Source organism: Flavobacterium sp. (assembly GCF_046296355.1).
Classification (GTDB): domain Bacteria; phylum Bacteroidota; class Bacteroidia; order Flavobacteriales; family Flavobacteriaceae; genus Flavobacterium.
Genome location: NZ_JBKBLM010000023.1, coordinates 1 through 44,777, shown reverse-complemented (window position 1 = coordinate 44,777; position 44,777 = coordinate 1). Strand labels below are relative to the sequence as shown.

The window sequence follows — 44,777 nt, the reverse complement described above, 5'->3', positions numbered from 1 at the left end:
ACGATGGCGCGGATTTGCAAAGGACGATGTTGTAAAGTAGCACGGACGATGGCGCGGATTTGCAATCCGTGCCAGTAAACAAAACTGCTGTAAAGTAGCACGGATTGCAAATCCGCGCTAGCAAATCCGTGCTAGTAAAACAACAATTTGTAGTTTTTTTACTATTTTTGAAAAAAAATTAAATGTCTACCAAGTACAAAGCAACAACTACTGAAGAGGCTTATTTCATAACGATAACAACGGTTGGTTGGGTAGATGTCTTTACACGCTTAAACCAAAAAAGTAACATTATAAAAGCTTTAAGCTATTGTCAAAAAAACAAAGGCTTAGAGATTTATGCTTATTGCATCATGAGTAATCATATTCATATGCTATGTAAGGCAACTGATGGTTTTATCCTTTCAGATGTAATAAGAGATTTTAAAAAGTTTACCTCAAAGAAAATTATTCAAATTATAATTGATGAACCTGAAAGCAGAAGGGAATGGCTAATAGACTATTTTCAAAAGTCGTGCGAACATTTAAAAAGAGATTAAAAATATAAAGTATGGCAAAATGGATACCATGCCGAAATTGTTGAGACGAATTGGTTTATTAAACAAAAAGTAAATTATATTCACAATAATCCGGTTAAGGAAAAAATAGTTGCGCTACCTGAAGATTATTATTTTAGCTCAGCTAGAAATTATGCCGGGCTGGAAAATGATTTAGAAGTTATTTTGTTAGAGTTGTTTTAGTGGTTTAGTTTAAGTATAAGCACGGATTGCAAATCCGCGCTAGCGAATCCGCGCTAGCGAATCCGCGCTAGCAAACAGACGATGTTGTAAAGTAGCACGGACGATGGCGCGGATTTGCAATCCGTGCCAGTAAACAATATAAAGTAGTAGTAGTAGCACGGATTGCAAATCCGCGCTAGCGAATCCGCGCTAACAAATCCGTGCTAGCAAATCCGTGCTAACAAATCCGCGTTAGCAATCAATTTATCGAATAACCTTCTTAGTCACTACTTCGCCATTAACTGTAATAATTTGAAGTAACAATACTTCATTGGCCAAGCCACCATTTATAGTAGTTTGAGTAGCATTAATGTCTTTTTGTTCCAATAATAAACGACCGCGAATGTCATAGACTTTAACAGTTTCCATCATTTGGTTGCCGGTTAAAATCACAAAGTTATTGTCGGTGTTTTTGTAAACCACCACTTGGTTGGCGTTGAATGTTGGGTTATCTACGCTCAAACTCGCATCGGTAAAGACCACATTAAAACGATTGTCAAAAGTACCGGCTTCGGTGGTGAAGGTATAATCGCTTAGTTTTAAGTCGTGAATTACATTCAGCAAAGTATCTTCAAGGTAAATGTTTTGGTGGTCGAACAAGCCGTCAAAATTAGACAACTTAATGGTATAAGTACTCGCTGCCAAAGATTTATACCCTACCGGAATCACGTCTTGCGTGGCAAACGGCAAAGCACGTCCTTGAATAGACAGTTTTTTATCTTCTTGTGGTACATAAAGTGTTACGGCATTGCCTATGTCCACCATCTCACCGTCGAAACCTCGGTCCATTCCGGTATTGGTTGCATTTTCAATATAGGCTACGAGCAATTGTTTGAAAGCACCCTCTTCATTATAAATGTCCAACCAAAAACGGTGGCGTTCCAATTCGTTAGCCGTATGGTTCACCGGAGGCGCATTCATTCTGAAGAATTGGTCGTTGTTGCCCGTTAATCGCATGCTGTTTTTAAAACTAAGATTCCCCGAAGACAATCCTTTAACAAAGAACCCTTGTCCGGAAGCAATTTTTCCGTTAGGCACACTGTTGTTTAAGCCCACGTTAGGCGCAGCACTTCCTGTTCCTACCCCACCGGCATAGTTGTAAAGTGCGTAATCGGCAGCATTGTAATTCCCGTTGGTTATAGGCGTGTTGTGTGTCCATAAATAAATAGTAGCGTCAATTAATGGTACATTATCTACATCCGACAAAAATAAATCGGCACTCAAAGCACTCGGATAAGGGTTACCAAATAAGTTAAACTCATCAGCACCTCCTACCACCGGAATAGTAACATCTCCTGTATTGGGCACACCCACAAAAGAACCGGCAAACACGTTAGGCGTGGTTTCGTTGAAAGGCGCATTTTCGGGCGCTCTTATCAAGTAGCCTTTTCCGGGAACCATTGGCGCAGTGGTATTGGCATAAGCCCAATTGCCGACAGCAGGATCAAAGTAGAAGAACAAAGGCGAATCAGGCGAGAAACCTATTAAGGTTTGCGGACTTACCGGTGTTGACCAATAAATATAATCGAAGATTTTAACCGGAGTACTGTTTCTTTTGTAAGTGATATTTCCGGTATTGGTAAATTGTACTCCGTTATTGTTAAGCGTATTCACCTGAACCAAACTCGCATTGTTTTGGAAGGTCAATGAACCGCCGGTTACTTTTACATCATTTTGCGTGGTTAAAGTATGCCCCGAATTGATGATAACATTCCCCGAAAGCACCTCAACCGAACAAACGCTTAGGTTACCAGTTGAACTATAGTTTCCGGCAAATATGGCTTTAATCCCTACAGATGGAAGACCGTTACTCCAAGCCGAACCATTCCAAGTTGTAGAAGGGAAACCAACAAAAACTCCATTAGAATAAACCACAGGACAAGTTCCTGATTGCACCACCGCGCGGTAATATCGGTTGCCGCTATAGCTACCCATTTGAGCCGCTGTTAGCGTAGGATTGGTATTGGTAATGGTCGTTAGTCCGGTCGTGAAAGTTGGATTGCTAGCATATTCCCAGCGCACTATTGACCCGCCGGAGCCTGCTAAAGTAAGATCATTGGCACCCCAGCTGGCACAAACAATTTGGTCACTCGATAAAATTCCGGGTGCCGGTGCCGGAAGAACCGTTATCGTAGAATTAGCACTCGCCGAACAGCCATTGGCTCCTACTACACTTCCGGTATAAATGGTAGTGGTGGCAGGTTTGGCATAAACAGTACCGGTTGGTGTTCCTGCGATATAAGGGTCGGTTGCCGTTGCGTTAAAATATAATCCTGTTGGCGGTGTCCAAGTCACTTCAGCGGCTAAATTACCGGTGACTTTTACGTTGTCAATGGCCCATCCGTAATCCCAAGTGGCTTCATATAAAAATCGGATTCTAACATCGGCATTTCCGACATAGCTATCCATCACTACAGTTGCGTTTGAGAAACTGGAAGCAGTTCCTTGCGTTGCTAAGAAACTTCTCAGTATGGCCCAGGTAGTTCCACCATCGGTAGACACTTCTACCCTAGCCTTGTTTCCGCCAATGTATCTTAAGTAATGGTAAAAATTCAAAGAAGCGGTAGTATACCCCACCAAACTAATGGAAGGCGATTGCAAATAAGTTAAGGTTCGGTTAGTTCCCGGACTTCCCTGCGCATCTGAATTGGAAAAATAAAACTTAGAGGCATCGTTACTGCTCACGTTAATATTCCAGTAAGAGCTGGTGTAAGTGTACACACTGGTCCTCTTGGTCCAAGCGGCATTGGCGATTACCCCGCCGGTTGATGCATTGGTTTTAATCCAGTTATCGGAAGTTCCATTAAAGTTTTCACTGTAAATAGTTACGGGTGTAGAAGCGGCTAAGCTACCGGTTAAAGATTGTATTGCGCCTTCACAAATAGTAGCCGATGGCGGTACTATGTTAATGGCCGGTGGATCGGGTTTAACCGTTACCGTATAAGAAATCACCGAAGTACACAAGCTCCCGGAAGTTTGTGTGGCGGTCAAAGTATAAGTTGTAGTTACCAGAGGTTGGAATACAAAGCCGGCAGCCATAGAACCTGTTAGCCCAACGGTAGTATTCCAAGCAAAGTTATTGTACGAAGCGGCGCCTGTTACAGTAATCAATCCGCTGTTTTCTCCTTTACAAATAATAGAAGACGAACCGCTAAAAGTAATTGGTGGTGCTGCAGTTACGGTTGCCGTTACCGGCGTTAACAGTGAGCGACAAATATTAGAAAACTTCCAGTTGTAAGCATACAAGTAGAAAGTGTTGTCAAATCCGTTTCCAACAATGTTAGCAATGGATGAAGTATAAGGATAAGAAGCACTGTCAATATTAACGACCAATCCGGCAGCCGGTAAGGTATTGAAATACACAAAATAATTGCCTTGGGCTAAATTGAGTGCCATGTTTATAGTTTGCGGCGTACTTCCACCGGAAACACTGGTAACAAAATTATAAGTGGCAATTTGAACATTGGAAGAGTTTCTGATTATAATTTGACCACTCTGACCTGAAACCTGAGGATAAATATCAAAAGATTGTAAAGTAGTAGCTGCCGTCACAGAGAAACTGATGAACGTTGGGGTTTGTTGCAAACCTAAAGCACCACCTTGTAATAATGGTGAAATAGGACCTGCCAAAACCAATCCGCCCGGCGCTCTTGACTGCGCATAATAAGTAGTGGTTGAAAGCAAGTTTGGGGTAACATAATTAGCACCGGTGTACAAAAGTGTATCTCCGGTAGCCTCAGCATACCATTCAATAGTAGAACCCGGAGCGCCAACGGCATTCAAGGTAGTTGAACCACCACCACAAAGCGTTCCATTGGTCACGGTTAAAGAAGTTGGTGTAGCACAATCGGTACTGAACGTTTCTATGTTACTCCAAACACTTCGGTCGGTGCCGTCACATTTTCCTCGAACCCATACATAATATAAAGTAGCCGGAGTTAAACCGGTAATAGTAGCTGTAGTAATTCCGATACCTACTGTTCCGGTTGGGGTTACTGCACCACTTGGCGTTGCATTGGAAGTACTTACATAATATTCGTAACCGTTGCTTGGTTGAGGCGAAGAAGCATCCCAAGAAATTCCGGCAGTGGTACTTCCTACAGTGGTTATAATAAGATTGGTTGGTTCAAAACACGTAGGTGAAACAATCACGCTAATATCATCAATCATTATTTTACTTTGATTGGCAAAACTATAGCCTTGAAAACCTATATAGAAAATACTATTGGTTACCGGTGTAAAATCGACAGTAGCGGTTTGGTAAACGGTATTGATAATATTGGATAAATCCAAGATGGTGTTGTTCATTAAGGCTTCTGATTGCCCTGTTCCCAAACGGACTCTAAGGTTTTCAGCAAAAGAACCTGCACTAAGCGTATTGTATTTGAACCTTAAACGATAAGTAACCCCTGCGGTTAAATCCAATCCGGCAGTAAAAAACCAATCATCGCTATCAATAGTATTATTGGTCAACAAATGCATCGAGTTAGGATTAGAAGCCGAAGAAGAATTTTGCACTCTCCAAGCTACTGCATCTGCATTGGTATCGGTTATAACGAAACAAGTTGGCAACGTATTTATAGGAGTAGTATCAAAACTTTGAAAATAGGGAATCGGGAAAGCGCCACATGGTGTTGGCACCGCTACAGCCGGGCTGTTGATAGAACAAGAAATTCCAACGGCACGCACCCTGAAATAATAAGTCGTTAACGGACTTAACCCTGAAACCACAAAATCGGTTGTTATTCCTGTTGCAAGTCCATTATAAGCGGGTAATATGGCCGTGAAACCAATATTAGTAGAAACATCAATCAAATAATTGGTAGCACCCGTCACCGGTAGCCAAGAAGCGGTAAAAGAATTCCCTTCAATGGTAGAAGCGAATACTCCTGTTGGTGCCGCAATACAAGTGGTTTTGTTTGCTGTAATCATGGTGCCCAAATTGTAATAAGGACCACCAAGACAGCCGGCATTGTATGGGATAACCCAGTAATAATAAGTGGTATTTGGAGTTAAAGCCGATTGGTTAAAAGTGGTAGCATTTGTAACACTTACAACTGTATATGTTCCTGCAATTACATTATTAACAGCCCAATAAGTTCGGTTGGGTACTTCAATATTTGTAGGCGGCACATTGACTGTACTTCTGAGCACCAAGTAATTGGTAGGTGCCGGACTTGCAGCCGTAAAGCTATTTCCTAAAAAAGTAGTGGCATTAACGGCAGTGCTACCCACCACTAAAGCTGATGGAACTCCGGTTGGGGTCACACAAGGTGCCGATGGTGTGTAAGTATATTTTAATCCGCTATTAGGATATTCTGTAACACTGGTTCTAACCGTACTCGAATTGGCGATTCCTACGGTTGTTTTGCCAAACCAAGTGCTGTTGGTATTGGTACCGGTTTGCAGTCTGTTGTTGACATCACCTTGTAAAAAGTCATTGGTTACGCCTCTAATTCCGACTTGCGTATTGAGCAAAGTAACATCATCGGGCGCGCATACACCATAAGAAAGTTCGATAACGTTAGATGTTTCTAACAATCGTATTTGAAAATTAAAGTTTCCGGTTACTGCTTTTCTACGGGCATTGGTCCATTGCACAACAAAAATTCTGTTGGGCGCACTACCAATGGTTTTGTAAACAATATCGTCTGTTGTTGAGATTAAATCCATCCCGAGAGCACTTATGGTTCCGCCACCGGTGAAAACTGTTGTCACGCTCAAGGGCAAATAAGTCGTTGGCAGTGGTTGTACTCCAAAGGAGATATAACCGTTAGGACTAATATAACATTGGGTTTGTGTTACTCCGTTGTAAGTAAAATTGAAACCTATATTGGCTTGATGTGCCGCTCCTGAAGTATGATCGTCCCAAGGAATCGCATAGGCTACCGTGGGTGTTGTGAGTGCTGTATAAGTGGAAATGGCTTCAGTAAAACCATAGGTGCTAACTTGTGAGTAACCCGCCTTTGACAAAAAGACAAGGAGCATTGCTGTAAAAAAAGCACGTAGCTTCTTTTTTACAGAGAAAATGTTTTCCTTGTTAATGGTGGTATTCATATGTATATTTTGATTCAAGGCTTTTTTTTGAAAGGCGACGCATCCGTTTTAATTGTTTGATTTTAAATAATTAAAGGGAATTGTTTCCATTTCAGGAATCGGTAAATTTATACGAAATCTTTAAAATAAAAAGTTTATAAATCTAATTTTTAAAATAAATCGTCAAAATGTTAAAAAGTATCGATGTGTCACAATTTTTTACTCATACAATTCTTATATAATCGACAATTGACAACCTATTCTGTTTGAAATGTAAATTTAATCTGCACTAAAACATCCACTTACAAATTAAGCCTTGATCGGAAAAATTTTAAAAAGGGCTTGATTAGGGTTAATTTTTAAATAAAGTTCCTAAAAAAACAAAGTGTTTTCTATCTTTGAAAAAAATAATACCATGGGGCAAAACATCATTCTTCAGCATCAGGAAATAGAACACAAAATAAGACGCATTGCTTATCAGATATATGAAACTTTTGCCGATGAACAAGAAATTGTATTGGCCGGCATAGCCAATAACGGGTATATTTTAGCCGAAAAAATCAGTGTGGTTTTAAAAAACATTTCTGACATCAAAATTGTTTTATGTGAAGTGAAAATTGACAAACAACATCCGTTTAGTCCGATTACGACTTCTATTCCTAAAGAAGCTTACAGCGATAAAAATTTAGTTTTGGTTGATGACGTATTGAACTCGGGAACCACTTTGGTTTATGGCGTAAAACATTTTTTGGAAGTGCCCATTAAAAAATTCAAAACTGTAGTTTTAATTGATAGAAATCACAAACGGTTTCCGGTTAAAGCCGACTTTAAAGGCATTTCGCTTTCCACATCTTCTAAGGAACATGTACATGTAGTATTTGAGGAAAACAACAACCATGCTTACTTAGTTTAGTAAGGCTTCAATTTCTATTGCTATGGCTTCGGGTGTTTTACCGCCGGTGTTAATTTTGAAAGTAGCCTGATTGTAGAAATAACTTCTGTCAAACAAATTTTTGGCGATAAATTCTTTGAGTTCTTCTTCAGATTGATTGGCTACTAAAGGTCTTTCAGCAGCATTATCTTTAAGTCGGTTGTAAAGTTCGTCAATAGTGGCATAGAGGTAAATTGAAACCACATTGTCAGCTTTTAGCAAAAGATGATTATTAGCATAACAAGGTGTTCCTCCACCGGTGCTTATGATAAGATTTTCGGGAGCAGCTATCAATTTTTTAAATTCGAGGTGTTCTTGTTTTCTGAAATAGATTTCGCCTTTCTCTTTAAAAATATCCGCTACGGTTAATTTTTCATTTTTCTCGATTATTTTATCCAAGTCGACCCACTTCATCTGTCTTTTTTCAGCTAAAATTTTGCCTATAGTAGACTTTCCGACTGCCATATACCCTACTAAAATAATTTTCTGCATTGCAATAAAACCTTATAAATTAAGCCATTAAGACCCTTAACCAAAAAAAGGCAAATTTATAATAAAATTGCTTTGAAATATAAATAATAAGGTCTTATATTTGCACCCGCATTCAAGAAAAGAAAAAGACTCGATAGCTCAGTTGGTAGAGCACATCACTTTTAATGATGGGGTCCTGGGTTCGAGCCCCAGTCGGGTCACAATTTTTTCTTTATTTTGATGCTAAAGACTCGATAGCTCAGTTGGTAGAGCACATCACTTTTAATGATGGGGTCCTGGGTTCGAGCCCCAGTCGGGTCACAAAAAGTCGAACAGCTATTGTTTGACTTTTTTTGTTTTAGGCCACGTGGAGAAACTGGTAGACTTGCCATCTTGAGGGGGTGGTGTTCGAAAGGACGTGTGGGTTCGAATCCCATCGTGGTCACATTTGAAATTAAAAGGAGGACTGCCCGTGGCAGTCAGGTATTTTTAAAGTCTTCAATCAAATTAAAAAAACACCAAGCTCGCTTGAGTGTTTTTTTTCGTTTAAAGAATTTTCAAAGCGGAGCTTTGTGGGAACAGCGAAGTTATCAGCACAGTCGCCGCTTTTCAGGAGCAAACTCAAAATGGGTTTGCTTTTTTTTTGCAAAGATTTTAAAGAAAACTCGTTTGGTAAAATTATTTTGCTAATTTTGTTTAACTAATTTAAGTAAAAGATGAACAATGTTAAGAATGTTTTTAGTATAAAGGATTTAGAAAACCTATCGGGAATCAAAGCTCATACGATTCGAATTTGGGAGAAACGGTACAATGTTTTAGAGCCAATGCGAACGGAGACCAATATTCGTATGTATGATTTATCCAACCTACAAAAGCTTTTAAACATTACCCTTCTTCATAATTACGGATATAAAATTTCTAAAATTTCCAGCCTACCCTCTGAAAGAATTCCTATTTTAGTAAATGAAATTATATCAGAAAAGAGTGCCAAGCATCATGCGATTAGTGCCTTTAAAATGGCGATGATGAATTTTGATCACTCTTTATTTTTTTCAACATACAATAAGTTATTGTCTGAAAAATCATTCCGAGAAATATTTTTTGAAGTTTTCATCCCTTTAATTGGAGAAATCGGATTGCTATGGCAAACAGACACCATCACTCCGGCGCATGAACATTTTATTTCTTATTTGATCAAACAGAAATTACTCACCAATACCGAAAAAGTTCAAGTGCAAGAGCCAACAAGAAACGACCGGGTTTTTGTTTTGTATTTGCCTATGAATGAAATCCATGAATTGGGCTTAATGTACTTAAATTATGAAATATTAAGCCAAGGTTATAAAACCATTTATCTTGGGGAAAGTGTTCCAACGGATAGTTTAAAAGACATGAAACGTTACTTTGACAACATCACTTATATTTGTTACACCACTGTTGAACCCAACAAAAATGAAATCAACTCTTACCTAAAAACTTTGAATGAAGAGATTTTAGAGGAGTCGTCTAATTTGTGGCTTATCGGCAGAATGATAGAACATGTAGACCCTAAATTGATCAACCAAAAAACAACTACCTTTAGCTCCATTAAAGAATTAGTTGAATTTATATAAAAAATCTTTTTTTATTGTTTAACTTTTTAATACTTTTGTTAAACAAAATATGAAAAAAGAAATAAAAATTATCGGATCGGGATTTTCCTCACTAGCGGCAGCTTGTTATCTTGCTCAACAAGGACATAGTGCGACTGTGTATGAGAAAAATTCAACTATAGGCGGAAGAGCCAGACAATTGAAGAAAGATGGCTTTACCTTTGATATTGGACCAACATGGTATTGGATGCCGGATGTGTTTGAAAGATTTTTTGCCGACTTTGGCAAAAAAACAGCAGATTATTACGAACTCATCAAACTTTCTCCTGCTTATCAGGTTTATTTTGGAATAAATGAGTTTGTCACTATAGCCGATAATCTTCCGGAAATCATCGACACTTTTGAATCAATTGAAAAAGGCAGCGGTCAAAAATTGGCGGCTTTTATGAAAGAAGCGCAGAGCAACTATGACATTGCCATTAAAGATTTGGTTTATCGTCCGGGCGTTTCACCATTAGAATTGGTTACGCTGGAAACAGCCCAAAAAGTGAACCAGTTTTTTGGTAACATCTCTAAAGACATTCGTCGTCGATTTACCAACACCAAGCTAATCCAAATACTGGAATTTCCGGTACTTTTCCTTGGAGCCAAGCCATCGGACACGCCATCATTCTATAGCTTTATGAATTTTGCAGATTTTGGTTTAGGCACTTGGCATCCTAAAAATGGTATGTACAGCGTGATTTTAGCCATGGAAAAATTAGCCCAAGAACTGGGTGTTGTTATTCACACCAATGCCAATATTGAAAAAATTATAGTCGAAAATGGTTCGGCTACGGCTATTGTAGTTAATGGAACTATCATTAAAGGAGATGTGATTTTAAGCGGTGCCGATTACCATCATTCGGAAACTTTGTTAGACGAAAAGTATCGCGCCTATTCAGAAAAGTATTGGGATAAGAGAACCTTTGCGCCTTCCTCACTTCTGTTTTATGTTGGTTTTGACAAAAAAATAGCAAACACTGAACACCATTCTTTATTTTTTGATGTAGATTTTGATGTGCATGCGGCCGCAATTTATGACAACCCTAAATGGCCGGATGAACCATTATTTTACGCCAGTTTCCCTTCCAAAACAGATGAGAATGCTGCGCCTTTAGGTCAAGAAGCCGGTATCTTTTTAATACCGTTGGCACCCGGACTCAAAGACACACCCGAATTGAGAAATTTGTATTTTGAAAAAATAATTACCCGTTTTGAGCAACTGACGCAACAATCGGTAAAAAATAATGTTATCTTTAGGGAATCCTTTTGTGTAAATGATTTTATTAAAGATTACAATTCATACAAAGGAAATGCCTATGGTTTAGCCAATACTTTATTGCAAACCGCTTTTTTAAGACCCAAATTGAAAAGTAAAAAGGTGAAAAACCTCTATTTTACAGGACAATTAACAGTTCCCGGACCAGGCGTACCGCCTTCTTTGATTTCAGGGAAACTGGTTGCTGAACTTATTGCTAAAAATCTATAATTATTGCCTTTATGAAATCAACTTTTGACACCGTATCATTCGATTGCAGCAGAAATGTGACACGTTCTTACAGCACTTCCTTTTCGGCGGCTGTAAAGATGTTGGCACCCAGCATTAGACAAGATATTTATAATATTTATGGATTTGTTCGCTTTGCTGATGAAATTGTAGATACTTTTCACGATTACAATAAAGAAGCGCTGTTTGAGCAGTTTGAAAAAGATTTGGCCAATGCGTTGGAAAACAAAATCAGTTTGAACCCTGTGCTGAATTCATTTCAGCATACCGTTCACCAATACAACATACCGGTTAGCATGATTGCTGCTTTTATGAAAAGTATGAAATTGGATTTGCACAAGACCCATTACAAATCTTATGAAGAATACAATGAATACATTTATGGTTCTGCCGATGTGGTAGGTTTGATGTGTCTCAAAGTATTCGTCAAAGGTGATGATGCTAAATTCAACGAATTAGAACATTCGGCGATGCGATTGGGTTCTGCTTTCCAGAAAGTGAATTTCCTTCGTGATTTAAAAGCCGATTATGAAGATTTAAATCGAACTTATTTTCCCAACACTGATTTGTCTAAATTAGATGAACAATCCAAAAACGAAATCATCAGAGAAATTGAAGCCGATTTTGAGGCCGGATTTCAGGGTATTTTAAAGTTGCCTTTGGAAGCTAAATTTGGCGTTTACACTGCTTATGTGTATTATAAAAAATTGCTTTCTAAATTAAAAAGAACGCCTTCAATGGAAATCAAAAATACCCGGATCCGAGTACCGGATTATCAAAAATTTGGGCTTTTAGCCAAATGTTATGTTAGTTACCGTTTAAATTTATTATAAAAATCATGCTACTACACATTATAGTTTTTATCGTTACGTTTTGTATTATGGAGTTTATGGCTTGGTTTAGCCACAAGTATATCATGCACGGTTTTTTGTGGAATTTGCACGCCGATCACCACAAAAAAGACCACGATTCCTGGTTTGAGCGCAATGATGCTTTTTTTATTTTTTATGCCGTAGTGAGTGTCGGTTTCTTTTTGCTTTGGCAAAATGACATACTCGAGATTGGTTTGGCCATCGGCTTGGGTATTTTTGCTTACGGTTTGGCTTATTTTACCGTTCACGATATCTTTATTCACCAAAGATTTAAGTTGTTCCGAAACGCCAACAATAGATATGCAAAAGCAGTCAGAAGAGCACATAAAATGCACCACAAACATATAGGTAAAGAAGATGGTGAGTGTTTTGGTATGCTCGTTGTACCATTTAAATATTTTAAGAAGTAAAACCAAAAAAGCGAACTGAAGTTCACATACCTGAAGCCACAGGGCTTCCTCCTCTTAATCTCAAATCTTTTAAATATTTTAAAAAATAAAAAAGTCCCGAGTAATTCGGGACTTTTCGTTTTTAATTATTAACCTCAAATAAATTATTTTTTTATTAAACCTTCTAATGGTTTTAATTGCTCCATATCGATATTGGCTGATTGTAAGATGGAAATCATATTCATAATGTTGTTCGGATTCATGTCATTGCCCAAAATTCTGACTACTGCAAAGCCATTGTCTTTCCTTTTTCCAAATAAAATAAACTCGTCTATATCATCTTCGTCTCCGACAAAACTTATAGAAGCGCCGTCTTTACCTGAACCAACTTTCATTAACTCCTGATATTCTTTGCCCTTTAGTATTTGCGTGAGCTTTTTACTTTCGACTTCATATGCCGCTTGGTTTTTATCATCTAACTTAAAAGCCAAAATATTCATTTTGTCAAAAGACTCCAAAGCGGTTTTTTGTTCCGCCGTTAACTTGGCTTTATCCACATTGATGATACTCGGTGAGACATCGATAGCAACAAAATCTTTATTTTCTGATTTCTCTACAAAGTACTTTTGGAGACTAGGTTCGCTATTGCAACTCAGTAACAACAGAGAAGCCAACATTGCTGTGAAATAAATTAGTTTCATCTTGATTATTTTGAGCCTTTTGGTCCTTTTGATCCCTTGTTTCCTTTAGAGGCTTTTTTCAAATCATCGCCACCTGGCAAACTCATTTTGTCTGTTAAGACTGAAAGTTCATTCAAATCGAAATCGCCGGTTAATGACATTAAAACCGTTTCTTCTTTACCGCTGCCTTCTACAAACATCAACAACTCTTTCACTTGGGAATCTGTCGCACCGGATTTTACATAAATTTTTACGCTTTTTCCTTTTTCATTGATACGCATTAATTCCTCTAAGGCTGACGTTTTGATGTATTTATCAGATACTGCTTTCATATCGTCGGCTTTTTTATCGCTGGTAGTTACAAATACTTTCAAGTTGTCTAATTTCTTAATCAAATTGACATACTGTTGGGTTTCTTTGTCTTTCACTTCCATTTTGCTCAATAGGGAAAACATTTTTTTGTTGACAATTACTGCCGTGATATCGTCTTGATTGTCAAATTTATCAAAAACGGTTTGGGCAAAAATGGTATTCGCTGATAATATTACTACTAATGTTAAAATTAATTTTCTCATGATTTCTTGATTTTTTTATTTAAAAATTTTGTTTTTTGATTGTTCGTATTCATTAATGTATTCCATACTTTCTATGCCTTTATTTACACTTTTAGAAATCAAAGCCAGTGCTTTTTGGGTTTCTCTGAAAGCTACTTCAGGGTCATCATAAGTACCTAAATCTTCTGATACAGGCTGATTATAATGATTGAAAGTAAACAAACCAACACTTAGTAAAACTGCCACAGATGCAGCAACTGATAACCAAACTACGCTTTTGCGTTTCTTAGTTTTTAATGGAATCATTGCGGTAAACTGTTCTTGTTTTGCTTGTGTAGCATAACCGAATATAGGTTTGTATTGTTCCAGGTGCTGCGCAACATCTGAAGAAGCAAAATAGTCTTTCAACTCTTTTTCTTCGGCTATAGTGGTTTCTGCTTCGAAGTATTTTTCAAGTAATTTCTCTATGTTATCCAATGCCATAATGATGTGTTTTTATCATTTTTTCTCTTATCGTTTTTCTTGCTCTTGACAAAGCCGTGCGAATCGCCGACTCATTCATTTCTAATATCTTGCCTATTTCTTCAAACTCCATTTCTTCAATGTCGCGCATTTGAACAATCAGTTTTTGTTGTTCGGGCAAGTCGTTCATAATTTTTTCTACCCAATTCCAAGTATCTCTGTCTTCCACTTTTTGTTGCAAACCGGCTTCACGATCGGTGAAGTTGTTGTGCACAATTTTCATGTTACTGGCGCGTTTCGACTTTAACTGATCTAAACAATAATTTTTGGTCATGGTCATCGCTACCGCTTCAACACTTTTGTATTCGTCTAAACTTTCGTTCTTATTCCACAATTTTACCAAAACTTCCTGAGTAGCATCTTCGGCTTCTTCCGTGCTGACGAGCAATCGCTTCGCCATTCGGAAGATTTTATCCTTAAAAGGATTTACCAATTGCATAAACTCTTTTTGGTTCATTGAAACAATACTTGGTTAGCGGTTATATGGTCAAGACGACCCAACATTTTATTTGTTACAAACAAATTTCAATTATTAATCTAAACTTAGTAAATTTACGTTTATTAAAATAAAAAGCTGCTATGAAGAATTTATTAAAATGCGTTTTACTGCTGTTCCTTGTCACGATTCCTTTTGCCTGTGAGGATAGAGATGACAATCCGGTTCCAAGCGGTTTACAGGTTAATGATTTTGTATGGAAAGGCATGAATTTGTACTATCTGTGGCAAGAAGATGTACCCGATTTAGCCGATGACCGATTTTCTAATCAAAGTCAGTTAAATGACTTTTTGGAAGGATTTGACGATCCCACTACCCTTTTTAATGCTTTGCGTATTGACAACACCATCGACCGATTTAGTGTAATTTACAGTGACTATGATGTACTAGAAGGTGTGCTCTCGGGCAATACTTTGAATAATGGTATGGATTATGGTTTGCGTTATAAATCGGGGAGCACGACAGATATTTACGGTTGGGTACGCTACATCATCCCCAACTCTGATGCTGCCAGTAAACCAATAACCCGAGGTGACATTTTTTATTCCATCAACGGAACGCCATTAACTATTGACAACTACCGAACGCTTTTGGCCAATGACACTTATACGGTAGACTTAGCCGATTATGATGGTGGGAATATTACACCCAACGGGCAATCGGTGACATTGACCAAAACAGCACTGGCTGAAAACCCTATTTTATTGAGTACTGTAATTCCACAAGGTGCACACAACATTGGTTACTTGATGTACAACGGGTTTTATTCGAGTTTTGACAGTCAACTGAATGCTGCATTTGGTAGTTTCCAATCCCAAAACGTAACCGATTTGGTGCTTGACTTGCGATACAATTCGGGTGGATCAGTAACTACAGCTACCAAATTGGCCAGTATGATTACCGGACAATTCACCGGACAATTATTTGCCAAACAACAATGGAATGCCAAGGCACAATCTTATTTTGAAGACAACAATCCTGGTACTTTAACGAACAACTTCATCGGCGGATTGAACAGTTTGAACCTTAACAAGGTTTATGTTTTAACGACCAAATCCTCTGCTTCTGCCAGCGAATTGGTTATTAATTGTTTGAAACCTTATATAACTGTAGTGCAAATAGGTGATATTACCACCGGGAAAAATGTGGGTTCAGTAACCTTATATGACTCTCCGACCTTTGCCAAAGAAGATGTAAATCCAAGTCATAAATATGCCATGCAGCCTATAGTGTTGAAAATAGTAGACAAAAACGGTTTTGGGGATTATACCTCGGGGATTGCTCCAACCACTTTACAACCTGAAAACATGACTAATTTAGGTGTTTTGGGAGATATAAACGAACCTTTGTTAAACACTGCCATCAATCAAATCATTGCCAGCGGTAGACGAGCACCTCAAGTGCCAAGTGTAATTGAGCGTGACTTTACCGATGCTAAAGCGATTAATCCGCTACGAAGCGAAATGTATGTGGAACGAAAGTAATTTAATTTTAAACCTATAAAAAAAGGCTAATCTTTCGATTAGCCTTTTCACCACAATTACAAAACACTGTTTAACCAATTACAAAACAATGTTTATCCCCAACTTGAAATTTCTTCCTCGGGTGGAGTAACCGATGTTTTCAACGAATTCCTCGTTTAATATATTAGTAACCGAACCAAAAACGGTCAATCGGTTTTGGATTAATTCATATTTTGCTAAAGCGTTTACCAATTGGTAAGAATCCAATTTTACATTGGCAGTTGCAAAAGTATTGCCATCAAAAAAAGCATCGTTTCTCGCATCAAAATACTGGTAGTTTAGATTGAATAAAGTTCTTGGCGTGGGTTGAAAATCCAATCCGGCATTGACTTTGTGTTTTGGAATCAATCGGTCTAACGCTTTATCAACTTGCGTAAACGTATAGTTTGCATTTACCCTTAATTTATTCGTTACATCAAAGGTCAATTCGGTTTCTACTCCTTTGGCTTTGTTGGTGCCGTCAACGTTTACATAATAAGCTTCGAAGGTATTATTGTCAAAAAAGAAATCAAACGAATTGGTTTGGTCACGATAGAAAGCTACCGCGTCAATTTTCAACTTTTTATCCAACAATTGGGTTTCAAAACCGGCTTCAACAGTGGCGTTTTTCTCCGGTGTTAAGTTGGTATTGCCGTATTCTGAGTACAATTGGTACAAACTTGGCGTGATATAAGCAGTACTGTACGATGCTACCAATTTCAAAGGGAAACTCGTTTTAAAATTAAACGAAGGATTGAAATTGGCCACCCAATTATTACCATAAGCACTATGATTATTCAATCGGATGCCGGTGTTGATGTTCAGTCCAAAATCAAGATTGTACACAAAAGTGGTGTACCCATCTATAATATTGAACTTCGTGGTTTTGTTATCGATATTACCATAAGGCGTTTCGCTTAACATATCATTGAATTGGTAATTTACTCCGGCAATCACTGCAAACTCGTTGGAGAAGCTGTATTTGTTAACGGCATCAACTACTACGCTACGAGATTCATATAACGAATAATCAGTTGCCGAAGTATAGCTATTGTACTCGCTATAATCACGGGCAATTTTGGTAAAACCGGAATTCACAACAAATTCGCCCTTGTTATATTTGAATTTCGGGGAGAATCCAAAGCGAACTTGCTCTGAAGTTGTGGTATTGATATCAGTATCATTAAAACCGGTATTGTCAAAGGTTAAATCGTAACCGTTTTTCAATTTGTCATAGTTTCCAAAGAAGTCTAAAGTAAGTCTGTCTGTTGCTTTAAAACCCAATTTGGCAATCGCATTTTGTCTTGAAAATCGATCGTCTTCATATTTTACCGTTTCATCCGGTGAAGCAATTTGAGAGATGTTTCCGGTTTCGGTACTGTTGAATCCTGCAAAATAACTGACTTTTTGATAATTTCCGTTTACCGAAATACCCTGATTAAAATCTTGTCCGTTGTATTTTTTATCATCCAAAGTATTGTTGGAACCAATATTGACATAAGCGTTGCCTTCGATAGTTTTTTTTGAAGATTTTTTTAGTGTAATATTAATTACACCGGTAGCTGCGCCTGTTCCGTATAATGTACTCGCCGCGCCTTTCATCACTTCAATACTTTCTACTTGTTCAACCGGAAGCAAACGCAAATCGTACTCTAAACTAATTCCGGAAGCATCCGTTACGGGAATACCGTCAATGAGAATTAGCACTTGTCTGTTTTTACCGCCTCGAATGTAGTAGCCTAAGTTCTTTCCGTTAGCCGATTGGTTACCGTTGATTTCTACCCCTGTTACTTGGGATAAGACGGTGGCCAAACTTTGTCCGGACTTTTTCTCTAAGTCTTTTGCCGAAATGATTTCGATTACTTTTCCTGATTTTTCTTTGTTTTGCGCAAATTTGGTGTCGGAAATCACCACTTCATTTAAGGAATTCACTTTGGTAGAATCCTGTTCTTGCGCATAGGCACAAGTGTTTAGCATAGCTAAAATAGCTACAGCTCTAACTGTTTTTTTCATTTTTTAAATTCAACAATAATTTGATAATCTTGGGAGAAAAGCATAGAATTTACCCATACCCAAACCTTTTGTCCCGAAAGTTTGTTACTCGATGAAATAGGCAGGTCTCCTGGCTTGCGTCTTGTTGTTGACCTTCTCATCCCTAAATCGGAACAATGGTTTTGTAGATAACAACAAGCTTGATAGCTTACAGTTGCGGGAACAGCTTTGGATTTTAACCAAATTCCCTTTTAATGCGATTTTGAAAAACAGAAATCGCAACCTTAATTCGAGGCCAAAGGTAAAGTATAAATTAAAAACAAAACAATACTTTTGCAAAAACAATTTCATGAAAACCTTTTTCAAAGTTCTATTGTCGGCTTTTGTTTGTCTGTTATTAATGGGATGCAAAAACGAAACTAATTCGTTACCAATTGTTTCTGCCGAAAACACTATCCAATATGCTAAAGGTTTCTCCATTCAGAATTATGATGGTTATTCGGTGGTAACCGTTCAAAATCCTTGGCCAAAAGCCAATAAAACTTATAAATACATCCTCAAAGAAAAAAACGGCATCGTTCCCGATAGTTTACAACAAAACCCGATTATTGCGGTTCCGGTAAAAAATATTGTTGTGACTTCTACCACGCACATTCCGTCTTTGGAAATGTTGGAAGAAGAAAATACTTTGGTTGGCTTTCCGCATTTGGATTATATTTCTTCCGAAAAAGTGAGAGCGCGAATTGAAACCGGAAAGGTCAAAGAGTTAGGCAATAACAAAGATTTGAATACTGAAGTTGTGCTCAATTTACAACCCGATGTGATTATCGGTTACGGCATTGACAACAACAATCCAACTTTGGATAATTTACAAAAAAGCGGTTTGAAAGTCATGCTCAATGGCGATTGGAACGAAGAAACACCGCTAGGCAAAGCCGAATGGATTAAGTTTTTCGGAGCATTATACGGCAAACAAAAAGAGGCTACCGAACTGTTTAGCAAAATTGAACAAGATTATTTGAATACTATCAAAATTGTCAAAAATGTAACTTCATCGCCTACTATTTTGGCCGGCGATATGTTTGAAGACCGATGGTATTTACCCAAAGGAACCAGTTGGGGAAGTTTATTACTCAAAGAAGCCAAGGGGAATTATTTATGGCAAGAAACCAGCGGCACCGGAAGTTTGTCTTTGTCCTTTGAAACGGTTTTTGAAAAAGCCAAAAATGCTAATATTTGGATTACTTCGGGTCAATTTTCTACTTTAAAAGAAATGACGGACGCGAATCCGCATTATGCTCAATTTGCAGCTTTCAAAAATAAAAATGTATATTCGTTTAGTGGCAAAAAGGGGAAAACGGGTGGGATTTTGTATTATGAATTGGCTCCTAATAGACCGGATATTGTTTTGAAAGACATTGTCAAAATTTTGCATCCTGAATTGTTGCCGAGTTACCAACCTTTCTTTTTTGAGAAACTGAAATAGAACACAGATTTGAAAACGAAAAACAGAAATACTTTTCTCTTCACCTTTTTGTCATTGACATTCTTATTGGCATTGCTCTTGAACCTTTCTTTCGGTCAAGTGGCGATTCCCGTGAAAGAAGTATTTACCAGTTTGTTTGGCGGTCAGGCCGAAAAGGAAACTTGGGAATACATCATTATGAATTTTAGATTGCCCAAAGCGATTACTGCAATATTAGTTGGGATTGGCTTGTCGATTAGCGGTTTGTTGATGCAAACGTTGTTTCGAAATCCACTTGCCGGACCTTATGTTTTGGGTTTGAGTTCAGGTTCAAGTTTGGGTGTGGCTTTTGTGATTCTTGGTGCGGGATTATTGCCTGCTGTTTTTTCACAGTTTTTATTGTCTTCTTATGGTATTATTTTGGCTTCCTGCTTTGGTAGTTTATTGGTTTTACTGATGATTTTAATCGTTTCCCAAAGGCTTCGCGACACGATGTCGATATTAATTGTTGGACTCATGTTCAGCAGTTTTACCAGTGCGATTGTGAGTGTATTTAGTTATTTCAGCACGGCCGAACAATTGCAGAAATACACCTTTTGGTCAATGGGAAGTATTGGCAATTTGTCATGGCAAAATATAATTTTGTTAGGGATTTCAGTAGTCATCGGTTTGCTCTTGAGTTTACTGACTTTAAAAGCTTTGGATGCTTTACTACTTGGAGAAAACTACGCCAAAAGTATGGGCTTAAACTTAAATAAATCAAGATACACTATCATTTTAGCCACCAGTATTTTAGCCGGAAGTATTACCGCTTTTGCCGGACCGATTGCTTTTGTGGGATTAGCGGTTCCGCATTTGTCTAAATTGATATTTCAGACAAGTAATCACCGAACATTATTTTGGAGTACTATATTTATTGGCGCAATTATTATGTTATTTTGTGATACCGTTTCGCAAATGCCGGGCTTTGATTTTACCTTACCGATTAATGCGATAACTTCTATAATTGGTGCGCCGGTGGTGATTTGGTTGATCGTTAGAAAAAAAAGCATGACTTAAATGAGTTCCAATAACATCATATTAACCACCACAAGTTTAAGCATTGGATACCATTCCAAAAGGGAACATCATGTCATTGCCGAAAACCTGAATCTGAATTTAACTGCCGGACAATTGATTGCATTGGTTGGTGCCAATGGTATTGGAAAATCTACTTTATTGCGAACGATAACCGGGATTCAAAAACCATTAAAAGGTGCGGTTTTTTTGAATGAAAAGAACATCCATGATTTTCAACCATTGGAATTGGCACAAAATTTAAGTTTGGTTTTAACCGAAAAATTGCCACCAAGCAACCTAACGGTTTTTGAATTAATTGCTTTGGGAAGACAACCTTATACGAATTGGTTAGGAAATCTTTCACCCGAAGATCATGAAAAAATCAATCAAGCGATTGCGTTGACACATATTGAACATTTGGTAACCAAAAAACACCACGAAATCAGTGACGGTCAGTTGCAGATTGTGCTAATCGCAAGGGCATTGGCACAAGACACACCGCTAATCATTTTGGATGAACCTACAACACACTTGGATTTATTACACAAAGTATCGGTTTTTAAATTGTTAAAAAAGTTGTCTCAAGAAACCAATAAATGCATATTATTTTCGACACACGACATTGATTTGGCGATTCAACTAAGCGATGAAATGATTGTCATGACGGAAGTGAATGTGGTGCAAGACCAACCTTGTAACTTAATTACACAAGGTATTTTTAATACACTCTTTAAAGATGATTCCATCACTTTTGATGGCGAAAAAGGGAAGTTTGTGATTTCTTAACTGAATACTATTTCAAATTAATCTGTCTTTTCGCTTCGCCAACCACAAAGGCAACAGAATTGGCAATATTATAACTGCGAATTAAATTCGACATTGGTATGGTCAAATGGTTTTCGAATTGGGCTAAAACTTCTTGACTTAAACCTACGCTTTCTTTCCCAAAAACCAACCAATCTTCGTCTTGAAATTCGGCTTCATAAATAGATTTTGTGGCGTGTGAACTCATCAGGAAAACTCTAGATTTATCCTTGATTTGGGCCATCCATTCGGCAACGTTTATATATTCAGTCACTTCTAAATGCACCCAATAATCCAAACCGGAACGTTTTAAATTTTTATCATTGATTTCGAATCCGAATGGGTGAATCAAATGCAAACGGCTTTGGGTTCCGACGCTAAGACGACCAATGTTTCCGGTGTTGTTGGGGATTTCGGGTTCGACTAAAACAATGTTAAGCATTTTCAGATTGTTAGATTGTTAGACTTCTTAGATTGTTAGACGTTGAACTTATCGACTTCTAAAACTTCGCCGGCTTTGAGTTGCAAAGATATATTTCCGATGCGGATTCTCACTAGTCTTAAGGTTGGAAATCCAACAGCTGCAGTCATTTTTCGCACTTGGCGAAATTTGCCTTCTGTTAAAGTTATAGAAACCCAGCTTGTTGGTCCGTGACGTTCATCGCGAATTTTTCTGCCTTCGCCAATGGAATCGGGCAATTGGGTTATGAGTTTGGCTTCGCATTTTCTGGTCGTATAACGAATGCCATTGAACCCAATTTCAACTCCGCCTTTTAATTTTTCAACCGCTTCTTGCGTGATAATGCCATCAACTTGGGCGTAATATTCTTTTTCGACCGATTTGCTTCTTACAATTTCACTCATCATGCCATCAGTAGTCAATAAAAGTAACCCTTCCGAATCTTCATCTAAACGCCCTATTGCCATGGTTCCTTCGGGAAAATTATACAATTCTCCGAGCAACTTTTTATTGCGTTTTTTGGCGTAGATGAATTGGCTTAAATAACCGTGTGGTTTGTGAATTAAGAAGTGGTGCTGCATAAAACGGATTTTGGCAAAAATAAAAAGACCATTCGAAAAGAATGGCCTTTGTTGTTTTAATTTGAAATAAAATTATTGACGACTCTGCACATAATCCGACAATTCATCTACATTGCTGCTGAAAGAGAATATGCCGTTGAGCTTGAAATAATTTCTTGGCTCAATACAGTAATCGTAAGCGTATTTGGCAAACTCCAATTTGTTGTCTTCAAAATTAAAGGTATTGGCAATTTGGATAATTTGATCTACATTTAAGCAATTGGCAGTAATCACTTGTTTGGCAGTTTTCAAACGGGTATCCTCAAAACTTTGTTTTTTAATCGTGGCTAAAGCTGTATTAAAATTGCCGGATGTCATACAAGTTCTACCGTTACAACCTCTTACTGGCTCCTCGTAATCAACGGCATGAGTGCCACCAACATTAGTCGTTGTGGTTGTGGTCGTTTGTGTTACTGCTCCACCGCCCATTGTATCGTTTATGGTTACCCCCATATTAACACCGCCTACATTTACACCAACACCAACTGATGCACCACCGGTTTGAGTAGTTGTGGTAGTAGTAGTTTGAGAAACACTTCCCACGGTTTGCTGAACAGCAACCACCGGTCTTGGTTGACCATAATGAATTACGTGAACATTGGAAGGTGGAATAAAATCAGGACGAACAGGAATGGATGAAAAATAATTGAGTTTCATCTTGGTTTTGTTGTTCTTGTCTCTTTTAATTTTATAGGTTACATCAGAAAAAATGCCGTCCACATCGGTCAACATCAAATTGTTTTTTGAGATATCCATCAAGGATTTGTCTTCAAATCTGATTTTGGCATTGTAATAAGGTTGGTTTAAATCTTCTACTCTCAAATTGGTTTGCGGCACATCATTAATCACTTCGCCATTGAGGATTAGGGTAAACTTATCACCGTCTTCTGAAAAGATGGTTAAATGTCCGACCGGCCCGTTTAATTGAGCAAAAGTTGAAAACGAAATCAACAAAAGAACTAATAAAGTAATTTTTTTAATCATAGTTTTAAGGTTTAAAATTGGTTGTACTATTTTATTGTTTGTATAATTTGACACTTTTCCAAAAACGATGCCAATTTAAAACATTTTTCAAAACACAAACCAATTTTAACCTAAATCTCTGTATATTTAAACTCTTATTCTTTAAAAATATATGAACGATAATTTAATGACCATCATCGCCTTTATCATTGCCTTAGCCATTGGACTTTTCCTTGGCAAGAAACTATTCGCCGCCCAATCTCAATCGGACAAAGCTTCTTTGGAAGAAAAAATTAATGGTTTGCTGCAACAAATTGAACAGTTAAAAAATCAAGTGAATCAAACGGTTCAAGAGCGGGAAAACATTCGCACCGAAAAAGAAGCCTTGGCGATTCAACTGTCGAAAAAAGAGACAGATTTTGAGAATCTTTGGGAACGCAACAAGGAGCAAAAAGAAGAAGTTGAGAAACTACAAGAGAAGTTTACCAAAGAGTTCGAAAATTTGGCCAACAAAATTCTGGAAGAAAAAACGACCAAATTCACTGAACAAAACAAAGAAAACCTAAAAAATATTTTAACGCCGCTTCAAGACAAAATTCAATTGTTTGAAAAGAAGGTCGAAGACACACACAAGGAAAGCATTGATTATCATGCGGCGCTACGCCAACAAATATTAGGCTTGCGCGAAATGAATGAGCAGATGAGCAAAGAAACATTGAACCTGACCAAAGCACTGAAAGGCGACAGTAAAATGCAAGGCAATTGGGGTGAACTGATTTTAGAAAGAGTCTTAGAAAAATCGGGCTTGGAAAAAGGTCGTGAGTATGAAGTACAGCAGAGTTTTGTAACCGAAGAAGGCAATCGTGTTTTCCCGGACGTTGTGATTAATTTACCTGATGGCAAGAAAATGGTTGTTGATTCTAAAGTGACGCTGACTGCCTATGAGCGCTATATTAATGAAGAAGATGATGATGCCAAAACCCAACATTTGAAAGAGCACGTAATGGCTTTAAAACGCCATGTTGATCAATTGAGCGAGAAAAATTACCAGGATTTGTATCAAATGGAGAGTCCTGATTTTGTCTTGCTGTTTATTCCGATTGAATCTGCTTTTGCTTTAGCCTTGAATGAAGACACTTCGCTGTACAACAAAGCTTTTGAAAAGAATATAGTGATTGTTACACCTTCTACCCTTTTGGCCACATTGCGCACAATTGACAGTATGTGGACGAATCAAAAACAACAAGAAAACGCTTTGGAAATTGCGCGTCAAGCCGGTGCTTTGTATGACAAATTCGAAGGTTTTGTTGGTGATTTGGTGAAGATTGGGAAGAAAATGGACGAAGCTAAAGTTGAGTACCAAGGTGCGATGAACAAACTCGTTGATGGTAAAGGAAACTTGGTGACCAGTGTTGAAAAATTGAAAAAAATGGGTGCCAAAGCCAAAAAAGCTTTACCCGAAAATATCTTAACCCGAGCTGAAAAAGATGAATAGCGAATTCAAATCCGTAGATGCTTCCAAAATTACCATAGCCGAATTGATGTTGCCCTCGCACACCAATTTCAGCGGTAAAATTCACGGTGGTTATATTTTGTCTTTACTCGACCAGATTGCGTTTGCTTGTGCTTCTAAATTCTCCGGACATTATTGTGTGACGGCTTCGGTTGATACTGTTAATTTTTTGAATCCTATTGAGGTTGGCGAACTGGTAACTATGAAAGCCAGTGTGAATTATGTGGGCAAAAGTTCGATGATTATAGGTATACGCGTAGAAGCAGAAAACATCCAAACCGGTGTTGTAAAACATTGCAATTCAAGTTATTTTACGATGGTTGCCAAAGACAAAAACGGCATCAATATTGCCGTTCCGGGATTGATTTTAGCCAATGATGAAGAAGTTAGGCGTTTTTGTAATTGTATTAAAATGATTTCACTCAAAAAAGATAAAGACCAACACGAAGAAGCATTTGATTACAAATCGAAAGAGGCTATGGAAAAACTTAAGAATTACCATGTAAAGTTATTAGAGTTTTAGAACAAAACTTGAACTATTCTTATTAAAATTAAAAAAAAATTGGGACTAATTAGATAATTAATAGGTTATTATAAAATTTTTATTATTTTTGGGTTGCATTTAAAAAATCATATGAAAAAGAATTACCTACAAGCACTTGTATTATTTTTAATTTTTACCGTTTTTACTTCTTGTTCCGACAAAGATGATGAGTACACACCTGTTTCTCCGGTGGTTGTAGACTTGACTCAAGTTCCTTATCCTAAATTATCGGACTATAAATTCTTTGAAGGTGAAATGAAGGATTTGATTCCTGCTTTAAATGTAATTCCTTACGAACCATCTAGTGTACTTTTTAGTGATTATGCCCACAAAAAAAGATTTGTTTGGATGCCAACGGGTATGAAAGCAACTTATGATGGCGATGCTAAAATTTTAGACTTACCAATTGGTGCTGTTTTGATAAAAAACTTCTATTACGACAATGTACAACCTGAAAATGTTACAAAAATAATTGAAACCCGAATCATGATTCGCAAAGATTCCGGTTGGATTTTTGCTGATTATGTTTGGAATGCAGAACAAACTGAAGCTTTCTTAGATTTGGCTGGAAGTTACACTCCTATAAGTTGGAAAGATGAAAACAATGTCATTAGAAGCGTGAATTACAGAATTCCGTCTGAAGTGCAATGTATCGTTTGCCACAAACAAAGAGTTGAAATTCCGGGCGGTGAGGTAACTACTTATATTCCTATTGGTATTAAACCACAAAATTTAAACTTCAATTACAACTACGGTTCCGTTTCCAAAAATCAATTGACCAAATGGATTGAACAAGGCTATTTAGAAGACAATTTTACTTTCCCAAGCGCTGAGAACACTGTTGTAAATTATGATGATACTTCTAAGCCATTAGAATCTAGAGTTCGTGCCTATTTTGACATTAATTGTGCCCATTGTCATGCCCAAGATAGACATTGTGATTACAGACCGATGCGTTTTGCCTACAGTGAAACAGGAAGTGCTAATGGTCATGCTAATATGGGTGTGTGTGTTCCAACGGCTGACATGCAGGATTTTCCGAGTGCTTACAATACCATTATCAAACCGGGGAATGTTGATCGATCAATGTTATATTACCGAATCAACACTACCGAAGAATCATATAGAATGCCACTTCACGGAAGAACATTAATACATGAAGAAGGTGTTGCCCTTATAGAAGAATGGATTAATTCATTAACCACTTGTCCATAAATAAAAATTTAATAAATCAACTAAACCATCAATAATGAAAAAAATTACTTTAATTATTGCCTTGCTTTTTGTAGCACAATTTACAAAAGCGCAAGACACTTGTGCTTCGGCACTTCCGATTACCGCAGGTTTGCATGTGGTTGGACCAATTAACGGGACGCAAGTTCCCACACCTTGTCAAGGTGGTGATGCCGTTCCGACAACCAATCGTGTTCCTGCCGGAGAATGGTATACTTATACACCAACTCAAAATTACACAGTTACCATATCTACAGATATCGCTCAAAACACTCCTAGAATTGATACTCGATTCCACGTTTACACTGGAACATGTGCGGCTTTGACTTGTTTTGGTGGAGATGATGATGGTGGTGCGAATTATTCTTCTGTAGATGTATTTAATGTTACTGCCGGTACCACTTACTACATTGCTTGGGATAATCGCTGGTTAACCACTCCAAACAATAATGGATTTACCTTCCAATTATCTGAAGCACCTATTGTGGTGCCACCGGTAATACCAATTACTTATGTAAGTCAAACTATAAGCACTATAAATAGTGGCTATAACATTTGTATGGTTGATATGAACGGAGATAATTTAGATGACATTATTGGTGTTAGTAATAATAATTTAAGAGTACACTATCAAGGAGCAGGCGGTACATTAACTGTAACAGATCATCCAATCACAGGAAGTAGCTTAATGCCTAACTGGAGTTTGGCTGCCGGTGATTACAACAGAGACGGATTCAACGACTTGATTTTAGGAAACGGAAGTGGTATTTCTATTTGGCGTTCAAACGCAGGTACTGGATATACTAGTATTACTCCTGGGCAATACATTTTCTGTCAAAGAACAAACTTTGCTGACTTAAATGATGACGGTAATTTAGATTTATTTTCTTGTCATGATATTGCACCAAACGTTTACTATTTAAATGACGGAGCAGGTAATTTAACTTATTATCAATCCAATACTACAACAGGAGCTATGAATTTAAGTTCCGGTGGTGGAAACTATGCTACTTTATTTACTGACTTTGATAATGATGGCGATACCGATATGTTTATTTCAAAATGTTCAGGACCTCCATGTCAGTTATTCAGATATGACGGAGGAAATACCTATACCAATGTTTCTGTAGAAACAGGAATAAATGTGACTCCGATTCAAACTTGGTCATCAGGAGTTGCTGATTATGACAATGATGGTGATATGGATATCATCATTACAGCCAGTGCAGGTACTCATAAATTTTTCAGAAACAATTTTGAAACAACTAATTCTTTAAGTGCATTTACAAACATTACTACCGGATCAGGTTGGGACACCAATACTTCAACCAATATTGACAATGTCTCTTACGATTTTGATAATGACGGTAAAGTAGATGTTTTAGGTGGTGGTAATAAGATCATGTTCAACCAAGGAAACAATACTTTTGCCGGTGTATCTTACACAGGTATTGGTGTTGGTGCAATCGGAGATTTGAACAATGATGGTTTCTTGGATATTCAAAATGGAAGTACAATTCGTTATGCAGTTCCAAACGGTAACAATTGGATTAAATTAGCTTTCCAAGGGATTCAAAGTAATAGAAACGGAATTGGTGCCAGAGTTGAAATCTACGGTGCTTGGGGCAAACAAATCAGAGATGTTCGCAGTGGTGAAGGTTTCAGATACATGAGTACGCTTAATGCTCATTTCGGTATCGGAACAGCGACTACAATTGATCAAGTAATCATCAGATGGCCATCGGGCATTGTTGATACTTATAACAATGTTACTCCTAACCAATTATTATTGGTTACCGAAGGCGCAACATTGGGGAACAACTCTTTTGAAAACTCTGTATTTACAGTGTACCCTAACCCGGTTAAAAACAATATCAACATCACCATGAATACTGCCAATCCTGTAGAATTCACATCAGCTCAAATATTTGACTTGAATGGAAGAATGGTACAAGAAAGTGGTGTTCAAAATCAAACAATCACCGTTAACCAATTGGCTACCGGAACTTATATTTTGATGTTGAAAGACACCCAAGGAAAAGATTACTCTCAAAAATTCGTGAAAGAATAATTCACCGAATTCTTATTCATAAAAAAAGTCCTCTTGAACAAAACAAGAGGACTTTTTATTTATAGTCTTATGTGATTTAGAATACTCTCAACAAATTAAATCCAAAGTAAACATCTCCTTTACCCCAATCGCCAGCTGTACTGCCTAAAAAACCAGCTTCATGCATTCCTTGAGAATTGCTAAAGTGCATTTGGAAAACGTGACCGCCGGTTTCTAAATCAACCCCAATAGAAAGTGGGTCGCGAAACGGCGAACTGCTTGAACGGTTCAAATGGGCTGCATAATCAATATTTAAAGACCAACGCTTAGCAAACTTATACCTTCCTCCCATTCCGATAGCATATTGACTGTTGTCTTGGTTGTCATCAATCACAAAATTTTCGTGAAAATAAGTTGGCGCCAACTCTAAAGACAAATTATTATTAAACTTTCTTGAAACCAAAAGTTGAGCAACATATGTCAACCGATTGTTAAACTCCATTTCCGGATAAAGGCTTTCCTTTAAAGTATTGTTAATGGTCAAACTGGTAAATCCTGCAATCGCAAAAGGGAATCCATTGGTTTCTTGAGATTTGAGTAAAAACTTACCCGAAAAATCATAAGCAATTTCGCTTCTCGCACCGCTGATAGTAAACCAATCGTTTAATCCGTATACAAACTTTAATTGGGTAACCGCATTATCCAATCCGTAGAAACCTTCGAAACCATCTTTAACAGAACCGAATCGGTGGGCAACTATAAAATACAAATCGCCTTTGGCGGCCAACTTAGTGGATTCGAGATTGACAATTTTTAATCCTTTAAAAGCAGATTCTACTTTGCTTTTTCCGGTAGCTGCGGTGTCAATTTCATTCAACAAATCGTCTTGGGCCATAACACTCAAGGGAAACAATAACAATAATAAAGCTTTTTTCATAGTTTGATAATTACATTTTTAAACAATTTTTTTTTTTAAATATTACTCAACCAAAGTGCATTGATCCATTTGAATTTCTTCAAGTAAATCATCAAAACCTACTAAACGTCCTTTTAAAGTAATAGAGTCTTGAGGTTTTATATTTTCAGGAAAATTATCGGTAAATCGGGCAGATAACTTTTCATCAATCGTTATGATTTTATTCTCCAAATCGATATTAGATATTTTCCCGCGTAAGGCTACCGTTTTGTCTAAATATTTAGCATTCGCCAAACTGTCATTCTCCGTAAAAGAAGTAAAAATATCCTGAACCGTGGTCGTAAAATTAGCCTCTTCAGAAGCTATGTCTCTATGATCTTGGTAAATGTATTTGTAGGTTCCAAAACCAACCACCAAAATAATAACTGCTAAAATGAAAACCTTTTTCTTCATAAAAACGTTAATTTATAATTACATAATGTAAACTTAAGTCATTTTATTTATTAAATTTATTCAAAAAAAATTAAAATCATGAAAAAGAATACCTTCTTAATTTCACTATTTGTTCTCGGCACAGTTCTTGTCAGCAGTTGTACCAATGATTCTTCTGATGATTTATCAGGCATTGACGGTCTTGATGAAGTAACTTATACCAACACTGTAAAAAGCATCATCGACAACCATTGTATCTCTTGCCACGCCGCCACACCGATAAACGGAGCGCCTATGTCATTAACAACATACGAAAATGTGAAACAAGCGGTTCTTGAACGCGGATTATTAAACAGAATATCCAGACCGCAAGGTGCGGAAGGCATGATGCCCAATGGCGGAACTCGTTTGCCGCAAGCGGTTATCGATCAAGTCTCTGCTTGGGCCAATCAAGGTTTAATCGAATAAACTATTGTTATGAAAAAAATATTGTTTTACAGTTTGTTATTTGTTTCTGCGCAAAGTTTTGCCCAAACAAAACTAGTGACCAAAACCGGAAAAATAACTTTTGAAGCTTCAGTGCCTGCTTTTGAAGAAGTAAAAGCCAAAAACGAAGCCGTAACTTGTATATTAAATCCGGCCAACGGAGAAATTGCCAGTTTGGCTTTGATGAAAGGATTTCGATTTAAAGTGGCTTTGATGGAAGAACATTTCAACGAAAATTATGTAGAAAGCGATAAGTATCCGAAAGCTACTTTTAAAGGTAAAATTGACAACTTTGATTTAACCAAACTTTCAGCAACGGCAAAAGATTATACCATTAAAGGCAAGTTAGAACTACACGGAAAAACAAAAGACATCACCATTATGGCAAAAATCAAGAAAACTGATGCCGGTGTAGAAATAGATTCTAATTTCTCGGTCAACACCGATGATTTTGATATTGAAATCCCGAGTGTAGTCAGTAAGAAACTCACCAAAAAAGTAGCCGTAACTTTAGATGTTACGCTTAAATAAAAAAATCCCCTGACAGTTCAGGGGATTTTTTTATAAAATCACTTTTTCAAATAAATTGAGTTTATCAATATGCAATACCGTTCGGTTGTCATCGGAGCTTCTGGAGAACATCGGTAGAAATTTGGCTCCAAAAACCACTTCACTAAAAGAATAAGAAGTGCGTTTAACCACAGTCGTACTAAACATATCATCAAAAACTTTTATAAACACTAAAATTTCACCGGTAATATTCTGAAAATCTTCTTGCGTCAAATTATATAACGGACTGTTTTCTGTAATCGGATGCACTAATGTCCAGCTCAAGGTCAACGCATTTACTTTTGACAATTCCAAATCGAGATTGTAGAACTTGTTAACTAGTTTACCATTATCTTCTATGGTCATTCCCAAAGTTATTTTGGCTTCAGCATCAGTAAGATTGGTGTTTTTAAATGGCGAAAGTCGAATCATAAGAGCTGTTCCATTACCAAAAGGTGCAATCAAAGCATTGTCCGAAAACATCAAAAAAGCTTTGGGCATACTGAATCTTCCATAGAACAAACCCGTTGCAATGGCAAAACTCAGCAAACCAAACAACGCTTCAACAGCCGCCAAAAAACTGGTTAAAAAACCACTCGGACTGATATGTCCGTAACCTACAGTCGTATAAGTTTGAATACTAAAGAAAAAAGCTTGTCCGAATTTATCCAGAGATGTTGTTGCGCTGATTCCTTTTAAATGCTCAACACCTATCATGTAATACATACTGGCAAAGCAAAAATTCACGACAAAATAAAACGAGACTATAATCAACATGAATTTCCAGCGCGGAATATTCACCATTGTATGGTACCAACTGATGCTGTCAAAAAAACCAATCCCGGTTTTCTTAACGTTGGCGTTACCGCTTTTCGTGATAAATCGACCGCCATAGCTGGTTGCATTGGTACCAAATCCGGTATTGCTATCGGGTTTTGCTTTGCTGTTTATTTTTTTTAGAAATGCCATTTATTCATTTTAAAGTATCGATTTTTCCATTACATAATCATCCATAACATAACCTTGACCAATATCGATTACCTCTTCTACTGTAATCTCAAAACCCAGTTTTTTATAAAAATGTTGTGCCGAATTGTATTTGTTGACATTCAGAAACAGCGCCTTGTTGTCTTGCCTTTTGGCTTCCTTGACTATATAATCCAATAAAACTTTGCCTATGCCTTTCCCTTGTTGGGTTGACAATATATAAATTTTGTGAATCTTGGTTTTACTTATTTGATTACAATTAAACTCATAGGATGCAAAACCAACTGCCCTACCGTTTTCTTTGGCCAAAATAAAATGATGCTGCTTTTCGTTGGCTTGCATTTGAAGCGATGCCACGCTGTACATCATGTTCATCATATAATCAAATTGGGCTTGACCCAAAATCGAACCGTAAGTTTTAGGCCAAACTTCGTTAGCAATCGCTCTGATATCGGTAAAATTGGAGTCGGTATTGTTTTCTATAACGATCATTTATTTTTTCTTAAAGGCTGATTCGTAGGTATTAATCCAATCTTGTACTGAGATTTTTTGCGTCATTTCCCCAATCAAATCATACGGAATATCGTCAAACTTCTTGAAACGCACACAGCTTTTTCCCATATCGAGTTTGTATTTGCATCGTTTCCCATATTCCGCCACAAACCAATCGTGCAGATTTTTATCGGCATAAATACCCATATGGTAAAAAGCAATGAAGTTTTTTTGCGAAGCCAAACCCATAAAAGGCAGCGGATCTTTGGGATTGCAATGATAGCCGTTTGGGTAAATAGAATGCGGCACACAATAGCCCATCATGCCATAACCCATCGACTCTTGAAAGCCTTTTGGCAAGTTGTCATTGATGGCTTTTCGGAGTTTTTGAATCACTTCTTTTCTGTCGGCAGGCAATTCATTTATATAATCTTCGGGAGTTAGCGCTTTAGATTGCATGGTTTTGGATTTTGTTTCTCAAAAATAGAAATAATTTTATAGATTTACCTATTGAATAGTATTACAAAGTTATGTCCAATAATCCGCTAAGAAAAGACAAAACGTGCTTAAATTGTCGTCACGTTGTTGAAAATAGATTCTGTCCCAATTGCGGTCAGGAAAACACTGATACCCGCAAAACTTTTGTTCAGTTGTTTATTCATTTTTTTGAAGACTTAACCCATTACGAAAACTCGTTTTGGAAAACCATCAGAAACTTAATTTTTAAGCCTTCATCGTTGACCAAAGAATACCTTTCGGGCAAACGAATGTCATACTTGGCGCCTATTCGGCTTTATATTTTTATCAGTTTTGTCACTTTCTTTTTGATTTCGGTTATACCGGACAGTAAAAGTGATGAAGTTGTTGAAGTGAATGAAACCGCAGCCAAAGAGCAAACCATTACAACTGACACTATTAAAATAGCACAAGACAATCTTGAAAAAAAGAAATGGATAGCCAACATGGAGAAAAATGGCTATATCGATAAGAAAGCCGCCGATTCGTTGCAAAAAGAAGTCACTCGAAGGGAAGAAAGGAATGACGGTAGCGATTATATGAATTTTGGTTATCATTCGGTAGAGCATTTAGACTCGATTCAAAAATTTGGCAAAGCCGATGAAAAACTCACTGATTTAGAGTACTGGGCCAACAAAAAAATCTTGTTGGTCAAAAAAGGAAATACCAAAGAAGAAGTTTATGAAAAGTTGAAGGAATCTGTCATTCGCAATATTCCGAAAGCTTTATTTATTTACATGCCTTTGTTTGCATTCATTTTATGGTTGTTCCAAAGCAAAAAGCGCTGGTATTATTTTGACCATGGTATTTTCACCTTACATTATTTTTCATTTTTATTATTGGCTTCTTTAATACTTGAATTGTTCAATTTCTTTTTTGAGTTGTTTGTCCAATATCAAATTATAAACATCATAAGCTACATAGTTGAATCGGTTATTATTGTCTACATGCTTTACTATTTTTTCCCGGCGCATCATCGTTTTTATGAACAAAGTAGGTTTAAAACCATAATCAAAGGTATCTTTATCTTTTTTATCAATCTGTTTATCTTAACCTTTATATTGATTGGGCTTTTCTTCTTTTCATTTATTAATATTCATTAACCATGACAAAAAAAATAATCACGCTATCATTACTCATTACACTATTTGTAAGCTGTAATATTCAAAAAGAAGTCGTTAAAACCACAACTGACTTCAAAGCCAATCCGAATACTTATATCAATGCCATTTCAACCGAAAGTTTGCGCACCAATTTAACTTATATCGCTTCCGACGAAACTGAAGGACGTGAAACCGGTAGTGACGGACAAAAAAAAGCCGGTAAATTCATGATTGATTTCTACAAAAAGAATGGTGTTTCTTTTCCAAAAGGAGCTAAAGATTATTACCAACCCGTTCCGGCTGCATTTTTAAATACCAAAAGAAATGAAAACCTTCCCGATTCAGAGAACATTTGGGCTTATATAGAAGGTTCTGAAAAGCCGGAAGAGATTGTTGTAATTTCAGCACACTACGACCACGTTGGGGTTAAAAACGGACAAGTATATAACGGTGCCGATGATGACGGTTCGGGAACAGTAGCTTTAATGGAAATGGCGGTTGCTTTTCAAAAGGCCAAAAACGAAGGTCACGGACCAAAGCGTTCCATTCTTATCCTTCACGTAACCGGTGAAGAACACGGTTTGCATGGTTCCCGTTATTATTCGGAGAATCCATTGTTTCCTTTAAAAAATACCGTAGCCGATGTCAATATAGACATGATTGGCCGTCGCGACGATTTTCACAAAGACAGTAATAATTATGTTTATGTCATTGGTTCCGATTATTTATCGTCTGACCTTTACAACATTTGCGAAAGCGTAAACAAAGAATACATCAATCTTAATATCGATTACAAATACAACGATAAAAGCGACCCAAATCGATTTTACTATCGTTCCGACCATTATAATTTTGCCAAAAATGGAATTCCATCCGTATTCTTATTCAACGGAACACATGCCGATTACCACAAAGCTTCGGATGAAGTAAGCAAGATAGAATTTGATGCCCTAACCAAACGCACGCAATATGCTTTTGCCATTGCATGGGAAATTGCCAATAGAAAAGATAAATTAGTTGTGGATAAGAAGGATGAATAATAAATCCACACCTAAACAAACAAAAAAAGTCCTGATTTCTCAGGACTTTTTATTTCTGGGTGAATGACCGGGTTCGAACCGGCGACCCTCGGTACCACAAACCGATGCTCTAACCAACTGAGCTACAATCACCATTTGTATTTCGAGTGCAAATATAGTGCAAAAGTTAAGTTTTGCAAAGATTTTTTATTTTTTTTAAATCAAATTCGATAAGCTATTGACAGCCAAATACCTTTCAGCGGTGAAACCTTCGGCATATTCTACGCCAACCAATCTACCGAAGTCTTGTGAACGATAATGAATGCTTTCTAAGAAGTTTTTGGTGGCAATCGGAGTCACAGGTTCATTAGAATTTTCAGAATAAAACTGAGAACCGTAAGCCAAGATAGCGGCTTCTTTTTTAGCGATAAAATCAGTGATATCCACCACAAAATCAGGCTCGATATTTTTCCATTGGATGTAATGATAAACTACTTTTGGTCGCCATGCTTCTTGTTCAACACCTTCATGAGTGGTTTCAATCTTTCTCAAACCCGATAAAAAACAAGCATCCGAAACCAATTTGCTGCCTTTGCCATGGTCAATGTGTCGGTCTTCCACTGCGTTGCAAATCACAATTTCCGGACGGTATTTTCTCAAACGCTTGATGATTTCCATTTGGTGTGCTTCGTCATTGACAAAAAAACCATCGCGCATGTCTAAGTTTTCCCTAACCGAAATTCCGAGAATTTCAGCCGCCAATTTTGATTCATTGTTCCTGATTTCCACTGAACCACGGGTGCCGAGTTCGCCACGAGTCAAATCGATAATGCCTACTTTTTTTCCGAGGGAAACTTCTTTGGCGATGGTGCCGCTACAACCTAATTCTACATCATCAGGATGTGCTCCGAAAGCAAGTATATCTAGTTTCATATTTCTATTTTTGTTGTATGTTATAAGTTCTGGGTTGTAGGTTGCTGCATTTTAACTTATAACTTGGAACCTACAACTTACAACTTTTTTTAATTCAAAACCTTCCTCATCGTCATCGATTTATTCACCGTTTCCGTAAATTCATCCGAAGGAACACTGTCTTTGGTAATCCCACAACCGATAAAAAGTACGGCTGTATCGCCAACAATTTTCATGCACCGCAAGTTAACAAACAAATCGGATTGTTCGGTTCGGAACGTGGTGAAATCGATATTCAACTCGCCTAAAAATCCGGAATAATATTCTCGCACGTAGTTTTCATTTTTTAAAATAAATGCTTTTGCGGATTCTTTTGGCAAACCACAAACAGCTGATGTTGGGTGCAATGTTGCTATGATTTCGCCTTTGGCTTTTTTTGATTTTATAGTCGCCGTTATATCGGTTTTTATGTGCCAAAGATTTCCTGCTTTGACAGAATACGGACTTGAAACAGTCATTTCACTGACTCTATCCTGCAAACCTGTTGTAATAAATTCGGTGACCAAGCGTTGTTCTTCGATTTCTTTTTCTTGCCAAATGACCGACTCCGAATTCGTAGCGACTTGCGTTCCGGCTAGCGCTACGGTTTGTAATGATTTTTGATTGATTTTCAAAAACTGTTCAGGCGTTGCTCCAATCCATAGTCCTATTTTCGGATGGTAAAAACAATATTTAAAAGCGCTCGGATAAAAAGAGATTAACTTTTTGAAAACCGCTTCTAAATCAAATTGTCGCAAAAGCACTTCTTCTTTTCGGGACAAAACCACTTTTTCAAAAGCGCCTTTGTGAATCGCATCGATACCTCTTTGAACCAAATTTTCAAAGACTATTTTGGCAGTTTCATCGATTTCTGGTGATATGCTATTGGGAACCAAATAATCTTTAACCGCTATCCTTTCCACATAAACATCCGATTCCTTTTGAGGAATAAACGGAATCAAATCGGCTTCAAAAGGAGCAAAAACAAATCCTTTAGCCGCAAAATCTTCCAGAAAATACAAATGGTCATTCTTTTGGAACAAACCAATCATTTTATCCGAATTGGTTTTGGCAAACAATACAAAAGGCAATTGCTGCTCTTGGTGTGTTTTGACTTTGATGAATAAATCGGTCATTATCTTCTTGGTAAAATCATATTGGTCAATTTACAAAGCGAAATGAGTTTGTCATTTTCATCGGTGATTTTTATTTCCCAAAGGTGAATACTTCTACCTTGGTGAATAATTCGGGCGGTACAATACACTATGCCTTCACGTTTACTTTTCAAATGATTGGCAGAAATCTCAATGCCACGCACTTCTTGTTTGTCGGTATTGATAAACATTAACGAAGCCGCACTTCCTACACTTTCCGCTAAAGCTACCGTTGCACCGCCGTGTAATAATCCCATTGGCTGGTGAACTCTGGAATTGACCGGCATTTTGGCGGTTAAAAATCCTTCTCCGGCGTCAATATATTCTATCTCTAAAGTTTGCATCAAAGTGTTATTACACCATTCGTTGCATAATTGGAGTATTTTTTCTTTATCAAATGACATAGCTTTTTTTTTGTAAAAATACTACTTATTTGGCACAGAGAAAAAAGCTGGTAAAATGAAAATACTAAAAATGCCTTTTTCTCGTTATTTGTAAAGTCAATCTTCAAATTTTCAAATTGACCTATTTTCAAATTAAACTTTAATACCTACATTTACCAAAATTCAACATACATGCGCAATATTATTATCCTTTTCATTGTTGGTTTAGCCATTTCCGTAAGCTCTTGTCGTGAAGACTTTCAATTCGAGCCCAGCACAGGCGATTTGACATTTTCCAGAGACACGGTTTATTTAGATACGGTTTTTGCCGATATCGGTTCGAGCACTTATACTTTGAAAGTGTATAATAAAAGTGATAAAGACATTAGCATTCCAACAATCCAATTAGGCAGAGGACAAGCTTCCAAATACCGCATGACGGTTGACGGTATGACAGGCGAAAACAACCGCGTGTTTCATAATGTAGAGTTATTAGCCAAAGACAGTTTGTATATTTTTATAGAAGTCACTTCTGATGTTGCTTCAGCCAATCCGACTGATTTCCTTTATACTGACCAAATCCAATTTGACAGCGGTGATAATTTCCAAAAAGTAGAATTGGTAACCTTAATACAAGATGCTTATTTCCTTTATCCTAAGAGATTTTCTGATGGTACCACTGAAACTTTGCCAATAGGTGATGACGAAGTGTATGGTTTCTTCTTGGATGAAAACGACCCGGTTAACGGCAACGAATATGTTTGGGGCAATGAGAAACCTTATGTGATTTATGGTTATGCCGCAGTTCCCACCGGAAAAACGCTTAATGTTCAACCCGGTGCAAGAGTCCATTTTCATGCCGAATCAGGTTTGATTGTCGGCAGTGGCGGTTCGTTAAGAGTTAACGGTCAATTATCCACCACAGAAGCGCTTGAAAACGAAGTCATCTTCGAAGGCGACCGATTGGAACCCGATTTTTCAGACATTCCGGGACAATGGGGAACAATTTGGTTAACAGACGGAAGTACCAACAATTATATTGAACATTTGACCCTGAAAAACGCCATTATTGGTTTATTAATCGACCACAATGACGGTACTACCACGACCATCAAAAACAGTCAAATTTATGATTGTTCGAATATGGGAATTTATGCTAAAACGGCAAAAATATATGGTGAAAACTTAGTCATTAATACTGCTGGCCAATATGCATTGGCTTGTACACTTGGTGGTAGTTATGAATTCAAACATTGTACTTTCAACAACAATTGGTCGAGTTCCCAGCAACTGGCAGTTAAAATTGACAATTATTACACAGACAATACGACCAACCAAGAAGTGGCTTTCGATTTAGAACAAGCCAATTTTTACAATTGTATTATTTTTGGTTCTAATCAAATTGAGTTGTTTTTAGACAAAAGCACAGTTAGTCCGGAAACCAATTGGACTGCACCCATTTTCAGCAAGTGCCAAATCAAATTCAACAACTCCAACAATCAGTTTACCAACAATCCTGATTATGCTTTTATTAATGACACTAACGAAATCATTAAAAACGGCACGCCTGATTTCTTGGATATTTTTAATAATAAATTGTTTATCGGAGCCGATTCGGATGCCAAAGACTTTGGCGTAAACGTAGGCGTTCCGAATGATATTTTAGGAAATTCGCGCAATGGTGTGTTTGATTTAGGTGCCTACAATTCGATTGTGTTTCCCGAGGATTAATTTTTTCAAAACTGATTTTGGGTTTCGTTTTTTTAGCCTAAATTTGCACCTATCTACCTGTCGGCAGACAGGCAACAACACACTAAAACAACAACACAATGATTCATTTCTTCGGAAACGAAAGTAATACCGTTTTTGCCGTGCAAACGCAAAACGAGCTTTCGGCAGAAACTATCTCAAAATTAAACTGGCTTTTTGACAACGCGCATAAAATAGAAAAATCCGTCCTGACGGATTTTTTTGTTGGTCCACGTGCCGCTATGGTAACCCCTTGGAGCACCAATGCCGTTGAAATTACTCAAAATATGGGTATTGAATGCATCATTAGAATTGAAGAATTCGAAAAGGTCACGACTGATTTTACAGACTTCGACCCAATGCTTTCACAAAAGTACAGCGAGCTGACCCAAGATATTTTCACCATTAATATCCAGCCGGACCCTATTTTAGAGATTGAAGATATTGCCGCTTACAACCAACAAGAAGGTTTAGCTTTAAGTTCAGAAGAAGTCGATTATTTGAATGGTGTGGCGCAGAAAATTGGGCGTAAACTGACCGATTCAGAAGTTTTTGGTTTTTCTCAAGCCAATTCGGAACACTGTCGTCACAAAATCTTCAACGGCACTTTTGTCATTGACGGAGAAGAAAAAGAGACTTCTTTATTCAAACTCATCAAAAAAACATCTGCCGAAAATCCAAACGATATCGTTTCGGCTTATAAAGATAACGTGGCTTTTGTCAAAGGACCAAGAGTGACACAGTTTGCACCAAAAAGTGCCGACAAACCTGATTTTTACGAAAACAAAGAATTTGATTCGGTGATTTCCTTAAAAGCAGAAACACATAATTTTCCAACCACAGTTGAACCTTTTAACGGAGCCGCAACCGGTTCGGGTGGAGAAATTCGTGATAGATTAGCCGGTGGACAAGGTTCATTACCGCTAGCCGGAACTGCTGTTTATATGACCGCATATTCTCGTTTGAAAGACAATAGAACTTGGGAAAATGGAATGACCGAAAGAAAATGGTTGTACCAAACGCCGATGGATATTTTAATCAAAGCTTCCAATGGTGCTTCCGATTTCGGGAATAAATTCGGACAACCTTTGATTACCGGTTCGATTCTAACCTTTGAACACCAAGAACCGTCCGAATTTGAGGATGAACCAAATACAAACAGAAAGCTTGGTTACGACAAAGTTATCATGCAAGCCGGTGGCATTGGCTACGGAAAATTAGACCAATCCATCAAAAAGAAACCGAGTGCCGGAGATAAAATCGTTATCCTTGGTGGAGAAAATTATAGAATTGGTATGGGTGGCGCAGCAGTTTCTTCTGCTGATACCGGTGCTTTTGGTTCCGGAATCGAATTAAATGCCATCCAACGTTCGAATCCTGAAATGCAAAAACGCGCGGCTAATGCCATTCGCGGTTTGGTGGAAAGCGATAACAATCCTATCGTTTCTATTCACGATCACGGTGCTGGAGGACATCTGAATTGTCTTTCTGAATTGGTAGAAGAAACCGGTGGTTTGATTGATTTGGATAAATTGCCTGTCGGTGACCCAACGCTTTCTGCTAAAGAAATCATTGGCAACGAATCTCAGGAAAGAATGGGATTAGTCATTGGTCAAAAAGACATCGACACTTTACAAAGAATTGCAGACAGAGAACGTTCTCCAATGTATCAAGTTGGTGATGTAACCGATAACCAACGCTTCACTTTTGAAAGCAAAACGACCGGTGCTAAACCAATGGATTTCGCTTTAGAAGACATGTTTGGCAGTTCGCCAAAAACCATTATGGCGGATAAAACCATCGATAGAAATTACACCGATTTAGAATATAGTAGCGATTATATCCAAGATTATTTAAGAGATGTCTTGAAATTGGAAGCTGTGGCTTGTAAAGATTGGTTGACCAATAAAGTCGACCGTTGCGTTGGCGGAAAAGTGGCCAAACAACAATGCGCCGGACCATTACAATTGCCTTTGAACAATGTAGGTGTGATGGCTTTAGATTTTAACGGAAAAGAAGGCATTGCGACTTCAATCGGTCACGCTCCTATTTCGGCTTTAATTAATCCTTCAGCCGGAAGCAGAAATGCCATTGCCGAAGCTTTATCGAATATTGTTTTCGCTCCGTTAAAAGAGAATTTAAAAAGCGTTTCCTTGTCAGCCAACTGGATGTGGGCTTGTAAAAACGAAGGTGAAGATGCCCGTTTGTACGAAGCGGTTCAAGCTTGTTCTGAGTTTGCTATCGAATTAGGCATCAACATTCCTACCGGAAAAGATTCACTTTCCATGAAACAAAAATACCCGAACGACGAAGTAATTGCACCGGGAACGGTAATCATATCTGCGGCCGGAAACTGTTCGAATATTACTAAAGTAGTAGAACCTGTTTTACAAAGAAATGGCGGTTCGATTTATTATATCAATTTGTCGCAAGACGAGTTTAAATTGGGCGGAAGTTCTTTTGCGCAAGTATTAAATAAAATCGGAAACGATACGCCAACTATAAAAGATGCTGCTTTCTTCAAAAAAGCCTTCAATACTATTCAAGATTTAATCAAAGACCGACAAATTTTGGCGGGACATGACATCGGAAGCGGTGGTTTGATTACGACTTTATTAGAAATGTGTTTTGCCGATAATCATTTAGGCGCTAAAATTGATTTCAGTTCATTTGAAGAAAAAGATTTGGTGAAAATCTTATTCGCAGAAAATATTGGTTTGGTACTTCAAGCGAAAGAAGATGCCATATTCGAAAAAGCTTTAGCCGGAATCGAGTTCTTCAAAATTGGAAAAGCTGTATCAACAGCTACTTTAGACTTTGGACATTTGACATTCGACATTCCGACTTTAAGAGATGTTTGGTTTGAAACTTCTTATTTGTTAGACCAAAAACAATCCAAAAACAATAGGGCTAGAGAGCGCTTTAACAACTATAGCCATCAAGCATTACAATACCAATTCCCAAGTCATTTCACTGGTTTAAAACCCGTAATTGACGCTTCAAAACCACGCCCAAAAGCTGCAATTATCCGCGAAAAAGGAAGTAATTCCGAACGCGAAATGGCCAATGCGATGTACTTGGCCGGATTTGATGTCAAAGACGTACACATGACCGATTTGATTTCGGGACGTGAAACTTTGGAAAATATACAATTCATTGGAGCCGTTGGTGGTTTCTCGAATTCGGATGTATTAGGTTCAGCTAAAGGTTGGGCCGGAGCGTTTTTATACAACGAAAAAGCCAACACTGCTTTAAAGAACTTCTTAAAACGCGAAGACACTTTATCAGTAGGAATCTGTAATGGTTGCCAATTGTTCATGGAATTAGAAGTCATCAATCCGGAACACAAGATTCACGGAAAAATGAAGCACAATGATTCCCACAAACACGAAAGTATTTTTACTTCGGTTAAAGTACAAGAAAACCATTCGGTGATGCTAAAAACACTTGCTGGAACTACACTTGGCGTTTGGGTTTCGCATGGCGAAGGAAAATTCCATTTGCCTTACGAAGAAAGTCAATATAACATAGTAGCCAAATATGCTTACGAAGGTTATCCGGCCAATCCAAACGGTTCCGATTACAATACCGCAATGATGTGCGACAAAACCGGAAGACATTTGGTGATGATGCCACACATTGAGCGTTCTACTTTCCCATGGAATTGGGCGCATTATCCAAGTGATAAAAAAGACGAAGTTACTCCATGGATTGAAGCTTTTGTCAATGCCAGAGAATGGATTGAAAAACAATAAATCATATAAAAAAAGCTCCTAAATTCAGGAGCTTTTTTATTTACATCAATCATTATTCTAAAATCTGTAACCAATCGTGGCTTGGTACCACATATTTTTATACCGTGGGGTATCCGAAGTTCCGTCACCATTATTGTTTTTCACATCCCAACCGGCTCTTAGACCATAAACTATTTGATCAATATTAAAATCGACACCACCTGCAAGTCCGTAGATGTTTTTTTCAATATTAGCATTACTGAATTCATTTTCCTGTGTAGCCGAAATGGTCCCACCCTCAAATTTATCCGTTTGTTTCATTAAATAGGAAAACTGCGGACCAAATAAAATCGATATATTCTCAACCGGCTTGAAACTAACATAAATTGGGACATCAATAAAGTTAGAAGTTCTGGTCATTTCATAACTACTCCCCAAAAAAGTACCGGTAGATTTAAATCCTTTTTGCGAGAATAAAACCTCCGGCTGAATCCCAAAATACCTCCCAAGAGGAAGTGAAAGAAAACCGCCAATAGCAAATCCTAATTTAGAATCGGCAACAAAATTTTCTCCTTCTGAGTCATAAACATTGGAGAGATTAACACCTCCTTTTATCCCTAAGGATATTTGTGAACGGTTATCAGTTCTTGTCTTCTCACCTGCTTGTGCGAAAGCATCCGTTGTTGATAGCGTAATCATTGCGATTACCATAATTACTCTTTTCATAGTTCTAATAATTTAAAGTTATAAGTAAAATTTAGGGCCAATGATTGTCTGTTTAAAAGAATAATGACATTGTAAATTTCGCTATAAAGCCTCCAACACTTCTTACAGAACTATGCTTATCATTTACATAATTATGGCGTGCCCCTTTGGGCCGGGCTGTCCGGGTTACAAGGTAACCTCTCCCATCCCTCACGCAATTAGTCTTAAATTGATAATTTCTCCAAACAAATAACAATAGTATATACAGTATTTCCCTGAATTCGAAGAATTTATAAAACAAAAAACCTTGTCCAAATAAATGAATAGGGCTTTCCTTCGTCATTTCGCTACGCTCGGGAAAAAAAAAGACGGCATTTGATATTAAGAGGAGGAAGCCAGTGGGCTTCAGGCCTGCCTGCCGGCAGTCAGGTACGCGAACTTGAGTTCGCCTATAAGTATAAAACAAAAAACCCTATCCAAATAAATGAATAGGGTTTTATAAAAAAAGGCGGCGACATACTCTCCCAC

General features: G+C 37.6%; 38 protein-coding genes, 4 tRNA genes, 1 pseudogene and 1 riboswitch. Of the genes and pseudogenes, 23 read left to right on the top strand and 20 right to left on the bottom strand.

Annotation, left to right across the window (positions count from 1 at the left end):
• The first annotated feature begins 182 nt into the window (after positions 1-182).
• A pseudogene (locus tag ACK4HO_RS09710) lies at positions 183-737 on the top strand (REP-associated tyrosine transposase).
• Positions 738-980: 243 nt separating this feature from the next.
• Here the strand turns inward: ACK4HO_RS09710 and ACK4HO_RS09705 are convergent.
• Entirely contained in the window at positions 981-6,833 is a 5,853-nt protein-coding gene (locus ACK4HO_RS09705) for a fibronectin type III domain-containing protein (protein ID WP_409665282.1), read from the bottom strand.
• A 394-nt stretch (positions 6,834-7,227) separates the two neighbouring features.
• Between ACK4HO_RS09705 and ACK4HO_RS09700 the strand changes: the two genes are divergently transcribed.
• Positions 7,228-7,725, top strand: a complete 498-nt coding sequence (locus ACK4HO_RS09700) for a phosphoribosyltransferase family protein (protein ID WP_409665281.1) — start codon at positions 7,228-7,230, stop codon at positions 7,723-7,725.
• On the opposite strand, the gene ACK4HO_RS09695 is transcribed toward ACK4HO_RS09700, so the two are convergent.
• Positions 7,717-8,235, bottom strand: a complete 519-nt coding sequence (locus ACK4HO_RS09695) for a shikimate kinase (RefSeq protein WP_409665280.1) — start codon at positions 8,233-8,235, stop codon at positions 7,717-7,719. The two genes, ACK4HO_RS09700 and ACK4HO_RS09695, sit on opposite strands and share 9 nt — an antisense overlap.
• A 127-nt stretch (positions 8,236-8,362) precedes the next feature.
• Here ACK4HO_RS09695 and ACK4HO_RS09690 point away from each other — a divergent pair.
• From ACK4HO_RS09690 to ACK4HO_RS09660, 7 genes are all read left to right on the top strand, one after another.
• A tRNA-Lys gene (locus ACK4HO_RS09690) sits at positions 8,363-8,435 on the top strand.
• Between the two features lie 27 nt (positions 8,436-8,462).
• A tRNA-Lys gene (locus ACK4HO_RS09685) sits at positions 8,463-8,535 on the top strand.
• A gap of 40 nt (positions 8,536-8,575) precedes the next feature.
• Positions 8,576-8,659: transfer RNA gene (locus tag ACK4HO_RS09680), tRNA-Leu, on the top strand.
• A gap of 271 nt (positions 8,660-8,930) precedes the next feature.
• The gene (locus ACK4HO_RS09675; RefSeq protein ID WP_409665278.1) at positions 8,931-9,827 is read left to right on the top strand and encodes a MerR family transcriptional regulator; all 897 of its coding nucleotides are present in this window, start codon (positions 8,931-8,933) and stop codon (positions 9,825-9,827) included.
• 49 nt (positions 9,828-9,876) lie between these two features.
• Positions 9,877-11,337: a phytoene desaturase family protein gene (locus tag ACK4HO_RS09670; protein WP_409665276.1), complete on the top strand. Its 1,461-nt coding sequence runs from the start codon at positions 9,877-9,879 to the stop codon at positions 11,335-11,337.
• Positions 11,338-11,348: 11 nt separating this feature from the next.
• Complete coding sequence (locus ACK4HO_RS09665; RefSeq protein WP_409665275.1) at positions 11,349-12,188, top strand: phytoene/squalene synthase family protein; 840 nt, start codon at positions 11,349-11,351, stop codon at positions 12,186-12,188.
• Positions 12,189-12,193: 5 nt separating this feature from the next.
• Positions 12,194-12,637 carry a sterol desaturase family protein gene (locus tag ACK4HO_RS09660; protein WP_409665273.1) on the top strand — a complete coding sequence of 148 codons (444 nt, stop codon included), beginning with the start codon at positions 12,194-12,196 and terminating at the stop codon, positions 12,635-12,637.
• Between the two features lie 143 nt (positions 12,638-12,780).
• On the opposite strand, the gene ACK4HO_RS09655 is transcribed toward ACK4HO_RS09660, so the two are convergent.
• The 4 genes from ACK4HO_RS09655 to ACK4HO_RS09640 are packed head-to-tail and all read right to left on the bottom strand — an operon-like array spanning position 12,781 to position 14,829.
• On the bottom strand, positions 12,781-13,317 hold the full coding sequence (locus tag ACK4HO_RS09655) for a DUF4252 domain-containing protein (RefSeq protein WP_409665272.1): 537 nt from the start codon (positions 13,315-13,317) through the stop codon (positions 12,781-12,783).
• A 5-nt stretch (positions 13,318-13,322) separates the two neighbouring features.
• On the bottom strand, positions 13,323-13,871 hold the full coding sequence (locus tag ACK4HO_RS09650; RefSeq protein ID WP_409665271.1) for a DUF4252 domain-containing protein: 549 nt from the start codon (positions 13,869-13,871) through the stop codon (positions 13,323-13,325).
• Positions 13,872-13,886: 15 nt separating this feature from the next.
• Positions 13,887-14,333, bottom strand: coding sequence for a hypothetical protein (locus tag ACK4HO_RS09645; RefSeq protein WP_409665269.1), 447 nt, complete (start codon positions 14,331-14,333; stop codon positions 13,887-13,889).
• Complete coding sequence (locus ACK4HO_RS09640) at positions 14,320-14,829, bottom strand: RNA polymerase sigma factor (protein WP_409665267.1); 510 nt, start codon at positions 14,827-14,829, stop codon at positions 14,320-14,322. Before ACK4HO_RS09640 ends, ACK4HO_RS09645 begins: the two co-directional genes overlap by 14 nt.
• A 122-nt stretch (positions 14,830-14,951) precedes the next feature.
• On the opposite strand from ACK4HO_RS09640, the gene ACK4HO_RS09635 reads away from it, so the two are divergent.
• On the top strand, positions 14,952-16,352 hold the full coding sequence (locus ACK4HO_RS09635; protein ID WP_409665265.1) for a S41 family peptidase: 1,401 nt from the start codon (positions 14,952-14,954) through the stop codon (positions 16,350-16,352).
• Between the two features lie 78 nt (positions 16,353-16,430).
• Here the strand turns inward: ACK4HO_RS09635 and ACK4HO_RS09630 are convergent, their stop codons facing one another.
• On the bottom strand, positions 16,431-18,383 hold the full coding sequence (locus ACK4HO_RS09630) for a TonB-dependent receptor plug domain-containing protein (RefSeq protein WP_409665263.1): 1,953 nt from the start codon (positions 18,381-18,383) through the stop codon (positions 16,431-16,433).
• Positions 18,384-18,464: 81 nt separating this feature from the next.
• Positions 18,465-18,664: riboswitch (cobalamin riboswitch) on the bottom strand.
• Between the two features lie 47 nt (positions 18,665-18,711).
• On the opposite strand from ACK4HO_RS09630, the gene ACK4HO_RS09625 reads away from it, so the two are divergent.
• The 3 genes from ACK4HO_RS09625 to ACK4HO_RS09615 are packed head-to-tail and all read left to right on the top strand — an operon-like array spanning position 18,712 to position 21,672.
• Positions 18,712-19,848 carry an ABC transporter substrate-binding protein gene (locus ACK4HO_RS09625; protein ID WP_409665261.1) on the top strand — a complete coding sequence of 379 codons (1,137 nt, stop codon included), beginning with the start codon at positions 18,712-18,714 and terminating at the stop codon, positions 19,846-19,848.
• A gap of 9 nt (positions 19,849-19,857) precedes the next feature.
• Complete coding sequence (locus ACK4HO_RS09620; RefSeq protein ID WP_409665260.1) at positions 19,858-20,886, top strand: iron chelate uptake ABC transporter family permease subunit; 1,029 nt, start codon at positions 19,858-19,860, stop codon at positions 20,884-20,886.
• Positions 20,887-21,672: an ABC transporter ATP-binding protein gene (locus ACK4HO_RS09615; protein WP_409665259.1), complete on the top strand. Its 786-nt coding sequence runs from the start codon at positions 20,887-20,889 to the stop codon at positions 21,670-21,672.
• A 7-nt stretch (positions 21,673-21,679) separates the two neighbouring features.
• Here the strand turns inward: ACK4HO_RS09615 and ACK4HO_RS09610 are convergent, their stop codons facing one another.
• From ACK4HO_RS09610 to ACK4HO_RS09600, 3 genes are all read right to left on the bottom strand, one after another.
• A complete protein-coding gene (locus ACK4HO_RS09610) occupies positions 21,680-22,132 on the bottom strand; it encodes a tRNA (cytidine(34)-2'-O)-methyltransferase (protein ID WP_409665257.1) in 453 nt (150 codons plus the stop codon).
• 35 nt (positions 22,133-22,167) lie between these two features.
• Positions 22,168-22,731, bottom strand: a complete 564-nt coding sequence (locus tag ACK4HO_RS09605; protein ID WP_409665255.1) for a pseudouridine synthase — start codon at positions 22,729-22,731, stop codon at positions 22,168-22,170.
• A gap of 72 nt (positions 22,732-22,803) precedes the next feature.
• On the bottom strand, positions 22,804-23,754 hold the full coding sequence (locus ACK4HO_RS09600) for a DUF4476 domain-containing protein (RefSeq protein ID WP_409665254.1): 951 nt from the start codon (positions 23,752-23,754) through the stop codon (positions 22,804-22,806).
• A 151-nt stretch (positions 23,755-23,905) separates the two neighbouring features.
• On the opposite strand from ACK4HO_RS09600, the gene rmuC reads away from it, so the two are divergent.
• From rmuC to ACK4HO_RS09580, 4 genes are all read left to right on the top strand, one after another.
• The gene (rmuC, locus tag ACK4HO_RS09595; protein ID WP_409665252.1) at positions 23,906-25,228 is read left to right on the top strand and encodes a DNA recombination protein RmuC; all 1,323 of its coding nucleotides are present in this window, start codon (positions 23,906-23,908) and stop codon (positions 25,226-25,228) included.
• Positions 25,221-25,769 carry an acyl-CoA thioesterase gene (locus ACK4HO_RS09590; RefSeq protein WP_409665250.1) on the top strand — a complete coding sequence of 183 codons (549 nt, stop codon included), beginning with the start codon at positions 25,221-25,223 and terminating at the stop codon, positions 25,767-25,769. Before rmuC ends, ACK4HO_RS09590 begins: the two co-directional genes overlap by 8 nt.
• A 111-nt stretch (positions 25,770-25,880) precedes the next feature.
• Positions 25,881-27,005 (top strand): hypothetical protein, encoded by a 1,125-nt coding sequence (locus ACK4HO_RS09585; protein WP_409665248.1) that lies wholly within the window; start codon positions 25,881-25,883, stop codon positions 27,003-27,005.
• A 34-nt stretch (positions 27,006-27,039) separates the two neighbouring features.
• Positions 27,040-29,094, top strand: a complete 2,055-nt coding sequence (locus ACK4HO_RS09580) for an FG-GAP-like repeat-containing protein (RefSeq protein ID WP_409665246.1) — start codon at positions 27,040-27,042, stop codon at positions 29,092-29,094.
• Between the two features lie 76 nt (positions 29,095-29,170).
• Here ACK4HO_RS09580 and ACK4HO_RS09575 read toward each other — a convergent pair whose 3' ends face one another.
• Complete coding sequence (locus ACK4HO_RS09575; RefSeq protein WP_409665244.1) at positions 29,171-30,010, bottom strand: DUF5777 family beta-barrel protein; 840 nt, start codon at positions 30,008-30,010, stop codon at positions 29,171-29,173.
• Between the two features lie 42 nt (positions 30,011-30,052).
• On the bottom strand, positions 30,053-30,442 hold the full coding sequence (locus tag ACK4HO_RS09570; RefSeq protein ID WP_409665242.1) for an OB-fold protein: 390 nt from the start codon (positions 30,440-30,442) through the stop codon (positions 30,053-30,055).
• Positions 30,443-30,520: 78 nt separating this feature from the next.
• Here ACK4HO_RS09570 and ACK4HO_RS09565 point away from each other — a divergent pair, with 78 nt between their 5' ends.
• A complete protein-coding gene (locus tag ACK4HO_RS09565) occupies positions 30,521-30,889 on the top strand; it encodes a c-type cytochrome (RefSeq protein ID WP_409665240.1) in 369 nt (122 codons plus the stop codon).
• 9 nt (positions 30,890-30,898) lie between these two features.
• Complete coding sequence (locus ACK4HO_RS09560) at positions 30,899-31,438, top strand: YceI family protein (protein ID WP_409665238.1); 540 nt, start codon at positions 30,899-30,901, stop codon at positions 31,436-31,438.
• A 30-nt stretch (positions 31,439-31,468) separates the two neighbouring features.
• On the opposite strand, the gene ACK4HO_RS09555 is transcribed toward ACK4HO_RS09560, so the two are convergent.
• Genes ACK4HO_RS09555 through ACK4HO_RS09545 form a run of 3 tightly spaced genes read right to left on the bottom strand, consistent with a single transcriptional unit; the run spans position 31,469 to position 33,394 of the window.
• Complete coding sequence (locus tag ACK4HO_RS09555) at positions 31,469-32,425, bottom strand: ion channel (RefSeq protein WP_409665236.1); 957 nt, start codon at positions 32,423-32,425, stop codon at positions 31,469-31,471.
• Positions 32,426-32,434: 9 nt separating this feature from the next.
• Complete coding sequence (locus tag ACK4HO_RS09550; RefSeq protein ID WP_409665235.1) at positions 32,435-32,935, bottom strand: GNAT family N-acetyltransferase; 501 nt, start codon at positions 32,933-32,935, stop codon at positions 32,435-32,437.
• Positions 32,936-33,394, bottom strand: a complete 459-nt coding sequence (locus tag ACK4HO_RS09545) for a DUF1801 domain-containing protein (RefSeq protein ID WP_409665233.1) — start codon at positions 33,392-33,394, stop codon at positions 32,936-32,938.
• Positions 33,395-33,585: 191 nt separating this feature from the next.
• On the opposite strand from ACK4HO_RS09545, the gene ACK4HO_RS09540 reads away from it, so the two are divergent.
• Positions 33,586-34,554 (top strand): DUF3667 domain-containing protein, encoded by a 969-nt coding sequence (locus ACK4HO_RS09540; protein WP_409665232.1) that lies wholly within the window; start codon positions 33,586-33,588, stop codon positions 34,552-34,554.
• 2 nt (positions 34,555-34,556) lie between these two features.
• Positions 34,557-35,594, top strand: coding sequence for a M28 family metallopeptidase (locus ACK4HO_RS09535; protein ID WP_409665230.1), 1,038 nt, complete (start codon positions 34,557-34,559; stop codon positions 35,592-35,594).
• 57 nt (positions 35,595-35,651) lie between these two features.
• On the opposite strand, the gene ACK4HO_RS09530 is transcribed toward ACK4HO_RS09535, so the two are convergent.
• The 4 genes from ACK4HO_RS09530 to ACK4HO_RS09515 all read right to left on the bottom strand — a co-directional run bounded on the left by ACK4HO_RS09530 (position 35,652) and on the right by ACK4HO_RS09515 (position 38,082).
• Positions 35,652-35,727: transfer RNA gene (locus ACK4HO_RS09530), tRNA-His, on the bottom strand.
• Between the two features lie 62 nt (positions 35,728-35,789).
• Positions 35,790-36,506 (bottom strand): bacillithiol biosynthesis deacetylase BshB1, encoded by a 717-nt coding sequence (gene bshB1, locus ACK4HO_RS09525; protein WP_409665228.1) that lies wholly within the window; start codon positions 36,504-36,506, stop codon positions 35,790-35,792.
• An 89-nt stretch (positions 36,507-36,595) separates the two neighbouring features.
• Positions 36,596-37,660, bottom strand: a complete 1,065-nt coding sequence (locus ACK4HO_RS09520; protein ID WP_409665226.1) for an isochorismate synthase — start codon at positions 37,658-37,660, stop codon at positions 36,596-36,598.
• The gene (locus tag ACK4HO_RS09515; protein ID WP_409665224.1) at positions 37,660-38,082 is read right to left on the bottom strand and encodes a PaaI family thioesterase; all 423 of its coding nucleotides are present in this window, start codon (positions 38,080-38,082) and stop codon (positions 37,660-37,662) included. The genes ACK4HO_RS09520 and ACK4HO_RS09515 overlap by 1 nt, the downstream gene beginning before the upstream one ends.
• A 171-nt stretch (positions 38,083-38,253) precedes the next feature.
• Here ACK4HO_RS09515 and ACK4HO_RS09510 point away from each other — a divergent pair, with 171 nt between their 5' ends.
• Both ACK4HO_RS09510 and purL read left to right on the top strand, forming a co-directional pair.
• Positions 38,254-39,792, top strand: a complete 1,539-nt coding sequence (locus ACK4HO_RS09510; protein WP_409665222.1) for a hypothetical protein — start codon at positions 38,254-38,256, stop codon at positions 39,790-39,792.
• 98 nt (positions 39,793-39,890) lie between these two features.
• Positions 39,891-43,565: a phosphoribosylformylglycinamidine synthase gene (gene purL / locus ACK4HO_RS09505; RefSeq protein ID WP_409665220.1), complete on the top strand. Its 3,675-nt coding sequence runs from the start codon at positions 39,891-39,893 to the stop codon at positions 43,563-43,565.
• A gap of 57 nt (positions 43,566-43,622) precedes the next feature.
• On the opposite strand, the gene ACK4HO_RS09500 is transcribed toward purL, so the two are convergent.
• Positions 43,623-44,270, bottom strand: coding sequence for a porin family protein (locus ACK4HO_RS09500; RefSeq protein ID WP_409665218.1), 648 nt, complete (start codon positions 44,268-44,270; stop codon positions 43,623-43,625).
• Positions 44,271-44,777 lie beyond the last annotated feature (507 nt).

Bases quoted from the DNA above. Each gene is read 5' to 3' on its own strand.
- ACK4HO_RS09580 (WP_409665246.1), top strand. From the start codon at position 27,040: ATGAAAAAAATTACTTTAATTATTGCCTTGCTTTTTGTAGCACAATTT.
- ACK4HO_RS09605 (WP_409665255.1), bottom strand. From the start codon at position 22,731: ATGCAGCACCACTTCTTAATTCACAAACCACACGGTTATTTAAGCCAA.
- ACK4HO_RS09585 (WP_409665248.1), top strand. From the start codon at position 25,881: ATGAAAAAGAATTACCTACAAGCACTTGTATTATTTTTAATTTTTACC.
- ACK4HO_RS09625 (WP_409665261.1), top strand. From the start codon at position 18,712: ATGAAAACCTTTTTCAAAGTTCTATTGTCGGCTTTTGTTTGTCTGTTA.
- ACK4HO_RS09655 (WP_409665272.1), bottom strand. From the start codon at position 13,317: ATGAAACTAATTTATTTCACAGCAATGTTGGCTTCTCTGTTGTTACTG.
- bshB1 (WP_409665228.1), bottom strand. From the start codon at position 36,506: ATGAAACTAGATATACTTGCTTTCGGAGCACATCCTGATGATGTAGAA.
- ACK4HO_RS09660 (WP_409665273.1), top strand. From the start codon at position 12,194: ATGCTACTACACATTATAGTTTTTATCGTTACGTTTTGTATTATGGAG.
- ACK4HO_RS09675 (WP_409665278.1), top strand. From the start codon at position 8,931: ATGAACAATGTTAAGAATGTTTTTAGTATAAAGGATTTAGAAAACCTA.
- rmuC (WP_409665252.1), top strand. From the start codon at position 23,906: ATGAACGATAATTTAATGACCATCATCGCCTTTATCATTGCCTTAGCC.
- ACK4HO_RS09515 (WP_409665224.1), bottom strand. From the start codon at position 38,082: ATGTCATTTGATAAAGAAAAAATACTCCAATTATGCAACGAATGGTGT.
- ACK4HO_RS09535 (WP_409665230.1), top strand. From the start codon at position 34,557: ATGACAAAAAAAATAATCACGCTATCATTACTCATTACACTATTTGTA.
- ACK4HO_RS09610 (WP_409665257.1), bottom strand. From the start codon at position 22,132: ATGCTTAACATTGTTTTAGTCGAACCCGAAATCCCCAACAACACCGGA.
- purL (WP_409665220.1), top strand. From the start codon at position 39,891: ATGATTCATTTCTTCGGAAACGAAAGTAATACCGTTTTTGCCGTGCAA.
- ACK4HO_RS09645 (WP_409665269.1), bottom strand. From the start codon at position 14,333: ATGGCATTGGATAACATAGAGAAATTACTTGAAAAATACTTCGAAGCA.
- ACK4HO_RS09560 (WP_409665238.1), top strand. From the start codon at position 30,899: ATGAAAAAAATATTGTTTTACAGTTTGTTATTTGTTTCTGCGCAAAGT.
- ACK4HO_RS09550 (WP_409665235.1), bottom strand. From the start codon at position 32,935: ATGATCGTTATAGAAAACAATACCGACTCCAATTTTACCGATATCAGA.
- ACK4HO_RS09650 (WP_409665271.1), bottom strand. From the start codon at position 13,871: ATGAGAAAATTAATTTTAACATTAGTAGTAATATTATCAGCGAATACC.
- ACK4HO_RS09695 (WP_409665280.1), bottom strand. From the start codon at position 8,235: ATGCAGAAAATTATTTTAGTAGGGTATATGGCAGTCGGAAAGTCTACT.
- ACK4HO_RS09565 (WP_409665240.1), top strand. From the start codon at position 30,521: ATGAAAAAGAATACCTTCTTAATTTCACTATTTGTTCTCGGCACAGTT.
- ACK4HO_RS09590 (WP_409665250.1), top strand. From the start codon at position 25,221: ATGAATAGCGAATTCAAATCCGTAGATGCTTCCAAAATTACCATAGCC.
- ACK4HO_RS09545 (WP_409665233.1), bottom strand. From the start codon at position 33,394: ATGCAATCTAAAGCGCTAACTCCCGAAGATTATATAAATGAATTGCCT.
- ACK4HO_RS09705 (WP_409665282.1), bottom strand. From the start codon at position 6,833: ATGAATACCACCATTAACAAGGAAAACATTTTCTCTGTAAAAAAGAAG.
- ACK4HO_RS09570 (WP_409665242.1), bottom strand. From the start codon at position 30,442: ATGAAGAAAAAGGTTTTCATTTTAGCAGTTATTATTTTGGTGGTTGGT.
- ACK4HO_RS09700 (WP_409665281.1), top strand. From the start codon at position 7,228: ATGGGGCAAAACATCATTCTTCAGCATCAGGAAATAGAACACAAAATA.
- ACK4HO_RS09615 (WP_409665259.1), top strand. From the start codon at position 20,887: ATGAGTTCCAATAACATCATATTAACCACCACAAGTTTAAGCATTGGA.
- ACK4HO_RS09635 (WP_409665265.1), top strand. From the start codon at position 14,952: ATGAAGAATTTATTAAAATGCGTTTTACTGCTGTTCCTTGTCACGATT.
- ACK4HO_RS09665 (WP_409665275.1), top strand. From the start codon at position 11,349: ATGAAATCAACTTTTGACACCGTATCATTCGATTGCAGCAGAAATGTG.
- ACK4HO_RS09670 (WP_409665276.1), top strand. From the start codon at position 9,877: ATGAAAAAAGAAATAAAAATTATCGGATCGGGATTTTCCTCACTAGCG.
- ACK4HO_RS09555 (WP_409665236.1), bottom strand. From the start codon at position 32,425: ATGGCATTTCTAAAAAAAATAAACAGCAAAGCAAAACCCGATAGCAAT.
- ACK4HO_RS09640 (WP_409665267.1), bottom strand. From the start codon at position 14,829: ATGAACCAAAAAGAGTTTATGCAATTGGTAAATCCTTTTAAGGATAAA.
- ACK4HO_RS09510 (WP_409665222.1), top strand. From the start codon at position 38,254: ATGCGCAATATTATTATCCTTTTCATTGTTGGTTTAGCCATTTCCGTA.
- ACK4HO_RS09500 (WP_409665218.1), bottom strand. From the start codon at position 44,270: ATGAAAAGAGTAATTATGGTAATCGCAATGATTACGCTATCAACAACG.
- ACK4HO_RS09600 (WP_409665254.1), bottom strand. From the start codon at position 23,754: ATGATTAAAAAAATTACTTTATTAGTTCTTTTGTTGATTTCGTTTTCA.
- ACK4HO_RS09575 (WP_409665244.1), bottom strand. From the start codon at position 30,010: ATGAAAAAAGCTTTATTATTGTTATTGTTTCCCTTGAGTGTTATGGCC.
- ACK4HO_RS09520 (WP_409665226.1), bottom strand. From the start codon at position 37,660: ATGACCGATTTATTCATCAAAGTCAAAACACACCAAGAGCAGCAATTG.
- ACK4HO_RS09630 (WP_409665263.1), bottom strand. From the start codon at position 18,383: ATGAAAAAAACAGTTAGAGCTGTAGCTATTTTAGCTATGCTAAACACT.